Genomic DNA, 55835 nt, shown 5'->3' on the forward strand with positions numbered 1-55835 from the left:
CCCCGGCTCGGGATCACCCGGCACCCGTAGATGTCCTTGTCCGACGCCTTGTCCAGCGCCCGATCGAAGTACACGCCGGGCGAGCGGACCAGCTGGGAGACCACCACCCGCTCGGTCCCGTTGATGATGAAGGTGCCCTTGGGCGACATCAACGGGAAGTCACCCATGAACACCGTCTGGCTCTTGATCTCACCGGTGGTGTTGTTGATGAACTCCGCCGTGACGAACATCGGGGCGGAGTAGGTCATGTCCTTGTCCTTGCACTCCTCCACGGAGTACTTGGGCGGTTCGAACCGGTGGTCACGGAACGACAGCGACATCGTCCCGGAGAAGTCCTCGATCGGACTGATCTCTTCGAAGATCTCCTCCAGCCCCGACTGCGTCGGGACACTCCTACTACCGGCCTTCTGGGCCGCCTCGACCCGGGCCTTCCACCTCTCATTGCCCAGCAGCCAGTCGAACGAGTCGGTCTGCAGAGCGAGAAGGTCGGGAACCTCAAGCGGCTCGTCAAGGCGCGCGAACGACACGCGACGAGGACCAGCGGGTACGGCGGAGGCGTTGCGCGAGGCTGCTGCCAACAGATGTCCTTCCGAGGGCTCGCGGCGGACTGAACACGCGCGCCGGACGCCATCACAGCCAACGCAGGGGAGTGGGGCATCGAGGGCAAGCGCGAGAGGGCAGCATAAAGCACGTGAACAGAAATGTCCACGTGCCGCATTCATTATCAACTTCGATGCCGTGGCCAGGATCGCACGCGCACGTGGACCACGTCAAGTCGCATCGGACGGAGGCGGCCGGCCCGCTCAGGCGGTGGCGGAGGCGGGCTGGAACAGCTCGATCAGGTTGCCGGCCGGATCGGCGAGCAGGATCTGCCGCCCGCCGGGCCCGGCGACCACCTCGCTGCGGAAGGCCAGGCCCGCGCCGCGGAGCCGCTCGATTTCGGCGGCCAGGTCGTCGACGACCAGGTGGATGCGGTTGCGGCCCGGGGCGGCCGCGTCGGCGGGCGTGGCGCGGGCCCCGGAGCTGGCGGGCCCCGACAGCAGCAGCCGCAGCGGGCCGCGCACCACGTCGGCGAAGGCGGGCACGGCGTCGCGCCCCAGGGTGAAGCCGAGGTGGGTCGTGTAGAAGTCGACGCACGCCTGGACGTCGTCCACGAGGTAGCGGACGCCGGCGTACTGGTCAGGTGCCGTCATGATGGGCCTCCGATGTCTGGGCGATGACGGGCAGCAGGTGGCGGACGCGGGCATCGATGACCGCCCCGGCGCGGGCGAACGCGGCGTGCTCCGCCCGCCCCGCGGGACCCGCCGCCGGGTCGCCGATGCTCCAGTGGACGCGCTGCGGGTCGCCGCCGAACTCGGGGCAGACCTCGCGGACCTTGTCGCACAGAGTGATCACGTAGTCGAACCGGTGGTCGCGCAGGGTGTCCAGATGGCGGGGCCGCCGGCCGGCGATGTCGATGCCGTACTCCTCGCGCAGCATCCGCACCGCCTGCGGGTGGACGGACGGTCTGGGCCGGCTCCCGGCGCTGGCCACGGTCACGCCCCCGGCGGTGTGGTGGCGCAGCAGGGCCTCGGCGATCGGCGAGCGGGCGCTGTTGCCGGTGCACGCGAACAGCACCGACACGCGCGGCCACCGCCGCGGGCCGGCCGGGGGCGGCGGGGCGGGGCGCAGCGCCGGATGCAGGACGGCCCCGGTGTCGGCCAGGGCCTGCGCGCAGCGGTCCAGAGCCAGCCGGTAGTAGCTGTCGCGGCCGTCGAAACTGCTGCGGGAGGCGGTGACCAGGCCGCCCTCGCGCAGCAGCCGCAGATGGTAGGAGACCGCGTTCTGCGGCGCGTCGACCAGCGCCGTCAGCTCGCGGACCCGCAGGTCGCCCGCGGCGAGCGCGGTCAGCAGCCGCCAGCGCAGCGGGTGGGCGGCCAAGCGCACGAACGCCGGGGCGGCTTGACTCGATGACCCCATGCCACCGACGATACATCAAACCAGTTTGATGGAATAGCGCCGAGGAATGACGGCGCCGAGGAACGACCCAGCCCGAGGAGACGCGCCATGGCCGAACACCTCACGCGCCGGCTCGGCACCGGCGACGCGGTGGTGATCGGGCTCGGGTCGATGCTCGGGGCGGGGGTGTTCGCCGCCTTCGGCCCCGCCGCCCGCGCCGCCGGCACCGGCCTGCTGATCGGGCTGCTGGCCGCCGCGGTGATCGCGTACTGCAACGCGACCGCCTCCGCGCAGCTCGCGGCCGTCTACCCCACGTCCGGCGGCACCTACGTCTACGGACGCGAGCGCCTCGGCCACTGGTGGGGCTTCACGGCCGGGTGGGGGTTCGTGGTCGGCAAGACCGCCTCGTGCGCCGCCATGGCGCTCACGTTCGCCTCCTACGCGGTCCCGGGCCCCTGGTGGGCGCAGCGCGCCGCCGCCGTCGCGGCCGTGCTCGGGCTGGCCGCCCTCAACTACCGCGGCGTCACCAGGACCGCCATGCTCACCCGGGTGCTCGTCGCCGGCACCCTGACCGCGCTGGCGGTCGTGGTGGCCGGCATCGCTGCGGGCGGCGACGCCGGCGCCGCGAACCTGGGCGGGTGGGCGTCCCTGCGGGCGGGCGGCGCCTACGGCGTCCTGCAGGCCGCGGGGCTGCTGTTCTTCGCCTTCGCCGGCTACGCCCGCATCGCCACCATGGGGGAGGAGGTCCGCGACCCGCGCCGCACCATCGTCCGCGCCATCCCGATCGCCCTGTTCCTCACGGTCGCGATCTACCTGGTGGTGGGGACGGCGGCGCTGGTGGCCGCCGGGCCGGACCGGCTCGCCGGCTCGGCCGCGCCGCTGGCCACCGCCGTCGAGGCGGCCGGTGCCCCCGCCCTGGCCCCGGTGGTGCGGGCCGGCGGGGCGGTGGCGGCGCTCGGCGCGCTGCTGGCCCTGATCGCCGGTGTCGGCCGGACCGGCCTGGCCATGGCCCGCCACGGTGACCTGCCCGTCCGGCTCGCCGCCGTCCACCCCCGCCACCGGGTGCCGCACCATGCCGAGATCGCCCTCGCGGCCGCGGTGAGCGTGCTGGTGGCGACCGCCGACCTGCGCGGCGTGATCGGCTTCTCCTCGTTCGGCGTCCTGGTCTACTACGCCATCGCCAACGCCGCGGCGCTCACCCAGCCCGCCGCCGACCGCCGGTGGCCGCGCGCCCTGCACCTGCTCGGCGCCGCCGGCTGCGTGACCCTGTCGGCCGCGCTGCCCTGGCCGTCCGTCCTCGCCGGCGCGGCGATGTTCGCCGCCGGGCTGGCCGGCCGGTGGCTGGTGCTGCGCCACCGGGCATCCGGCGCGGGGCGCGAGGGGTGAAATCTCGGCAAAGGCCGGGCACGCGCTTGGGCAGGACGTCCGGGAGGACCCCGGCGGTGCCGTTAACGTGCGGGAATGCCGCCCACGTCCGGCAGCGCACCCGGCGAGGCACCCGGTGAGACGTTCGCCCCCGCGTCCGTCTACGGGCCCGCCGACGTCCCGCCCGACGACCACGCCGCGCGGGCCGCCGCCGGCCCCGCCCACCGGATGCCGCCGTGGCTGCCGAAGGCGTTCGTGCTGGCCGGCGCGGTCGTGCTGGCGTTCATGGCGGGGCTGTGGCTGCTGGAGCGGCTCCGGGAGCTGCTGCTGCTCCTGCTCATCTCGCTGTTCCTGGCGTTCGCGATCGAGCCGGCGGTGAACTGGCTGGCGCGGCGCGGGTGGCGGCGCGGTCTGGCGACCGGGGCGATGTTCCTGGTCATCGGCCTGCTGCTCGCCGGGTTCCTCGGCGGCATCGGGTCGCTGCTGGCCACCCAGACCACCAACCTCATCGACGGGTTCCCCGGCTACGTCCGCAGCCTCATCGGCTGGGTGAACGACACGTTCGGGACGAACCTGTCCCAGGAGACGCTGTTCGAGCGGCTGCCCACCGTCAGCGGCGCGCTGACCCGCCACCTGTCGTCGATCGCGGGCAACGTGTGGGGGATCGGCACCACCGCGTTCGGCGTCATCTTCAACACCCTCGGCGTGCTGCTGTTCACCTTCTACCTGTCGGCGGAGGGCCCGCGGTTCCGCCGGACGGTCTGCTCGGTGCTGCCGCCGCAACGCCAGCACCAGGTGCTGCGCGCCTGGGAGATCGCCGTCGACAAGACCGGCGGCTACATCTACTCGCGGGGCCTGCTGGCCCTCATCTCCGGCATCGCCCACTACGCCGCCATGGCCGGGCTCGGCGTCCCCTACGCGGCGACGCTGGCGCTGTGGGTCGGGGTGGTGTCGCAGTTCATCCCGGCCGTCGGCACCTACCTGGCGGGGGCGGTGCCCGTGCTCATCGCGCTGACGAAGGGGCCGTCGACGGCGCTGTGGATGCTGCTGTTCGTCCTGGCCTACCAGCAGCTGGAGAACTACCTGCTGCAGCCGCGCATCACCGCGCGGACCCTCGACATGCACCCGGCGGTCGCGTTCGGGCTCATCCTGGCCGGAGCGGCCGTCGCCGGGCCCATCGGGGTGCTCCTGGCGATCCCGCTCGGCGCCACCATCCAGGCCTTCGCCACCGCCTACGTGCGCCGCTACGACGTGGAGGTGCATCCGCTGACCGAGCCGGACGCGCCCGCCGGACGCTGGTGGCGGTGGCTTCGCCGCGACTGACCCGGTGCCGCGACTGACCCGCACCCCGGCGCGGCGGGCTCAGGCGACCGCGCGGAGGCGGTCGTCCAGCGCGTCCAGGTCGGGCACGAACCACACGTGGCCGGCGGTGCCGGACTCGTGGACGAGGGCGCGCAGCGCCGGGCTCGCCGCCACGTGCGCGGAGACGTCGCCGACGACCGCCAGCCGCAGCCGGTAGTTGGCGAACTTCTGCATGATCTCGCCGGCGAGGCGGGTGCCGAGCGAGAAGAACCGCTCGTCCAGCCGCGCCACGGGCACCGCCACCGCCTCGGCGCCGAGGAACGACGCGCCGATCAGGTCGAGCGCGTCCTGGACCGTGGCCACCGGCGGGCCGTCCGGGTCGCACGTCAGCACCGCGACGCCAGCCCGTTCCCGGATCACGTCAGGCATCGCCGTCCTCCCCGTTCGACAGACCGCCGAGTACCGAATCCAGCAGCCGCAGGACGTCGGCCGTGGCGGCCGCGCCGCCCATGATCACCAGTTTCATCCGGTTCCGTTCCTCGTCGTGGACGACCTGGACGCGCAGCGGGTGCGCCGGGTCGCCGGTGCTGATCCCGGCCAGGACGAGCGTGCCCAGCCGGTCGGCCGCGGCCCGGCCGACCCCGTCGATCTGCACGATGCTCGACACCTCCACCGCGCCGGGCCCCGGAAGCGGGGCGGCGCGGCGGGCACGCCCGGTCAGCGCCTCCAGGTCCGCCGGGGCGATCCGGTACTGCTTGCCGATCCGCACCGCGTTGAGCCGGCCGTCGCGGATGTAGCCGCGCACCGTCCGCACATGCAGCCCGAGGAGATCGGCGACCTCCTCGACCGAGTACATTTTCTGCTCCATCACTCCCTAAACTACTGTATATAGAGAGTGATACGGATGTTTATGGCATGCCCGGCTTGCCGGGGCCGGGCGGGGCCGGTTCCCGGGCGGATCGTCGACCATTGCCATGGACGGGCGCGCCCGGCCGGTCTAACGTGCCAGGAGGAACCTTGATCATCGGGCCGCTCGGGGGCGGGAGGGAGCCGACATGTACCGTCCCAGGACGCGCCGCCGCCGGTGGCTCGCCGGCCTCACGGCGGGAGCCCTCGCCGTGACCGGCCTGGCCGCACCGGACGCCGCCGCGGCGCCCGCCGCGGCGGCGCAGGCCGCGCGGCACGGCGGCAAGGACCCGCGGCACGGCGGCAAGGACCCGCGGCTGCTGCGGCTCCTGCGCTCGATGTCGCTGGAGGACAAGGCCGCCCAGCTGTTCGTCCTGCAGATCTTCGGGACCAGCGCGACCACCACCGACCCCGCCGCCGTCGCCGCCAACCGCAGGCTGTACGGGGTCGACGACGCCGCCCAGGTCATCGCCCGCTACCACCCCGGCGGGATCATCTACTACGGCGAGAACGTCCGGGACCCGCACCAGCTCGCCGCCTTCTCCAACGGCATCCAGCGCGCCGCCGCGGCGACGCCGCTGAAGATCCCCGCCACGATCGCCACCGACCAGGAGGGCGGCATCGTCGCCCGCGTCCAGCCGCCCGCCACGCAGTCGCCCGGCGCCATGGCGCTGGCCGCCGGGCGACGCACCGGCGACGCCCGCGCCCTGGCCCGCATCACCGGACGCGAGCTGCGCGCCATCGGCGTCAACCAGGACTACGCGCCCGACGCCGACGTCAACGTGAACCCGGCCAACCCCGTCATCGGCGTCCGGTCCTTCGGGTCCGACCCCGCCCTGGTCGCCTCCATGGTCACCGCGCAGGTCGGCGGATACCGCTCCGGGGGAGTGACCCCGACCGTCAAGCACTTCCCGGGACACGGCGACACCACCACCGACAGCCACACCGGCGTCCCGCACATCGACCACACCCGCGCCGAATGGGAGCGGCTCGACCTGCCGCCGTTCCGCGCCGCGATCCGGCACGGCGTCGACTCCATCATGACCGCGCACATCGTTGTTCCGTCGCTGGACCCCTCCGGCGACCCCGCCACGCTGTCGCGGCCCATCCTCACCGGCATCCTGCGCGAGCAGCTGCGCTACCGAGGCGTCGTCGTCACCGACGCGCTCGACATGCAGGGCGTCCGCGACAAGTACGGCGACGAGAACATTCCCGTCCTCGCCCTCAAGGCCGGCGCGGACGTTCTGCTCAAACCGCCGGCGGACGCCCAGGGCGACGGCGTGTTCCCCCGCCAGCTCGCCGCCGTCGTCAACGCCGTCAAGACCGGTGAGCTGGCGCGCGAGCGCCTCGACGAGTCCGTCTACCGGATCCTGGAGCTGAAGCGCAAGCGCGGCCTGTTCCGCGACCCCTACGCCGACGAGTCGAAGATCGACCAGATCGTCGGGACGCCCGCGCACCTGGCCGTCGCGCAGCGCGCCACCGACCGCACCACCACCCTGGTCAAGAACGGCGCCGGGATCCTGCCGCTGCGGCCCGGCGCCCGCGACGTGCTGGTCACCGGCTGGGGGGTGTCCACCACCGCCTCCCTCGGCACCGAGATCGCCCGCCGCGGCGCCGTCACCACCATCCGGCAGACCGGCATCAACCCCGGCCAGGCCGAGATCGACCAGGCCGTCGCCGCCGCGAAGGACAAGGACCTCGTCGTCGCCGTCACCAACCGCGCCTGGGACGTCAAGGACGAGCCAGGCCACAACGGGCCCGGCCAGACGAACCTCGTCAAGGCGCTCATCGCCACCGGCCGGCCCGTCGTCGTGATCGCGGTCCGCGACCCCTACGACATCGCCTGGTTCCCCGAGGCGACCACCTACCTCGCCACCTACTCCTACACCGCCGAGGCGCTGCGCTCGGCCGCCCGGACGCTGTTCGGCGAGCTGAACCCGCGCGGCCGCCTGCCCGTCGCCATCCCCGTCAAGGACCAGCCCGGCTCCGTCCTCTACCCCTACGGGCACGGGTTGGGCTACTGACCGCCGCGTACGCGGGCGCCCGGCCGGGTCGGCGGCCGGGCGCCCGCGGACGCGGCGGCCCGGTCCCGGGTCGGCAGCCGCAGCCGCACCGGAACCGGGCCGGGTTCTGGTTCATGTCGGGCCAGGGGGCGCCGTCCGCGGAGGCGGCGCCCCGGCGTCACGCCTTCCGCGCGCCGATCGACTTCATCAGCGTCGGCCAGATCGCCGCCGCCTCACGGATCCACGCGGGCCAGTTGTGGCGGCCGTCGCCGTAGATGTGGGCGGTGTAGGGGATCTTCAGCTCGTCCAGCCGCTTCTTGAAGTCCTTGTTGTTCGCGCCCACCGCGATCTCGCTGAGCAGGCCGATGTCCCACGGCGCCACGTCCGGGTCGCCGGGCCCCGGGCGGCCGGTCGTGCCGGCGGAGAAGAACAGCCCCGTGCCGCGCAGCTTGGGCGCCAGCGAGGACGGGTCGTGCGCCGCCCAGTTGGCGTCGTCGGCCCACGGGACGCCCCAGATCGCGAACGGGTCCTGGCCGTTGCCGGCGTTCAGGAACATCAGCATCGCCGGCATCCCGATCGAGCGCATCGACAGGATCCCGCTCAGCGACGCCGCGTACTTGAACAGCCCCGGATGCCGCGCCGCGTACGACATCGCGCCCGCGCCGCCGGAGGAGTTGCCGATCGCCGCGCGCAGCGCACCCGCGTGGTAGTTGCGCTCCATCAGCTGGCGCACCTCGGCGGTGTGGAAGGTCTCCCACTTGGGCGACCCGCCCTTGCCGTAGTTGTACCAGTCGGTGTAGGAGCCGTTCTCGCCCTCCGGCATGACGACGATGACGTTGTACTTCGCCGCCCACGCCTCGATGTCGCTGTTCTTGGTCCAGGAGGTGTAGTTGTCCTGCCCGCCGTGGAAGGCGTACAGCACGGGCCACGTCGCCGTCGCGTTGCGCGACCAGTTCGCCGGGAGCAGGATGCGGGCCTTCACCGACTTGCCCAGCGCGGGCGAGGCGATCGTGATGTCGACCGCGCGGGAGGCGATCTTCTTCTCCGCGGTGATGCGCGCGCCGTCGTCCGCCTTGACCGGGCCCGCCAGCGCCCGCGCCGGCCCCGTGCCGACCGCGCCGAGGCCCGCGGCCACGACGACGGTGATCGCCCCGGACGCCAGCGAGCGCCGCCGGTGCACGCGGTGTGATCGATGGCGGGCGGTGGGTGTCATCTGCTCACCTCGCGGATCAGGCCCGACCCCCGTGGCCGCGCGACTTCCGCAGAGTGTCCTCGACCCGGCCGGAATGATCTACATGGGCGGGTAACAAGAAACGCCCGTGCGGCTGTGGAGAAGTGAGTGCTTCAGGAGCCGCCGGTGGCGACCCCGGCCAGCAGCGCGGCGAGCTCGCGCGGCGCCGACAGCATCGGCCAGTGCCCGGTCGGCAGCTCCCGGTAGGTCCAGCCGGGCCCGGTCATCAGCGAGAAGACGGGGTGGCCGCTGTCGCCCATCTGCCTGACCGCGTCGAGCGGGATCGTGGTGGCGATGAGCGTGCGCGGCGTCGCCGGCAGCGGGTCGGGGCGGGTGAGCGCCTGCGTCGCGGTGCCGAACGGCTGGGGCGTGCCGCGCCCGCGCATGGCGGCCAGGTGCTCCTCGGTGAGGCCCGCGAGGTTGACCGGGTCGGCGGCGGCGTCGAACGGCGGCACCGGCATGCGCCATCCGCCGCCCTGCTCGGCGACCGCCTTCTCGAGCTCGGCGCGCGCCTCGGCGTCGTGGAAGTCGATGCCGGCCATGCCGGACGGCATCGGCCCGCTGTCGACGTACACGACGTTGGCGATCCGCTCGGGGATCCGGTCGGCGGCGCCGGTGACGGCCATGTTGGCGCCGCTGTGGGCGACGAGGACGACCTCGCGCATGTCCGCGTCCTCGATGAGCCTCACCAGGTCGGCGATCTGGGTCTCGACGTCGGAGCCGGGCGCGGACTGCTCCGCCCGCTCGGCCTGCCCGGCGGGGGTCACCGCGTGGACGGCGTGCCCCGCCGCGCGCAGCTCCGCCGCCACCGCGTCCCAGGCCCAGGCGCCGAGCCAGTAGCCGGGGACCAGCACGAACGTCGCCTCGGCGGAGGTCACGGTGTCAGAAGTCCCGCTGTCAGAAGTCACGGTCGGCCGTCCTTTCTCGTGGATGTGATCCCACGCTACGGTCGATACCGGACAGGAACCGCCCGGATTTATGGAGTGGCCTGTGTCACATCCTCCACCGTCGCATCCGACCACCCGTGTCCTGGCCATGCTGGAGCTGCTGCAGGCCAACCAGCGCATCGGCGGCGCGGAGCTGGCGCGGCGGCTCGGCGTGGACGAGCGCACCGTCCGCCGCTACGCCGCCCGGCTGGAGGACCTCGGCGTCCCCGTCACCGCCGAACGCGGGCGCCACGGCGGCTACCGGCTCATGCCCGGCTACAAGCTGCCGCCGCTCATGCTCACCGACGACGAGGCCACCGCCGTGGTGCTCGGCCTGCTGGCCGGACGGCGGATCGGGCTTCCGGGGCAGGCCACCGAGAGCGCCCTCGCCAAGGTGGAGCGCGTCCTTCCCGCCGCGCTGCGCGACCGCGTCCAGGCGCTGCGCGACACCCTCGGGTTCACCGCCCCCGCGCGGGACGCCGCCGTCCGCGGTGCCGCCCCCGACACCGGCGCCGTCCTCACCCTCGCCGCGGCCGCCCGCGAACGCCGCCGCGTCCGGCTGCGCTACCGCTCCTTCCGCGGCGCCGACACCGAACGCGACCTGGACCCCTACGGCCTGGTGTTCCACTCCGGCCGCTGGTACGTCACCGGCCACGACCACCGCAGCGGCGAGATCCGCACGTTCCGGATCGACCGCGTCGCCTCCGCCGAGCCCGGCACCGCGCGCTTCGAGCCGCCCGCCGGCCTCGACCCCGTCCAGCACGTCACCCGGTCACTGGCCGCCGTCCCCTACGCCCACGAGGTGGAGGTGCTGCTGGAGACCACGATCGCCGAGGCGCGGCGCCGGATCCCCGCCGCGACCGCGACGCTGGCCGAGGACGCCGGGGGAGTGCTGCTGACCACCCGTGCCGAGCGCCTGGACGGGATGGCGCGGATGCTGGCCGGACTCGGCTTCCCGTTCGTCATCCGCCGCCCCGGCGAGCTGCGCGGCCACGTCCGCGACCTGGCCCGCTCACTCCAGGAGCAGGCCGGGCGGTGACCCGCGGCGCGGGTCAGAAGGAGGTGCGGGCGTCCCACTCGTGGCGGAGCATCGCGTAGATGACCTCGTCGCTCCACTCGCCCTTGACGATCTCGTTCTGCATCAGGTGCGCCTCGCGGCGCATGCCGAGCCGCTCCAGGACGCGGGCGGACGCGGCGTTGCGGCCGTCCAGCCGGCCGCACACCCGGTGCAGGTCCAGCCCCTCGAAGCCCAGCCGCAGCACCGCCTCGGCGGCCTCGGTGGCGAACCCCTTGCCGTGGTAGGCCGGGTTGAAGATGTAGCCGATCTCGCCCTGCCGGTGCTCCCGGCTGCGCCACTGCAGGTTGACCTCGCCGATCAGCTCGCCGGTCTCGCGCCACTCGACGGCCAGGACCAGCCAGTCGCCTTCCTTCTCCACGGTCGCCGCGCTCATCTTCTGCTTCAGGAACGAACGCGACTCCTCCAGTGAACGCGGTTTCCAGTACAGGTACCGCGCCACCTCCGGCAGCGACTGGTAGGCGTACAGGCCCTCAAGGTCGTCCTCGCGGAACGGCCGCAGGATCAGACGCTCGGTCTCGATCGGATAGGCGGGACGGAGCATGCGATGATCCTATTCACGGTAATCGCCCTTATGCGACCCGTGATTCCCCGGGACGGCCGCCCTAGGACCGGTGGGCGCCGCTCCCGTGCTCCCGCCGCCCGGCCTCCGCGGCCTTGTCCCCGGTCCCCGCCTCCTCCGGCGTCCCGGTCTCCCCGACACCGGTCTCGCGCCGCTCGTCCTCGTCGAACGCGCGGGTGTCGCGGAACTCCACGTACGGCTCCTCCTTGGCCGACTGCCCGCCGGCGATCGCCCGGCCGCGCTCGATCTCGGCGTTCAGCTCGGCGCCCAGCAGGATCGCCAGGTTGGTGATCCACAGCCACACCAGGAAGATGATGATCCCGGCCAGGCTGCCGTAGGTCTTGTTGTAGGAGGCGAAGTTCGCCACGTACAGCGCGAACAGCCCGGACGCGGCCAGCCACAGGACGATCGCCAGGACGCCGCCCGCCGTGACCCACCGGAACCCGCGCCTCGCGTTGGGGGAGGCCCAGTACAGCAGCGAGAACAGCAGGCTCACCACCAGCACCAGCACCGGCCACTTGGCGATGCCCCAGATCGTGACCGCCTGCGAGCCGAGCCCGAGAATCTCGCCGATCTCCCGGGCCAGCGGCCCTGACACGACCACCGCGATCACCGACGCCGACAGCAGCACCAGCGTCAGCAGCGTGACGCCGACGCGGATCGGCACGGTCTTCCAGAACGGCCGGCCCTCGGGCACGTCGTAGACGACGTTGGAGGCGCGCATGAACGCCCCTACGTACCCCGACGCCGACCACACCGCGGCGCCCAGGCTCAGCACCGCGACGACGCCCGCGCCGCCGCTGCCGCCCTCCAGCTGCCGGATGCTGCTGATCAGCAGGTCCCGGACCGATCCGGGCGCCAGGTCCCCGACGCTGTCGATCAGGTCGTCGGTGGCCGACTGGCCGGCCAGGCCCACCAGCGACACCACCACCAGGATCGCCGGGAAGATCGACAGGATGGAGTAGTAGGTGAGCGCGGCGGCCCAGTCGGACAGGTTGTCCTTCTTGAACTCGCCGGTGGTGCGCTTGAGCGCCTGCCCCCACGACCGCACGGGCAGATCTGTCGGCGCGCCGGGTCCTCTGCGCAGGAACGCGCTGGTTCGGCCGTGCATGAGTCCGTCCTCTTTCCCGGCCCTCTCAGAAGAACTTCCGGCGCCGGCGGCGCACCTCGATGGCGCGCTTCTGGCCGGTGCGGAACCGGACCTGGACCGGTGCCCTGCGGCCGCGGCCGAGCCGCATCCGCGGCGTGCCCCGGAGCCGCATCCGCGGCGTGCCGCCGAGCCGCATCCCCCGGCGGCGCATCCACAGGGCGGCGCCGGCGACGGCGCCCGCGGAGCCGATCACGATCCCGCCCCGCCGCGCCCTGGACACCGTCTTCTCCGAGCCGGCCGCCCGCCACGCCGACGCGGCCGCGTCGCGGGCCCTGCCCCGCGCGTACTCGGCCTTCTGCCGGGCCATCGCCCTCACATCGGCCTTCGCGGCCAGCTGCTCCACCGTGTCACCGAGCTCGTGGCGCGCCCGGTCGACGTCCTGGCGCAGCTCCTCGGTCCCGGCGGCCGCGCCGTGCTTGCCCTGCGTGGTCATCGGTGCGTCGCCCTCTCCTTCAGCTCGGCCACGGCCTGCCGGGCCTCGTCCATCGCCTTCTCCGGCCGGGGCGGTGTGGCGCGCCTGGTCTGCGCGCGGCCCAGCATCGCCAGCACACCCGCCACCAGCATCAGGAACCCGCCGATGATCAGCGCCGCGGCCCACACCGGCAGCGTCACCGCGATCCCCGCGATCGCCGCGGCCAGCAGCGCCCCCAGCCCGTAGAGGGCGACCAGGGCCGCGCCGCCGAACATGCCCGCGCCGGTGCCGGCGTGGCGGGCCTTGTCCTTCAGCTCGGCCGCCGCCAGGCGCATCTCGGCGCGCATCAGCTCCGACACCTGCTGCGCGGCCTGCCGGACCAGCTCGCCCGTGCCCGCCCCGTGACGCCCGTCACCGGACTCCGGTGCGCGCCCGAAATCCTGCCGGTGTGCTCCCAGCGTCCCGGCCTGGCCCTCACCATCGTGTTGCCGACGCGCGATGCTCATCGCTCCAGGCCTCCTCCGCATATCGTTACGAAGCCTGGTGGTGGCGTTCCCTCAGCTCATGGGCTAAACGTGTCCGCGCCCCGACCCGCGGTGAACGCGGGGGTCAGCCGCGGCCCACGAACGAGGGCATCGTGGTGGCCATCACCGTCAACGACTGGACGTTGGCCTCCAGCGGCAGCCCGGCCATGTAGAGGACGGCGTCGACGACGTGGCGCACGTCCATCCTCGGCTCGGCCTTCACCGTCCCGTCCGCCTGCAGGGTGCCCGCGCCGAAACCGCCGGTCAGCTCGGTGGCGGCGTTGCCCACGTCGATCTGCCCGCAGGCGATCCGGTACGGGCGGCCCTCCAGCGACAGCGTCTTGGTCAGCCCCGTCACGGCGTGCTTGCTGGCGGTGTAGGCCACCGACCGGGGACGCGGCGTGTGCGCCGACAGGGACCCGTTGTTGATGATCCGGCCGCCCTGCGGGTCCTGGTCCTTCATCATCCGGAACGCCTGCTGCGCGCACAGGAACGCGCCGGTCAGGTTGGTGTCGACCACCGTGCGCCACTCGTCGTGGGAGAACTCCTCCACGGGCGCGGACGCACCGAACACGCCCGCGTTGTTGACCAGCAGGTCCAGGCGCCCCCACCGGTCGCGGACGGCGCCGAACAGCCCCTCGACCGAGCCGGGGTCGGTGACGTCGGCGGGCACCGCCAGCGCCTCCCCGGCCCCGCCGCGCGCCGCCGCCTCCTCCAGGCGCCCGGCGCGGCGCCCGGCCAGCGCGACGCGCCAGCCGCCGTCCAGCAGCGCCGCCGCGATCGCGGCGCCGATGCCCGATCCGGCGCCCGTCACCAGCGCGACCCGTCCCTCCATCGGCGACCTCCCGTCCGATACCGCTCGCCTGTCAGCTCAGGCGTACCAGCTCAGACGTACCAGCTCAGACGGTGGCGAGCCAGTCGACGCGGTGCGCCTCGGTCGGGTCGGGGGTCTCCCAGCGGCGGACGAGCCGGTTGATCACCGCGTCCGGGACCGGCGCCGCCCGCGCCCGGTTGCGGTCCCGCAGCACCCGCGGCGGCGCCTCCAGCGCGACCACCTCGACGCGCCCCCGGTAGCCGGCGATGAGGCCGGTGCACAGGTCGCGCTGCGTCCGCGACACGTTGGTGGCGTTCCACACGAACGACCGCCCGGCGCGCAGGTGCCCGCGGGCCAGCTCGTGCGCGGCGGCGGCCACGGCGCGCTGGTCGCCGGCCGGGTCGACGCCCATCTCGGCGCGGAGCCGGTCGAGGCTGACGACCGGCACGTCCGGCCGGTTCGCCTCGATCCAGTGGTCCTTGCCCACGCCCGGCAGGCCGGACAGGACGGTCACGGTGCAGCGCGTGTCGTCGTAGGCGGCGTACCCGGGGTCGCGGCCGGGCTTGCGGAAGTACCAGAACCGGGCGTGGTCGGACGGGAACGCGCGCGGCCCGTCCAGGCAGTCCTGCTCGGCGCAGTACTCCCCGTACAGGGCGACGTTCTCCAGCAGCTCCTCGGTGTCGGGGCAGATCCGGCCGAGGATGTCGGCCGACGCCAGCAGCACCAGGTCGTCGTTGCGGGCCAGCAGGCTGACCCGGAACGCGATCTGCTGCAGGTCGGGGCGCTCCAGCGCCCAGAACGGCACCTGGTGGTGGCGGATCAGCGCGGCCACGTGCTCGCGCCACGCGACCGGCGCGCCCAGCTCCCACAGGATGCGGCGCACCATCAGGTCGCCGCGCCGGGAGTGGCCGCGGGCGGTGATGCGGCCGTCGTCGTCGACGGCGGTGCAGTGCGGCTTGGCGATGTCGTGCATCAGCACGGTCGTGAACAGCCGCACCCGCTCGGCCGCGGGTCGCGCCCGCCACTGCGGCAGCGACGCCAGCGCCTCGCACGCCAGCCGGGTGTGGACCTCGACGTCGCCCTCGCCGTGGTAGACCGCGTCCTGCGGGACCCCGGCCAAGTCGCGCACCCAGTCGAAGGCGTCGCGGATTCGGTCCCAGGGGACGGTCCAGTGCGGCGGCGCCGGGCACAGCTCCTCAAACACCCGCATACAACACCTCCGGGTCGGCGAGCCCGTTGGCGACGATCGGCCGGTCCTGCCAGTGGGTGCCGGAGTCCAGGATCGCGGTGAGGAAGCTCGGCCGGACCCACTTGTAGCGGCCGACGGTCTGCCCGTCCTCCTCCACCTTGATGTAGAGGCCCTCCATCTCCTCGGAGGTGTCGGTCTCCTCGGTGACGCGATCGGGGTCGGCGCCGCCCGCCCGCGTCGCGTCCCGCAGCGCGTCCCGCCACGCCGGGGTGCGGCACGTGGACGGCCCCGCGAGCGCGGTCAGCGCGGCCACCTCCGGCAGGGGGCCCTCGTGCAGGACGGGGACCGGCACTACCGGCGTCCCCTCCAGCAGCTCCCGGCGCCGCGCGGTCGACAGGAACGTCCCGTCCGCCAGGTCGAGGACGTCGAACTCGCAGAAGTAGTGGGGGAGCGCGTCGTAGAAGACGGTGTGCTTGGCGTACAGCCACTCCCCGTACAGGACGTAGCGGTCCCGCAGACGCTCGCGCAGGACGTGCTGGACCGACGCCGCCCACGCCTTGAACGGCCCGAACTGGCGCTCGCGCGGCCCGCCGGTCAGGTAGTGGCCGCGGCTCTGGAGCCGCAGGTCACCGTCCGGGGTGAAGCTGATGCCGGCGTTGGCGCCGTCGAGTTTCTCCTCCACCACCAGGTACCGCCCGGCGATGGCCGCGAACGGCACCGCGGCGAGATCGTGGTCGCCTGGCTGGAGCCGGGAGCCCTCGATGTGCCGGGTCCGGGGGTACTTGCGAAGCATGCCGACCGTTGTAGGCGAGCGCGCCCGATCATGTCGACCGGTTTTCGGCGCCTCAGCGGGCCGGGACGACGCGGGTCAGCGCGAGCGCGGCCAGCCACAGCGCGATGCTCGCCCAGGCCAGGGTGTGCAGGCCGGAGGTGAACGCCGGTCGCGGCGCGGGGCCGGCGACGGTTCCGTACACCGCGACGCCGAGCGCCGTCCCGATCTGGCGGGCGGTGTTGCTGAAGCCCCCGGCCAGGCCGGCGTCCGCGGGCGGCGCGGCGCGCATCGCGGCGGCGACCACGGAGGTGACGATCAGCCCGTCCCCGATCCCGATGCCGAGCAGCGCCGGAAGCAGCGCCGCGTACCCGCCGGGCCCGGCGCCGAGCAGCGACACGCATCCGGCGGCGGCGATCGCGGCGCCCGCGGCGATCGGCACCCGCGTCCCGTACCGGGCCGTGAGCCGCCCGCTGACCGGGGCCAGGAACGCCAGCGGGGCGGCCATCGGCAGCAGCATCGCGCCGGCGGTCAGGGCGGAGCGGTGCCCATCCTGCTGGAGCCACAGCGTGGCGACGAACAGCACCCCGTTGGTGACCAGGTTCATGATCAGCGCGATGGCGCCCGCGCCGAGGAACGCCGGGGCGCGCAGCAGCCCGCCCGGCACGATCGGCGCCGCCGCCCGCCGCTCGGCGACCACGAACGCGGCCCCCGCGGCCAGGGTGAGGACGGCGGTGCCGGCGGCCGTCCCCGGATGACCGTGGCCGGCGGCGATGACGGTCCAGACCAGGCCGCCCAGGGTGAGCGGCGCCAGAACCAGCCCGGCGCGATCCAGAGGGACGTCCGGTCGCCGCCCCGCGTCACGGCCCTCGGGCGGGCGGACGAGGAGGCTGACGCCGATGATCGCCATGGCCGTGATCGGGACGTTCAGCAGGAAGATCCAGCGCCAGCCCGCGGTGTCGGCGAGCAGCCCGCCCAGCAGCGGTCCCGCGGGCAGTGCCGTGGAGGAGATGCCAGCCCACGCCCCGAGCGCCCGCGCCTGCTCCGCGCGCCCCGGGTACATGGCGGTGACGAGGGCGAGGCTGCCGGGCAGGAGCAGCGCCGCCCCGGCCCCCTGGGCGACGCGCGCCGCGATGAGCGGCCCGGCTCCGGGCGCGGCCCCGCAGGCCAGCGACGCCAGCCCGAACAGGGCGAAGCCGGCGAAGGTCGTCCTGCGGTGGCCGATCCGGTCGCCGAGGGCGCCGCCGCCGAGCAGCAGCCCCGCGATCGCGACCGCGTACCCGTCCACGACCCCCTGCAGGCCGGGCAGGCCGGTGCCGAGCGCCCGTCCGATCCCTGGAAGCGCGACGTTGACGATCGTCACGTCCAGCAGGACCAGGAACATCCCGGCGCACAGGATGGCCAGTGCCGCCCCGCGCCGGGGGACGGGCACGCGGGTCTCGGGACCGGCGGTGGCATGTGTCGTGGAACCCATGCCCCCACGGTGGCGGCGGGATGCTTCGGTGTGGCCCGAACCGTCCGCGGCGGCAGGGAAGCGGTCAGCCGACGGCGACGCGGGCGATGGCGCCCGTCTCCAGGGCGACCCACAGCGCGCCGTCCGGCCCGACGGCCAGGCCGTGCGGCTCGGATCCGGGCGTCGGCAGCGGATGCTCGTCGATCCGCCCGTCGGGGGTGATCCGCCCGATGTGCGCGGTGCCCCACTCGGTGAACCACAGGTCGTCGCCGGGGCCGGTGACGATCGCGTGCGGGCGGGAGGCGGGGTCGGGCAGCGGGAACTCGGTGACCTTCCCGTCGGTGGTGATCTGCCCGATGTGCCCGGTGCCGATCTCGACGAACCACAGCGCGCCGTCCGGCCCGGCGGTGATGCCGACCGGCGCGGACCCCTCGGTGGGCAGCGCGTGGACGGTGACGTCCCCGCCGGGGGCGATCCGCCCGATGGCGTTGCCCTGGTTGAGGGTGAACCACAGGGCCTCGTCCGGGCCCGCGGTGATCATCGACGGCATCGTGCCCTCGCCCGGGACCGGATGGTCGGTCACCCGCCCGTCCACGGTGATCCGGCCGATGCGCCCGGTGTGCATCTGGGTGAACCAGAGGGCGCCGTCCGGCCCGGCCGCGATCCCGCAGGGGCCGCAGCCCTCGGGGACGGCGAACTCGGTGATCTCGCCCGCGGTGCTGATCCGGCCCACCACGGCGCCCTGGAAGGCGGTGAACCACAGCGCGCCGTCCGGGCCCGCCGTGATGATCATCGGGCCGCCGGTGACGGGACCGTGCAGGGTGAGGTCCCCGCCCGGCGTCAGGCGCGCGATCCGGCCGTCGTGGACGAGCGTGCACCACAGCGCCCCGTCCGGCCCGGCGGCGATGCCGTACGGGCCCGCGTCCGGGCCCGAGACCGTGAACTCCCTGATCGTGGCGTGCGAACCCTGCGGCATGATCGTCCCCCCTCGTCCTCCACTGCTGTTTCCGCCCAGCGCCGAGGTTAACGCAACCGGTGTTGCGTTACGATCGGGGCGTGGGAAGCAGCCGACACCGCCCGGACGCCCGGTGACCGCTGCGGGGCCGGGCAGCGTGCGCCCCGGCGGCCGCACCGCCCGGGTGCGCGACGCCGTCCGGGAGGCCACCCTCGCAGAGTTGGCCGAGCACGGCTACCGCGGCCTCACCGTCGAAGGCGTCGCCGCCCGCTCCGGCGTCCACAAGACCACCGTCTACCGGCGCTGGCGCAACGCCGACGGGCTCGTCGCCGACGCCCTCGAACGCGCCGCCGCCGAACCCTGGCCGATCCCCGACACCGGCACCCTTGCCGGCGACCTGCGGGCCATCGCACGGCTCGTCCAGGCCGGGTTCGCCGACCCCCGCGAGGGCCCGGTCTCCCGCGCGTTCGTGCTGGCCGCCGCGCAGAGCACCGACGCCGCCCGCGCCCTGAACGCCTTCTTCGCGCGCCGCCACGAGCAGGCCGCCGCCGTCGTCGAACGGGCCGCCGCCCGCGGCGAGGTCCCCGCCGGGACCGACGCGGCCGAGGTCGTCCGGGTCGCCGTCGCCCCGCTGTACTACCGGCTGTTCATCACCGGCGAACCCGCCGGCCGGCAGGCCGCCGACCGCGCCGCCGCGGCCGCCTGCGCCGCGGCCCGCGCCGGGGCCCTCCTCAGCTGAGCCGCCTTCTGGACGGCCCCGGCGGGCGTCAGGCGAGGCCGGCGTCGTGGGCGAGCAGTGCGATCTGGGTGCGGTTGTCGAGGTCGAGCTTGGTCAGGACGCTGGAGACGTGCGCCTTGACGGTCGCCACGCTCATGAACAGCTCCGCCGCAATGTCGGCGTTGGACGCCCCCCGGGCGATCGCCAGGACCACCTCGTTCTCGCGCGGGCTGAGCCGGGCGAGCGCCGCACGGGCCCGCTGGTAGGCGCCGGCCTCCACCGCGGCGCGGTCCATGAGCCGGCGCGTGATCCGCGGGGACAGGATCGGGTCGCCCGCGGCGACCTGCCGGACGGCGTGCACGATCTGGTCCGGCGGCGTGTCCTTCAGCAGGAACCCGCTGGCCCCGGCGCGCAGCGCGTGCAGGATGTTCTCGTCGGAGTCGAACGTCGTCAGCACGATCACCTCCGGCGGGTCCGGCCGGGCCCGCAGCCGGCGGGTCGCGGTGATGCCGTCCACGCGCGGCATCCGCAGGTCCATCAGGACGACGTCGGGGGCGTGCGCGTCGGCGGCGGCCGGCACCTCGGCGCCGTCGGCGGCCTCGCCGGCCACCGTGATGCCGCCCGTCCCGTCCAGCATCATCGACAGTCCGGCGCGGACGAGCGCGTCGTCATCGACGATCAGGACGCGCAGGGGCCGGGTCACGCGGGCCATGGTAGCCAGGCGCGCAACCGGAACTCGCCCGCGACCGCCTCGTGGTCCAGCCGCCCGCCGGCCAGCCGGACCCTCTCGGTCAAACCGACCAGGCCCGTCCCGCTGCCCGGCGCGACCGGCCCCGCGCCGCCCCCGGCGAGGGGGTTGCGGATGTCGATGACGAGCCGGTCACCGGGCCGCCCGTCCAGCACCACCTGGACGGGACGGCCCGCGGCGTGCTTGCGCGCGTTGGTCAGTCCTTCTTGCACCACCCGGTACGCGGTGCGGCCCGCGGCGGCAGGGAGCGCCTGCGCGTCCGACGTGTCGTCGCGCAGCTCCACGGGGGTGCCCGCGTCCCGGGACTCCTCCACCAGCCGGGGCACGTCCGCGAGGACGGGCTGCGGACGGTCCTCCTCGGCGGCGTCGTCGGCGCGCAGGAGCAGGATCACCTCGCGCAGCTCGTCTAGCGCCTGATGCACCCCGGCGCGGACCACCCCCGCGGCATGGGACAGCTTCTCCGGCGGCGCGTCCGGACGGTACTCCAGCGCGCCCGCGTAGGTGGCCAGCAGCGACAGCCGGTGCGCGAGCACGTCGTGCATCTCCCGCGCGATCCGCGTCCGCTCCATCATGCGGGCCTCGGCGACCCGGCGGCCCTGCTCGGCCTCGGCGCGGCGGGCCCGCTCGCGCAGCGACTCCAGCAGCTCGCGGCGCGCCCGCGCCCACGCGCCCCAGCCGACCAGCGCGCCGTAGCCGGACGCGATCAGCAGCAGCCACCAGCCGAAGGAGATCCCGCTGTTCGGCTGCCACAGCCCCTGGACGACGTGCGCCGCGACCCCCGCCGCGCCGACCCGGGCGGCCAGCGGGAACGGGCGGCGCTGCGCGACCTGCAGGACCCCCATGCTCGCCGGCGGGGTCGCCGCCGGCGACAGCGCCGCGAGGGCCGTCAGTGCCAGCGCCGCCGCGACCGGCCGCCCCACCAGCAGCGGGGACAGCAGGCAGCTCGCCGCCCCGACGGCGATGTCCAGGGCGAGACGCCAGCCCGCCACGTCGTCGGCGAAACGGCCCAGGACCGTCGCCACGACCAGCGCGGCGGAGCAGGCCGTCACGGTCGCGGCGGTGAGCCTCGGGCGCTCCCGCGCGCCGGAGGCACCTCGTTCGGGCAGGTGGGGGGTCGTTTCGTCCACCGGACCGAGGCTAGCCCCGACGCCCCGCGGCCCGACACCGACCAAAGTCGGTGCCCGCCCGTTCCCCGGTCGGGGCGGCTCCCACCGCCCGCCCGATGCGGCAGGCGCGCCGCGGCGGCGACGCTACGTGCATCGACCGCAACGAAAGGACGAGCACATGTTCGCTGGGAATCGCGCACGCCGGGCGCTGACCGTCGCGGGAGCGGCCGCCGCCGCCCTCGCCTTGTGGGCGCTGACCGGCCCGGTCGCGGGGCTCGACCCGTCCGCCGAGACCGGCGGGCAGCTCCGCACGGTCGGGGCCGCCCCGGTCATCGCCGGGAGCCTGATCGCCGGCCTGGCCGGCTGGGGACTGCTCGCGCTGCTGGAACGCACCACCGCCCGCCCGGGACGGATCTGGACCGCCCTCGCGCTGGCCGTCCTCGTCCTGTCGCTGGGCGGACCGCTCGGCAGCGCCGGCGACGGGACGTCCATGGCGGTCCTCACCGGCATGCACCTGGTCGTCGCGGCCGTCCTGATCCCCGGGCTCGGCCGGACGGCCCGGGCGGCGCGCTCCACCGAGCGTCCCGAAGCCTCATTGTCACAGCGCTGAATTTCCGGCGCAGCGGGGGACCGGTCCCGAGATCGTCATATGGGAGACTGGGCCGTTCTTCGGGCGAGAAGCGGACTGGAGCGGTCGGTGGGGGATGTGCTGCGGATCTCGCGGCCCAACGCGCGGTTCCAGCAGTGGGAGGCGCTGCTGCGGAACCGGAACAAGCGGCAGCGGGCGGGCGAGTTCCTGGTACAGGGCGTCCGGCCGATCAGCCTGGCGGTGGAGCGCGGCTGGCCGGTGCGGGCGCTGATCTACGACGCCGAGCGGCCGTTGTCGCGCTGGGCGGCCGGGATGCTGGACAAGGCCGGGGCCGAGCGGGTGGCGATGGCGCCCGCACTGCTGCGCGAGTTGAGCGGCAAGGAGCAGGAGGTCCCCGAGCTGGTGGCGGTGGTGGCGCTGCCGGACGACGACCTGGCGCGGATCGCGGTGGGGCCCTCGTTCCTGGGCGTGGTGTTCGACCGGCCGGCCGGCCCCGGCAACATCGGCACGCTGGTGCGTTCGCTCGACGCGTTCGGCGGTGCCGGACTGATCGTCACCGGGCACGCCGCCGACCCCTACGACCCCAAGGCGGTGCGCGCCTCCACCGGGTCGCTGCTGGCGTTGCCGGTGGTCCGCGTCCGCTCCCACCGCGAGGTGCTGGACTGGGTCCGGCGGGAGCGGGCCGCCGGACGGCCGCTCACCGTGGTCGGCACCGACGAGAACGGCGCCGCCGACATCGCCGAGGTCGACCTGACCGGCCCCGTGCTGCTGGTCATCGGCAACGAGACCGCCGGGCTGAGCGCCGGCTGGCGGGAGGGCTGCGACACGATGGCGCGGATCCCGATCGGCGGCGCGGCCAGCTCGCTCAACGCCGCCAGCGCCGCCACGGTCGCGCTGTACGAGACCGTCCGCCAACGCGGCGGCCGGCCCTGACCGCCATGGCCTACCGTTACGCGGTCGTCCGGGAGAACTACGAGGACCTGGCCAGCGGCGGCGTCCTGCATTCGGCGCCCGGCTTCCCCGCCTTCCCGGTGCGGCTGGCCAGCGAGATGTTCCAGCGTGCCCTGGCGATGCGCCAGGACCACGCGGCGATGGTGTGGGATCCGTGCTGCGGCAGCGGCTACATGCTGACCGTGCTGGGACTGCTGCATCCCGGCCAGATCACCGCCGTGGTGGGCACCGACATCGATCCCGCCGCGCTACGGCTGGCCGGGCAGAACCTGGCCCTGCTGGACGAAGCCGGGCTATCGGCCCGCGCCGCCGATCTGGACGCGCAGGCCGAACGCTGGGACAAACCCTCCTACGCCGCCGCGGCCCAGGCGGCCCGACGGCTCGCGCGCCGGCTGCCGTCGGGGCAGGGCCCTGCGCCACACCTGCACCAAGCCGATGTGTTCGACCCGCGGCAGCTTCGCCAGGCGCTGGACGGCCGCCGCCCCGGCCTGGTGATCACCGACGTCCCCTACGGGGAGCAGACCGGCTGGCGCGGCCCCGGCGGCGCGTCCGGGACGGCGGGCATGCTGCGGGCCCTGGGAGAGCTCCTGTCCGAGGACGCCGTGATCGCCGTCGCCGTCCGCGGCCGGAAGCTGCGGCTGGACGACGGCCCCCGCGCCGACGCCACGTTCCGGATCGGCACCCGAACCGTCGGCCTTTTCCGCGTCCGCCCCACCACGGCCCCCTGAGCGCCCGACAGACCGGAAAGCGGCAGACGGCGCCGAACACGCAGGTCATCGCCATCGATCGCATCCGATCGGGTGAGGCCGAATTCACTCACCCACAGGTCGGGACAGGGGCAGGCGCACGGTGGCGGTGAAGCCCTCGCCCGGAGCGGTGTCCACGTTCACTGTGCCGCCGTGCGCCTCGACCGCCGCTCGTACGATCGCCATGCCCAGGCCGCTGCCGTTGTGCGCGTCAACGCGCTCCCTGGAAACGGGCCCCTTGTCATCGCGCTGCTCGTTCCTGCGTGCGCGGAAGAAACGGTCGAACACGTGCGCGGCGTCGCCGGTGTCCATGCCCGGCCCGTCGTCGGCGACCTCCAGCACTGCCTGGTCGGCCTCCGGCCGCAAGGTGATCTGCACGGCGGCGTCCGGAGGGGTGTGGGCGCGCACGTTGGCCAGCAGGTTCGCGACGATCTGCGCCAGCAGACCCTCGTCGCCTTCGGTCGTGAGGTCTTGCTCGGGGACGTCCACCCGCAGCGGCCGTGCGGGCTGCACGGCGCGCAGGTCCGCTGCGGCGTCCCGCACGACGCGGTTCAGGTCCACCGGCACCGGGTGCATCTCCGGGTGCTGGTCGAGGCGGGCGAGGGCGAGCAGGTCGTCCACGAGCCGGGCCATCCGGTCGGCTTCGGCGGCCATGCGGGCCACCGCCCGGTCGTGCTCCCGGCCGTCCAGCATGCCCTTGCCCGACAGCTGCAGGTAGCCGCGGATCGCGGCGAGCGGGGTGCGGAGTTCGTGGGAGGCATCGGCGACGAACCGGCGCAGCTGCGCCCCGCTGCGCTCGCGCATCTCGAAGGCCGCCTCGATCTGGTGCAGCATCGTGTTCAGCGCCCCGCGCAGTTCCGCCACCTCGGCGCTGGCCGGGGATCGGACGGTGACGCGGCGCGCCAGGTCGCCCTCGGCGATCGCCGACGCGGTCTGCACCATGTCGCCGAGCGGGCGCAGCCTGCGCCGCGACTCCGCCTGCGACACCGCGGCCAGGACCAGCAGCAGCACACCGCCCGCGCACGCGTTCAGCAGGAGCAGGCGCCGCACGGTGCGTTCCACCGGTTCCAGCGACAGCGCGAGCAGCACGTAGGTGCCGTCGGAGAGCCGCACGGTCGTGACCCGATAGGCGGTTCCCTCGCTCCTGACGGTTCTCGGTGCGCCGTCCGCGTGGCGGGAGGGGCCGCCGAGCGCCCGGGCGAGGGCCCGCTGGCGCTCGTCCGGGGACTGGGAACGGCCGAGCGCGAGTGCCCGGCCACTACGGGAGAGCGGGATCAGGACCAGGTCGCGTTCCGTGGCGGGTGTCGCCGCCGGGGCGGCGCCGCCCGCGACGCCGAGGCCCGCGTAGCGCTGGATGGCGGCCATGTCGGCGTTCATGCCGGCGACCGCGCGCCTGGCGTCGCGCAGGCTGTCGTCGACCGCGTTCACAAGGAACCGGTCCAGCCCTTCCAAGCCCGCTACGCAGAACAGCGCGAGCCCCACCGCGAACAGCAGCACGTTGGCGGTGGTGAGTTGCGCGCGCAGGGACCGCGGACGCGCCCGCCGCCGGATCATTCCGTCGCCCGCAGCTGATAGCCGCGCCCGCGCCGCGTCACGATCAGCGGTGTCCCGAGCGGGTCCAGCTTGCGCCGCAGGTAACCGACGTAGGTCTCGACCACGGTGGTCTCGCCGGAGAAGCCGTACTTCCACACCTCGCGGAGGATCTCCTCTTTGGTGACGACCCGGCCGGCGTTGAGCATCAGGTAGCGCAGCAGCGCGTACTCGGTCGGCGTGAGGTCCACCGGAGCGCCCGCGCGCCGCACGGTGTACGTCGCCTCGTCCATCTCGACGTCGCCGTGCCGCAGCACCGCGGGTGGCGGGCTCTGCAGGCGGACGCGGCGCAGCACTGCCCGCACCCGTGCCACCACCTCGTCGATATTGAACGGCTTGGTGATGTAGTCGTCGCCGCCCAACGCGAGGCCGCCGACGATGTCGGCCGGGGCGTCCCGGGCCGTCAGGAAGACCACGGGAACGTCCTCGCGTTCGCTCCGGACGGTCCGGCACACCTGCCAGCCGTTGCCGTCCGGCAGCATCACGTCCAGCAGCAGCAGATCCGGACGGTGCTTGCGGGCCATCTCCACCGCCCGCGCCCCGGTCGCCGCGCGCAGCACCCGGAAGCCGTGGAACTCCAGGGTGATCCGCAGGATGTCGGCCAGGCTCGGCTCGTCCTCGACCACGAGCACGGTCGGTGCCTCCAACGACGGCCCCTGTTCGTCCGGTTTCTCGCTGCCGCCCTCAGTATCGGGCAGGCCGGGGCGCCGCCGGCTGCGAGCGGCTTCGGAGGACCTTGAGAATCGGTTGTGAAAGGCGCCGAGCCCATGGCCGGGGGCGCGGGCGGCGGCCGAAGCTGAGGCCTCCCAGCCCCGCACCGAACATGACAGGAGCCTCGCCGTGGTCCCTCTGGCGCGCTGGTGCTTCCGGCATCGCCTCATCGTCCTGCTGCTCTGGTCCGCCGCGCTCGGCGGCGCCGTCCTGGCCGGACGGCTGGCGGGCAGCGCCTACTCCAACGACTTCAAGCTGCCCGCCTCGGAATCGGTCCGGGCCGCCCATCTGATGCAGGCGGCCTTTCCCGCGCAATCCGGCGACACCGACGCCGTCGTCTGGCAGGTCGACGGGGCGGGCACCGTCAAGGACGCAGCCGTGCGTGACCGCATGCAGTCCGCTCTCGACAGAATCGCCGCGCTGCCGGACGTCGGCCGGGTGGTGAGCCCCTACCGCGCCGAAGGGGCGGGCCAGATCAGCTCCGACGGACGCACCGCCTACGCGCAGGTCACCTACTCCCGTCCGTCCGACGACCTTGCCGCGGACCAGGTCGAACGCGTCGTGGACACCGCCAGGTCGGCCGCGACGGTCGGACTGCGGGTCGAGGTGGGCGGGCCGGCCGCGGGCACCACCGACCAGCCGCCACCCCACCTGGCGGAGTTCGTCGGCCTCGCCGCCGCCGCGGTCGTGCTCTTCCTGGCCTTCGGGTCGTTCCTGGCCATGCTGCTGCCGCTCGTCACCGCGCTGTTCGGCGTGGGGCTCGGGCTGCTCGGGATCGGGCTGCTCAGCCACACGATGGCCATCCCGGATGCCGCCCTGCTGCTGAGCACCCTCATCGGTCTGGGGGTCGGCATCGACTACGCCCTGTTCATCGTCTCCCGGCACCGGGCCGGTCTCCATGACGGACTGCCTCCAGAGGAGGCCGCGATGGGCGCCGCGCGCACCTCCGGCCGGTCCGTGCTGCTCGCCGGAGCCATCGTCTGCGTCTCGCTGCTCGGGATGTTCGCGATGAACCTGGAGTTCCTGAACGGCGTCGCCGTGGCCACCAGCCTGACCGTCCTGCTGAGCGTCGCCGCCGCGCTGACACTGCTGCCCGCGTTGCTCGGCCTGCTGGGCACACGCGTGCTGAGCCGTCGCCGGCGTCGCCGCCTGCTCGCCGCCCCGAGCAACAGCGAAGACGCCGTGCGCAGCACCGCCGTGCGCTGGGCCGACACCGTGCAGCGCCGTCCGAAGACCTTCGCGGCCGTCGCACTGGTCCTGGTCGCCGTGCTGTCGCTGCCCACGTTCGCGCTGCGGCTCGGCATGAGCGACCAGGGCACGCTGCCGGAGTCCACCACCGCGCGCCGCGCCTACGACCTGCTGGCCGAGGCGTTCGGGCCGGGATTCAGCGGGCCGCTGCAACTGGTGGTGCGCCCCCGCGGCGGCACGGTGCCGCCGGCGGCGCTGCAGCGGCTCGTCGACGACGTCCGCGAAACACCGGGCGTGGCAAGGGCCACCACGATCCCGCTCCCCGGCCAGGCCGGCGAAGGCTCCGCGCGTTCGGCGGTCGTGCAGGTGATACCGGCGACCTCACCACAAGACGCCAGAACCGACACGTTGATCGACCGACTCCGCGCCGGCCCCGCGGCGCGTGACGGCTCCCTGGAAGTGCTGGTGGGCGGCGGCACAGCGCTCAACAAGGACCTGGCTTCGACGCTGACCTCCCGGCTGCCGCTCTTCCTGGCCGCGCTCGTCGCGCTCGGCTCGGTCCTCCTGCTGGTGGCCTTCCGCAGCCTGGCGGTGCCGCTGCTGGCCGCCGTCCTGAACGTGGCCGCGACGGGCACCGCGCTGGGCATCACGGTGGCGCTGTTCCAATGGGGCTGGGGCACCGGCGTCCTCGGCATCGGCAAGCCGGTGCCCATCACCTCGTTCCTGCCGGTGATCATGATCGCGATGCTCTTCGGCCTGGCCATGGACTACCAGGTGTTCCTCACCGGGCGGATGCGCGAGGAGTGGCTGCGGACCCGGCACGCGCGGCAGGCGGTGCACGCCGGCCTGGTCCGCGGCGGCGGCGTGATCGTCTCGGCCGCCGTCATCATGATCTCGGTGTTCGGTGCCTTCGTGCTGAGCGGCGACATGGAGGGAATGCTGGTCGGCGCCGGCCTGGCGGGCGCCGTGGCCGTGGAGGCCTTCGTCCTGCGCACCATGCTCGTCCCCGCCGTGATGACCCTCCTCGGCGACGCCGCCTGGCGCCTCCCCACACGCCCCGTCCGCCCGAAGACAGACGCCGACCCTAATAACGACCAAAGCGAAGCGAGAGGCCTCCGCACAAGCCGCCCCTCCCTAGCCGGTCGAAACCGACGCCCAAACCGGCGGTGAGGTCAGCGAACACAAGGAAACGAGCTTGCCTGAAGCACAGGCATCCCACCACCCGCTCGCACTCACGTCGGTCAGGACAGGACGCGGGATCCGGTGTGGTGGCGGGCAAGGATGCGGGTGAGGTCGGTTTGTTCTCCAGGTTGCGGAAGGAGGCTGCGTTGTACGTGTCGTCGGCTGCCCGTTGTCTGCCGTAGTGGGCGCGGGCCGCAAGGGGATTTGTGATGACGGCGAAGCCGCACTGGTGGCAGGCGTCGGCGAGGCGGTCGTCGCGGAAGCAGGGCGCCGAGACGATCCTGGATTTGACTGGGGCGCGGGGTGATGCCGAGCAGTCCGGCGGCGGCCACGCCGAGTTCCTGCTCGATGGATTCCCGTAAGCCGACCCCACCGAAGCCGGGGCACATCAAAGGACTTCACCAAACCCGGTACGGCTCAGCCGGTGGTCCAGGCGTTGTGTGCTTCTGCTTTGTTGGCGCAGGACAGGTCTTGGGCGGGGAGGATACCGGTGTCGAGGTAGCGGTTGACTTGTCCATCCACGCAGGTGTTTCCGTAGTTGCCATACACGGCGTGGATGGTGGCGTCGTTGAGGGTGAGTAGGCGTGAGCGGGTCATGAATCGGTGGAGTGCTTGACCGTGCTGGTAGATGGTGCGCGGGTCGCCGGTGGCGGCGACGATCAGCGCGGGCGTGTCGTTGTGAATATGGGTGGGCTGTTCGCGGGGCGGTTCGGGCCAGTAGGCGCAGGGGCTGATGTTGTTCACCGCAGGCCCGGAGACCGGGAAGTGCGGGCGGCTGCGCTGGATGTCATGCCAGTAGGTCTCTGGATCGCGGGAGCCGGCCACGTCGCCGCAGATGATGGAGATTTGCTGGCTGCCATAGGCCGATTCGGCCCCCGTCAGCAAGAATCGCAGGCCTTCGTCCAGTTCCGGCGTCGGCTCGGCGTGTCCCCGGGTGGCGGCCCGGTGGAGGACGCGGACGGTTTCGGCCAGAGCGGTCCGTGGAGCGGAGCGGTCGTCGGCGAGGGCATTGACGATGACCATCGGCGTTATGTGCGCGTCGACCTGATAGGCCCCGATGTGCAGCGGCTGCCGCGCGGACGCATGGATGATCTGATCGATCGTGGCCAGCACGGCGCGGCGGGTGGAGCCGAGATGGTAGGTGGCATCGCGTTCGGCGGCCCAGGCCGCCCAGGCGTGCAGGGCCCGCTCGTTGGCCGGGGCCGCGTCGGCCAGTAGCAGGGGCCCGAACTTGCGGGGGTCGATGGCGCCGTCCAACACCATGCGGTCGATGCGTTCGGGGAACATCTGCGAGAAGACCGCGCCGAGGTAGGTGCCGTAGGAGTACCCGAGGTAGGAGATCTTGCGCTCGCCGAGGATCTGCCGGATGAGGTCCATGTCGCGGGCGGTGTTACGGGTCGTGACGTGCGGGAGCACATCGCCCGCCTTCTGTGCACAGCGGTGCGCGAGGTCGCGGGCGAAGGCGGCCGAACGGTCGAAAGCCGCCCGGTCCAGGCCGGGGGAGCGCATCCAGTGGCCGGTGGGCCAGCCGCAGTCCAGCGGCGTGCTGCGGCCCACAAACCGCGGGTCCATTCCGACCAGATCGTACTTGCCTCCGGTGCTTCCCATGATGGTGCGCCAGTCCGGTGGCATGTCGATGGCGGTTCCGGCGGGTCCGCCGCTGTTGAGCAGCATCGTGCCGATCCGCCCGGCGGTATCGGTCGCCTTGAGCCGCGACATCGCCACCTTGATCGTCCGTCCGCCGGGGTCGCCGTAATCCAGCGGCACCGTGACGGTGGCGCATTGGGCTCCGGCCTGGTCGAGTTTGGTACCGGTCTGATCGCCGGGACCCTGGCGGCACCGGGTCCAGGCCAGATGCTGGTGGGAGTAGCGGGCCAGGTCGTTGGGCGCGGAAGCGGCGGCGGTTGGGAGGGCGAAGATCAGTGATAGGGGAGCGGTAGCTATCAGGCCCACCGCGCGGAGTGCGTTGATGACAGACATTGGCTTCTCCGGGAAGATCGGGTCAGCGGCTTTCGCACAGGACGGTTTGGACGGTGTCCAGGAAGTCGTTTTCGGCCTGTTGAGTGGAGGGGACCTGGGTGAGCGCGAACGCGGCGTGACGCCCGTCGATGGTCGTCGCCTCCCAGGCCCGATGACCGCCTGGCACGGTGCCTCCGTGCCCCCACCACCAGCCGCCGCACTCCAGCGGGCTGGCGATCAACCCCAGTCCGTAGCGGGCACCCGGCCACAGCCGCTCGGGGTCCGCCGCAACCGTGGTCATCATCTGCCGCAACTGCGCGGCGGGTAGCAGGCCGCCGCTGAACAGGGCGGTGAAGAAGCGGTTCATATCGAGTGGGGAGGAGATCAGCGCACCGCCCGCGTCGCCGAAGGTCATGTTCCACGCCGTGCCGTCGACGCGGACCGGCACGCCATCGTGCTCTTGGACGAAGTAGCTGTGCGAGTGGGGCCCGAGGATGCGTAGCGAGTCGCCCGGCCAGTAGGTGTCGCGCAGCCCCAGCGGCCGCACGATGCGCCGGGTGATCTCAGATCCGATCGAGTGGCCGGTGACCTTTTTTACGATCAGGCCCGCGATGACGTAGTTGGTGGTCGAGTAGTGCCACCCCCCATCGAGGGGAGGCTGCGCAAGGGCGAGTTCCACCAGCTCGCGTGGCTCGTAGTGGCGGTAGCGAATCTGTGCGACATGGTCCCAGTCCATGGCATCGACGTGGTCTGGCAGACCGCTGGTGTGCCGAAGCAGATCCCGCACGGTGATGGTCTGGGGATCGTACCCGCCGCCATGGATCAGGCCAGGGAGGTAACGCTCCACCGGCGCGTCCAGCACCACCTGCCCCTCGGCGGCCAACTGCAGGACGACCGTTGCGGTGAACGTCTTGGTGATGCTGCCAATCCGCAACCGCTCAGCAGCGCTCATCGGCCGGCCACTGGCCAGGTCGGCCACTCCCCTGGCCCTCGACCAGCGGCCACAACGCGGGTCGTCCACCTCCACCGCCACGCCCGCCAGCCCGTGTTCACCGGTGAGCACATCCAGCGCCCGCTCAGTAGGTCTGTGATCGCAGTTGCCGCGCGGCGCCGCTGCGGCCGGAGCCACCGTGGCCACCGCTCCCGCCACAAGCGCCGACAAGAGCACAAGGACCCACCTGGCCCGGACACTCAGAACCATCGTCATGCGCGACAAAGCTAGCCACAACACACCCCGCGAACACTATGGGCAACACACCACGCCGCCGGGGGCACACCCCACCCCCCGCCCACCGGCCAGCCCCACCGACTCCCAGCATCACCAACCAAAGAACCACCTTTGTCCTCAAGCCTTTTCAATCCTCAACTCGAGGTATCCCGCTGACGACCGACCAGCAACATCCACACGGTTCTCGATTGCGGCTCAGCCACCATGTTCGAGCCAGGTCGCGGGGGCAGTGACTCCAGAATCGTCGCGACCTTTGTCGTGGCGAAGGCACGGCGCCCGGAACCATCCAGGTCAGCTGCCGGTTGGTCGGTCTTGATGACGGCCAGGCGTTTGGAACAGGGCGGTCAGCGGCGGGGTTCAGAGCGTCGTCTCTGGTGGCCGGGTCAGCCAACTCGCGAATCAGCCGTCAGCCCGCGCCCGTGATGGGCGCTCAGGCCACCTAACAGCCATTATGAGAAACGGTGCTGACCCGCTCGTCGCGAATCGATCGTGGACAGTCGCCGACACTCAGTCGGTGTGGAGGATCTAGAGCCGAAGGAGTCCGAAGAATCTCGACTTCGTCTGTACGGCTCCGCCGATGACGGTGTCGGCGACACGTGAAAACTGGCTCTGGCGCACATTCCGTGAAGGCGCTGGCCCGGTGGGTCACGGTTCGGGGGTTCTGGCCGGTAGTCGGCGTCGTGATCGCGAGCATCGTCGGTGTGTCGATCAAGGAACTGGTGACTGTGCTGTTCCCTCATCTGGCCCGCGTGTGCGTGGACCGGGTGACCCGCTGTGGGACCTCGGTGCAGATCAAGGCTGGAACGACGACGCGTGAGGCCGGATGCCCGGAGGGCGGGACGGTGTCGCGGCGCAGGCACAGCCACTACGAACGGCGGCTCACCGGCACCGCGGTCGGCCGGCAGGAAGTGCTGATCCACCTGCGGGTTTACCGGTTCCGGTGTGGCAACGACGCCTGCGCCAGGCAGACCTTCGCCGAGCAGGTCCCGGGCTTGACGGTCCGCTACGGCCGTCGCAGCACCGGGGCCGGGGAAGCGTTGCGGTCGTTCGCGCTGGCGCTGGGTGGCCGGGCGGGTGCCCGCCTGGCCGAACGGCTGTTGGGGGTGGTGAGTCGCACGACGCTGACCCGACTGATCCGCGGCCTGCCCGAAGCCGCGGCGCAAACACCCCGTGTGCTGTGCGTGGACGACTTCGCACTGCGCCGTGGACGCGTCTACGGCTCGATCCTCATCGACATCACCACCGGCCGACCGGTCGAGGTCGCGCTCGACCAATGTGGCACTCCTACTTGCTGGGCGGCGGTCGTGTTTGCTCCACAGCCCACGGTGGCAGGGGTGGTGCGACCTGCTGGAAGTCCGCGAGCGAGGGGGAGCGGCTTACCCGGTTCATCTCGGTGCAGAATGTTGGTCCGGGCAAGCGGCCAACCGGCCGCAACCGCTCGATGCGCATCGTGAAATTCTCATCGAGAAACAAGGGGTGGTAATGGACGTGTTGCCCCTCCCCGATGACCAGCATGCTGGCTCCCAAGTCCACCACCGTATGCAGGGTGCATTCGAAATTGACCGGGGCCTGGAGGATGCGGGGAGCTGCAACGGTGACGCTCGGGGCGGGGGTAAGGCTGGCGACGTCGAACTCATCCACGGTGATCGGGAATTCCAGCGATGTCGTGACCAGCGACTCGAGTAAGTCGACCGTCGCGATGTTGACGACGAACTCCTTGGTTCCTGAGATACAGCGTAGCGTGTCCTTCTCTTCCAGGCCATCCGTCTTGGTCTTGTCGATCGAGATGCCAAGCATCGGAGGAAATGGCGACACAATGTTGAAGAAGCTGAATGGCGCGATGTTGCGGGCGCCGTCTGCCGCCGCGCACGACACCCAGGCGATCGGGCGCGGAATCACACTGCCGACTAGAAGTTTGTATGTGCGCTTTGGATAGATCAGAGATATGAACTGAGGGCATCCAGGTGTCCTTGTCAGTTGTGCGCTCAGTGTGGTATGGGCGTTGCCCTATCCCAAGTTACCGAGCGATGCTGTGGACGGGTTCGCTGACTCGCCGTTGTCCTCACCGAGGTAGGCGGCCACGACGTCAGGTCTGCGTAAAACATCCCTCGGAGGCCCCTCGGCGAGGTTCTCGCCGTCGCTGAACACGGTTATGCGGTCATAGATGTCTGTGACGACTCGGACATTGTGCTCGACGATCAGTACGGACATCCCGCTTTCGCGCAACTGCTTCAACCGGTGGAGCAAGATCTCGATCTCGTGGTCGTTCATGCCGGATGCCGGTTCGTCCAAGGCGAGCAGGCAAGGACGGGCCATCGGCGCCCGGGCAATGTCGATCATCTTAAGGTCGCCGCTCGCGATGGTACCGAGCTCACGATCAAGCATATCGGGCTGAGCCCGAGCGAGATCAGTGCTCAGCGGAGAATTCGTTTCGCTATGCCCATTTGATAAGCGGGGCGAGGAAACCCGATTTCACAGGTTTGATCAGCTCGAACGGCGTGGGCAGAGCCACGATGTTCGCCATCATGAGCCGCAGCTACGACGCCGCGTCCGGGAATTCCGACCGGTTCTGGCTCGGCCAGCACCGGGCTCGCGCCACTGAGGCCGGAACCCAAATCGGGTCGACGATGGGGGTGGTGAGAGCCAAGAAGACCGCTATGTGTTGATATTATCAACAAGATGGTGAGCGGCTCGGCCGGACGGCTCAGCGGGTCGGCACGTTCCAGGGCACGGTCAAGGGGGCGCCAACTTGCGCAACGTGGAGTCGAAAACCTCCTGTTCAATCGGGGGCAGGCAAGCGGGGAAGGCGTCGTTGTGCTCGTTCACCGCGGCGACGAGTCCGCTGTAGAGCGAACGCCAGAGCGTGCGTCAGGGGGGTGAGTTGAGTCGAATACCTCGGTCCCGGTGTCAGTTGCACCAGACCGCATCACGGTCAGCCAGCCCCGACGCCCGGCTCGCTGAGCCTTGTCCAGCCCAGCCAGCCGGAGGAGCCGCTTGAGCGGCGAGCAGCTCATTGGAGCGGAACCGTGCACTCGCGCGGACTGACGCCGAACCACTGCCTCTGACGCAACGCAGCGCTGGGAGACAGGGCATTGGTCATCCGGTGTAGGTGATACGGCAGCGGCGCGTCGCGGTGTCGACCATGGACGGCATCCGCACGGGAGACCGGGTCTGCGCTGGCACGCGAAGGGGTCGGACGGGCGTTCGTGGTCCACTGTAAGGCGATGCCACGTGAAGTTGGCTGTGGGCTAAGTGTTGACAGCACAACATCCGATAGTGAGACTGAGTCATCCGAAACCACCACCGACGTCACACGGCACGCCAAGGGCGCGCCGACCACCCTTGCTAGGAGCGCACGAGATGTCCATGGAGCCGTCCGCGGACCCACGGCCACCCTTGATGATCGACGGTGAGTGGCGAACGGGGACGTCGAGCTTGGACATGGTCGCCCCGAGGAAGATCACATCCCGCACCGATGATCATCAGAAACGGTGGACACCCTCGCGCGGGTCGGTCTGTGAATCCGTATGAAATCAGGGAGGCAGTTGTGGGTTGTCGAGCGGGTAAGGGCACCAGGGTCGTGGCCATCGGTCTGATCGCGGCCGCGGCAGCGGGCTGCAGCATCGGCAATTCCTCGGGCGGCGACGGCACACTGACCCCTTCGTGTCCACCGGAAGTCCGTTCCAGGACTACCAGAAGAAGGCATGGCAAGAGCCGTTTACCAGTGAGACGGGCGTCAAGGTCCGCAACGACGGGCCGGTGAACGAGGCGAAAATGCGGGCGATGGTCGAGGCCGGCAAGGTCACCTGGGATCTTGTCGACACGAGCGCCGCGGCCACCGAGCAGTACTGCGGCAAGTACCTGGAGAAGCTTGACTTCTCCATCATCGACAAGAAAATCTTCCCGCCGGGCACCGTCAGCGAGTGCGGTGTCCCCGCGTACTTCTACAGCCTCATGTTCATGTACGACACCCAGAAGTACGCCAACGACCCGCCCACCACCATCGCCGATTTCTTCGACATCAAGAAGTACCCAGGTAAGCGGATCGTGCCGCCCGAGATCGCGGTCGGCCTGCTGGAGGCCGCGCTGCTGGCCGACGGTGTCCCCCCGGATAAGCTCTATCCGCTGGATCTGGACCGGGCGTTCAAGAAGCTGGGGCCGATCAAGAAGGTGACCATCTTCGCCCAGACCTACGGCCAGATGCAGCAGATGCTCGTCGATCGCCAGGTCGACATGGGTCTGGTGTTGACCGCTCGGGCCTACCAGGCGCTCAAGGCTGGGGCCCCGTTCCGGCCCGTTTGGGACAAGACGATCGTGAACTGGGACGACCTGGTCATCCCGAAGGGCGCCCCGAACAAGGCGAACGCCATGAAACTCATCGCCTTCGCCGCCCGGGACAAGCCGTCGGCCGAATTCGCGCGGATGGCGTCGGTGCAGCCGGTCAACGAGCAGATCAAGCCGAGCTTCGACAGCATCCAGCAACAGATCGACGCGTTTTCTTCCGATCACCGAAACAGCGTGGTCCGCAGCGACGCCGCGTGGTGGGGCAAGAACTTCGACGAAGTTAGCAGGCGTTACACGGCATGGCTCACCGGGTGATCCTGCGATGTCGACTTTCACGAAGTCCACGTCCCCGGTGACCATCACCGCGGTCCCCGCCTCCTCCCGCCCGCACCGGGCGAGGCGGGGCATGCCCGGCTGGTTCATCCTGCCGTCCGCCGCGTTGCCGCTGTTGTTCTTCCTCTGCCCGATCGGCATGGTCGTGTGGCGCGCCGCTGCCGGCCATGCCCGGTGAGTCGGTCACGCTCAGCTGAAACCCCGACCAACAGGCGGTCGTCGCCGACACCGGTGTCGCAACACCAGCTGACGCCGCGGCCTGGTCCCCCAGCGCCCGCCATCGCCTGATCATGTTCATGAGCCGCAACGCGACAGACCCCGAAAGGAGCGTGCGTTGAACGCGCAGACCCAACTGGCGGCCGATGAGCCCGACGAGCGATACGAGCGGATCACCGCCGGCGCACCCGAGATGAGCCATGACCTGGCGCGCGCCGTGCTGCGCGAGCACTTCGGGTTGCGCGCGGACTCGCTGCGTACGCTGCCCGGTGAGACAGACCGCAACCTGCACGTCGTGGACGACTCAGGCGAGCAATACGTCCTCAAACTCACCCGCAGGACCGAAAAGCGGGCTCTTGAGTTCCAAACCGCGTTGCTGCGTCATATAGCGCGCCGAGATCCTGACCTGTCGGTGCCGCGGGTGGTGACCGGCCCCGGCGAGGACGCGTTGGTCTCGCTGCCGGACGACCTGGTGGGCCGCGTTCTGACCTGGGTGCCCGGCACGCCGCTGGCCGACATGGCAGCACGGTCGGCCGAGTTGCTAGCCGATGTCGGCACGATGGCAGGCCGGTTGGCCGCGGTCACCGCCGCGTTCACCGATCCCGCCCCGCCCGCGCCGCACTACTGGGAGTTCGGGCATGTCGCCACGGTGCTGGAGCACGCCCTGCCCAGCGTTGCCGACAGCGCGCTGCACCGGGCGATTACCCGGCTCCGCGACGCCGACCTGGAGGTTCTGGACCGGTTGCGCGACCTTCCCGCAGCAGTGGTGCACCATGATCTCAACACGTTCAACCTTCTCACGCGGGATGACGGGGTGCGCCGCCGGGTTTCGGGGGTGATCGACTTCGGTGACGCGCTGCCGACCGCGCGGATCGCCGACCTGGCGGTGCTGCTGTCCAGCGCGCTGCGTGATGCAGCGCGCCCGCTGGAGGCGGCCGCGCGACTGGCCGCCGCCTATCACGCCGCCTGCCCACTGACCGAGGACGAATTGAACGTCGTGTTCCCGCTAACCGGGCTGCGGGCGGCCGCCGTCGCGGCGACCACCGCAAGGCTCAACGACGAACACCGGCACGGCGACCCGCGGCACCGTTCGTCCGCGACCGCCGAACTGGTGCTGGCTCTGGCCGCCCTACCGCCCGGTCTCGGGACCGCGATGATCAGAAATGCCTGCGACCTCCCCCCGCATCCTGCCAGCACAGCTGTCACAGCCTGGATCGCCGATCAGACCCCCACGTCGGCACCGGTCGCCGGCCGCCTGTGCCCGATCGACCTCAGCGTGACCGGCGACTGTTTCGACGGCGTCGACCCCGGGCGTCCCGACCTTCTTCGCGCCGCTGCCCGCGCGGCCGTCACCACCGCTGCGACGCCTGCCGACGGGGACCCTGCCCGCAGGGTACCGGTAGGGCGATACGGGGAGCCGCGGTTCCTCGGTCCGGTCAAACGCAGCACCGGGTCGGGGCCTCATGCATCGGTGCATCTGGGAGTCGACCTGTTCGCCAGGGTGGGGGACGCGGTGAGAGCACCATTGGCCGGGCGGGTCGAGGCGACCGGCACGGCCGGAGTGGACTTGGTCCTCCTGCATGAGCCTGCCGACGGGCCGACATTCAGGCTCCTCTACGGCGGGCTGCGCACCGCACTGGTGCCGGGTGAGGCGGTGGCCGCAGGCCAATCACTGGGCACAGTGGCCCGGCACGGAACCGATGACCTGTCGCCGCACGTGCGGATACAGGTGTCGTGCGTCCCCGTCACCGGGTGGGCCGAGATTCCCGCAGACGTCCCAGATGCAGAGTTCGAGGCTTGGCGAGGTTTGTTCCCCGATCCCACGCCTCTGCTGGAGGTGGCAGGTGTGGCGGGGCGGGTCGCCGCCTGGGAACCTGCGGTCGGCCGGGTACTGAGCGGGCGGAACGAGCATCTGCCGGTCAGCCACCCCACCTACTTTCGGCAGCCGATCGCAATGGTGCGGGCGCGGGACTGCCGCTTCTACGACGAACGCGGCCGGTCGTATCTCGACGCGCTCAATAACGTGACCCTCGTCGGGCACGGCCATCCCCGACTGGTGGAGGCGGCCGCCCGGCAACTGGGCCGGTTGAACACCAACTCTAGATTCGTCTACGACGTGCTAGGCGAATATGCCGAGCGTCTCACCGCGACGCTGCCCGACGGGCTGGACATCGTGTACTTCGTCAACTCCGGAAGTGAGGCCAACGACCTGGCGCTGCGGATGGCGCGGTATCTGACCGGGCGGCAAGACGTGGTCATCATCGACGACGCCTACCACGGCTACACCTCAGCGGTCGCTGACGTGAGCCCATCGCGCTACAAGCATTACGGCAAGCCGGACACCACGCATCCGACACCGGTTCCCGACCGCTACCGCGGCCCCTACGGCTACGACGATCCCGGGGCGGGCGCGGCGTACGCCGACCACGTGATCGAGACCTTCGACCGGATCACCGCCGGAGGACGCCCGCCGGCCGCGTACCTGTTCGAGGGGCTGCTGGCCGGGGGTGGGCAGATCGTGCTGCCGCCCGGCTACCTAGCGCCGATCTTCGCCGCGGCGGCCGAGAGGGGAGTCCTGACGATCGCGGACGAGGTGCAGGTGGGATTCGGCAGGCTGGGCGAGGCATTCTGGGGTTTCCAGACCCAGAGCGTAATACCCGACTTCGTCACCATGGGCAAGGCGATGGGTAACGGCTTCCCGATGGCCGCGCTGGTCACGACGCGAGAGATCTCCCAGGCGTTCGACACCGCCGGGCGGTTCTTCTCCACCTACGGCGGTAACCCCGTGGCCTGCGCGGTGGGCCTGGAACTGCTGGACATCGTCCAGGACGAGGCCTTGCAGCACAACGCCCTGGTAGTGGGCGAATACCTTCGGGACAATCTCGGCGCTCTGGCTGGCCGGCACCCGCTGATCGGCGACGTTCGCGGGCAGGGCCTCTACAGCGGGGTCGAGTTCGTGCGAGACCGCGACACCAAGGAACCGGCCGCCGACGAGACGTTGATGATCTGCGAGCGCCTCAAGGACGAGGGCGTCCTGGTATACCCGACCGGACCGCACTGGAATGTTCTTAAGCTAAAGCCCCCGCTGACCTTCAGCGTCGAGGATGCCGACGAGCTGGCCCAGACGCTGGATGAGGTCCTGACACGAGGCTGGTGACCTGTGCGCCGCGGTTGGCGGCGACAACTGGTGACGAACGGTTCCAGCGGCCGCGCCGCGGACCGAGGGTGTGGGACGCCGGCGGCTCGCGCGCTCCGGTCTTGCCGCCCGGCCGGCGGCGCCACATCGCGACTGATCGTAAGAGCCTGCCACGGCGGTGTTACAAGGCTGCTCAGTCGTACAGAGACTCGCAAACGCCGTCAAGTACTGCTCGATCAGTGGCGTATCTCCTCACCGAATGTCGCCGCCGCGAGCCGCGGCCCGCAGCGCCGCCGTGCCGATAAGTTACGGCAGCGAAGGCGTCGGCCATTGCGCAGGTCGGCGCCTTCATGTGGTTGCGGGCGGTCAGGCGGTGGTGTGGGCGAGTCGCCTTTCGTTGGCCTGGCAGCAGCAGGTGACGCCCTTGGCACCACATGCGGCTGAAGCCTGGTGGCGGTAGGCGGCGACCTTCGCGGCCCCGCGGCGTACCGCGGGGGCGGTGGTCGTGGATGCGTCATGGACGACCTCGCCGCCGATGATGGTGCCCGCGACGTCCAGGCCTGTGATCTCCTCAGCGGTCTTGGCGTTGAGGATGTCTCCGTTGAGGATGGACACATCTCCCAGGTAGCCCACCCGGAGTTGGCCTTTCCAGTGTTCAGCGTGGTCCTGCCAGGCGGGGGTGCTGGTGTAGGAATGCAGGGCTTCTTCGATGGTGATGGCCTGTTCGATGCCGCCGACCTTGCCGTCGAAGCCGAGGCGGGTGACGGCTCCGGCGACGCCGATGAGCCAGTCGGGTGTGACGACAGCCGCGTCGGAGGCGCTCGACGCCTGGACGCCGGAATCGAGCGCCGTACGGAAGGGCCATTGGTAGTCGACGCGTTCGGGGCCGAGAGTGGTGTCGAAGAAGCGGCCGTAGACCTGTTTGATGGTGGGGTTGAAGCTGACACCGATACCGTTGCGGGCCATCTTTTTCAGTGTGCCACGCGGGGTCAGGTCGCCGTGGATGACGTAGTGACGCAGCTGGTTGGTCCTGGTGGCGAGGTATCCGGCGTCGACGGCATCGATGGTTGCGTCGCCAGTAGCGGGGGTGCCTACCTGGAAGCCGCGCCGGGCAGCGAGATTGATGATCGCGTGCAGCGTGGCGACGCGCTCGGCGTCGGACGGTGTTGAGGTGGCCGTTGCGGCCGTCGATGAAGGGCTCGTGCAGCCAGGAGGTCTCGGCGTCGGTGGGCACACCGTCGCCGAACACCTTGACCTCGCCCACTCTCAGCCATCGCGGGTCGAGGTCTCGTATCGGCTTGTAGCCGTCGAGGATCGCCTTGGCGGTGCTGGTGGAAGTCCCGGCGGCGAGCATGAGATTGACGCGCAGTTTGAGCGACCGGTTCTTGATCTTGCGGCGGTACAGGTCGACCTGGTCAAGGCCGACGCCGGGGTCGGTGAGGCTGGTGATGCCCAGGGAGTGCAGGACGGAGGCGGCGAAGTCCATCGCCTCGGAGATCTCGGCTTCGGTGTAGGGCGGGACCGCTGCCGTCACCAGACCCGAAGCGCCCTCGCGGAAGATGCCGGTGGGCTCGCCGCCCGCGTCCTTCTCGATGACGCCTCCGGAGAGCGGGACGGTGTCGCGGGTGATGCCGGCCAGTTGCATGGCCTTGGAATTGGCGGCGACCGCGTGGTGGACGATGTCGAACATATAGACGGGATGATCGCCCGAGACGGGGTCGAGGACGTCGCGGGTGGGGAGCCTGTCGAGCCGGGTGCCGTCCCAGCCGCCGGCGCGGATCCAGGAGTCCGGTGCCGGTGCCTCCTGGACGGCTCGGGCGATGACGGCGGCGATCTCGGCGGCGGTGGTCTTGCCTACGTCGTAGGCGTAGATCTTCGGTCCCTTGAAGCCGTAGTTGCTGGCCTCGAACCCGAATCCGTTGAAGCGCAGGTGGCCGTCGTTGATGCCGGGCAGCACCGTGCCGCCGTGGGCGTCGACCACCTGGGTACCGCGTCCCGCGAGCCGGTTGACGTCCCGATTGGTCCCGACGGCGACGATGCGGCCGTTCTTGATCGCGACCGCCTGGCCACGGCGGCCCCTGCGGTCCATGGTCAGGACCTCGCCATTCACGATCACGAGGTCCGCTCCGCGGCGTACCTGCACTTCGTGGGCGTGTGCCGGAGCGGCGTTGCCCGCGATGGTGATGCCCGCTGTGGCGGCCACGCCCGCGGCTCCCGTGAGCACGCTGCGGCGGCTCGGCTCCTGCTCGATCGTGAGCACCTCCGGATCCTCATCGGCGCCTCCGGGTCCTGTGCGCCAGGAAGTACCCGACATGGGCTCGTCCAGAGGCGGACAGATGGTTATCGTTTGTACCCGAACGATCTGCTCGCTGGGACGGACGGTGCCGCCCCGGTCCAGAACAATGCCGCCCCGGTCAAGTCGCCGGCTGGTATGGACGCGTTGAGCGGGTGGACGGGCCTTTGGACGCAGAACGCGGTCCCGCACAGGTTTTCGCGGGTTATGTCGACAAGCGCCGGGACGACTCCGTCCCGGCACGTGACGCGGTCATCGTCCGATCCACCCCGGAACTCCCCACGATCGTCGGGCAGTGGCACCTGGGCGACGTCAACGGCTGCCTGTTCGAGGGTAACGACGTCGACGTCGCGCCGTATACACGGGAGCCGGCCCAGGACAACGACGTCACAGCGGATTCCGGACTGGTCGTGGGGCATGTGCTCACGGGCTCGATACAGATCAAGCAGGACCGCCGGGCGGTTACGCTGAGGAGCGGTCAGGTCGCGTTCTATGACGATGCCGCGCCCTGCACCCTGCGTTCCGACACTTCGCACCGGTACTTTGTCGCCCACGTCCGGGGGCAGGCGCTGGCTTTCCGGGATCGGCCCGGTCACCGCCGCCGTCCTGATCTCCGAGATGGGCGATGACCGCGCCCGCTATCCCCACCCGGCGGCACTCCTTGCCGAAACCGGGCTGGCTCCCGTGACGCGCGCCTCCGGCCGGATGCACCAGGTCCACTGCCGCTACGCCGCCAGCAAGCGCATGCGGCACGCCGTCGGCTGGTGGGCCTCCACCTCAACATATAGGGACTTTCGGCCTTCCCGTGCCGCCGTAAGGCCCGGCTCGCCGCCGTGGGAGATCCCGGTGGTGGTCGTTCACGCGGCGCCGCAGAACGTGGACGCGTGGCCGTCCCGCTCAGACAGGAATGAGGACGAAGGTCCCAGCCGCAGGTGACCTTGGGGCGCGCCCAGCGGGACGAGGCGTTGGCAAGCCTGGGAGCCGTCCCGCTGAACCCGGAGGCGGCCAACGCCTCGCGTTTCGTCAGCCGCGACGGGCTGCGCTACTCGCTGCGTTCGCTGGCGCAGTACGCGCCGTGGGTGCGGCACATCTGGCTGGTCACCGCGGGTCAGGTCCCCGGATGGCTGGACGTCCGCGTCCCCGGGCTCACCGTCGTGGACCACCGGGACATCTTCGGTGGGCGGGGGGAGGCTGCCGACCTTCAACTCCCACGCGATCGAGTCGCAGCTCCACCACATCGACGGCCTCGCCGAGCACTTCCTCTATGTCAACGGTGAGATCGGGCGGGACTCAGTTGGACTGAGGTTCTGTCTGGTTCTTGGGTGTCTGTGCTGGTCAGCGGCTGGATTGCGCTGGTCCTTGGAAGCTGCCCCCTACGGGGCGCACACAGTATCTACGCAGCCACGACCAAGCCTAACGCGTGGCCGTCTGGTCGTAGAGGCTCAGATATCTCTGAAGTGAAGGGAGCTAGTAACTCGAAGTGTGTAAAGATGATCTTGTGGTGGGTCTGGTTGTCTTTACTGGATGCGGTCTGGGTAGGGGCCGGTTTCCTCCATGGTGGTGTGCTGGAGGAGGGCCTCGGTGCTGGGGAAGTACCAGTACACGGTTTGCCGGGTGACGCCGAGGTCCCGGGCGATGTCGGCGATGCGAAAGGCGCGGTTGCGCTCATCGATATGTCGTCGGGCGGCAGTCAGAATGCGCTCGATGGCTTTCTCGTCGCTGATGGGGGTGTCGCCGACCTATCCGTGGGTGCGCATTAGGGGCCGCCGAGAGTGCAGTTGAGACTGGTCACGCGGTCACCGTACAGCGGGCGTCGCGATGACTTCCTTCAAGGCGTGCCCGGCCTCGGGGTACGGGCCTCATGGGAGTGGGATGGTTTCGAGCACATGGACCGGTGTGGTGTCGTCCCAAGGTTGGCGAGTCACCATGTCGGCGACGTTGATGTATCCGCGTTCGAATTCGCCGACTGCTGCGTCGACGAGCCGGTAGTCCTGGCGCTGTCGGTGGAGGGGTTGGGCATCGATGAGCACAACGCGTACCTCGCCGGGTTCGAAGTGGCAGCGCGCATGCAGGGCGGCGATGAGTTGCTCGTTGTGCATGTGGCCGTCGCCGAAGTTCCACCCGACCGCGGTACTGCAGATCCGTTCGCCGTCCATCAGCACGTAGCCAGCCTCGTCGTGTCCGGCCATGGCACGGTGGGCGAGGCTGAACATGGCTCTGCCGTGGCTGTTGAAGCTGCGGAACGCATACCCCATGTAAAGGTACACCTCGGCGGTTTCAGGACTTCCGTAGAACTTCTCCATCTGCGCTTGGGGCATGCTCGCTATGGATGCGACGTTGGCGTCCATTTTGGCCATCGCCGACGGCGTGATGCACCACAACGTGGTGTCCCAGTTCCCCGCGTAATAACGCATCCCGGGAAGGAAGGAGATCTTACGGGGGAACAGGTTGCCGATGACGACTACGGCGGCCACAATCGTGAAGAGAACCAGCGGGAACGGAGTGGTCATTTCACTGAAACCGACCTCGGTGTGGCCTATGAATAGCGCCATCACGCTGAACATCATGAAGACGTTCCATTCCAACGGCACACCCATCGGTATGGACGACAGGATGCAGAAATGGAAGCAAAGCATGAGCACAGCCGCCAGCGTGGTGAGCCGGCCGCCGTGGCTGAAGAAGAGGAGTAGCGGTACGAATCCTTCGACGGCGGTGGAGGTGTGAGCCAGGAGCCGGGAGGGGCGTCCTGGGCGTAGGTCGTCGGGGAAGTTCTCGAAGAAGCGGCGCTTGATCCAGCGTGGCCGGAGCACCGGGTTGTTGCTCATCATCGTGGAGATGACGAAGGGGAAGTGCTTGGTGAGCTTTGAGGTGGCGGCACCGAGCCAGATCATCAGGCAGACCAGCTTGGCAGCGAGAATGAAATCGAGGACGGAGTGGCTCGCGAAGAGGAAGGCGACCGTGAACGGTGCGTAGACCTCCCCGCGGGCGGCGAGGAAGATCACCTTGTCGCGCAGGCCGAGGACCGCCAGCAGACCTAGAACGATCCAGATCTGCCAGGCGGGCAGCAGCCCGACGTCAGAGGACAGCCCGGAAACGGTTTCCGTGGCATCGGAGAACAGTGCTATCACCAGGACGATCAGCAGCGCCGCATAGAGCAGGGCGTCGAACGGGGTCCGCGTGTCCCCGCTGGTCAGCGGTATGTGTCGCGGCCACGGGGGGAGGCGGATGGTCCCGGGACGCAGCCAGTACAGGATCGAACCCATCGGCGGGAAGAATCGGTTGTTGAGCGGGCCGAAGCCGCAGCCCAAGCCGACCACTTCGAAGAGCATCGTGAACAGCACGATCTTCTGGAACACGACGGGCTCGTCGTACCATTGCGACACGTTGGTGAAGCCGTCGACGCCGTCGGTTGCCAGGACCAGCAGCCAGGCGGCGAGGACATAGACCGCGATCTTGAAGACGTAGAACAGGTGCAGTATGACCGGGGTTCCGAAGCCGACCTCGGCCCAGTGGCGGGCCATCGGCTTTATCTTCTCCGAGCGCGTGCCCTTGGTCCATTCCGCATATTCGATAACGGGTGCGTCTTGGGTGAGAAAACCCATGGGACCTCCGGCCGCGGGGATCAGCTGAGACCAGACATATCAGAAGAACTTCCAGTCTGGTTGGGCGGATGTCAGCGCAGATCCGCCAGTGCCATCCGAGCGGCGTGGTACCCGCACATGCCATGGGTCCCGGCGCCTGGTGGAGTCGAGGCGGAGCAGAGGTAGACCCCGGGGAGCGAGGTCGCGTAGTTGTTCGTTGACACCACGGGTCGCCGAACAATGCCCCGCGGGGTATTGGAATCTCCGGCGATGTCTCCGCCCACGTAGTTGGGGGTTCACGCGCTCGAAGGCGCCCGGCGTAGTCACCCGCACCTGAAGGATCCGCTCACCGAAGCCGGGCGCGAACCGCTCGATCTTGCCGCGGCCCTCGGGTTGGCCCGGGGCGGAGTGGATGATGCGGATGGCCAGCTTGGCCGCGGCGCGCTTGAGCGCGGCGTCCACGAACGCCGACCCGTTGTCGACATAGATGTGCTCGGGGACACAGCGGGCGGCCAGCGCCGGACGCAGCGCGGCCGCCAGCCGGACGGTGTCCTCGAAGTAGCCCCAGCGGTGCCCGACGATGGCGCGCGAGTGGTCGTCGATGAAGCGAACAAGAACCTCTTGCGGCCGGCGATCTTGGGGCCGTGCAGGGCATCGCCGGTCCAGATCTCGTTGGGCCGGTCGGCCTCGAACCGGCCGAACAAGGCCGGCGGCCCCCGTCGGGACGCTGCCGCAGCTCCAGGCCCTCGAAGTAGCGCAGCAGGGTCCGCGACGATGGTGACCAGCCCGGCAGGATCCGCACGATCTGCGCGCCGGTCCGCTCGGGCTTCTCGCGCTTGAGCGCGGCCGCCAGTTCCAGCACCTCGGTCGGGGTCCGCGAGGTGACCTTGCGGGTCGGCGGGACCAGGCCGTCGAACCCGCGCTCGCGCCAGGTCCGGATCCACCGGTCCAGCGTGGAACGGGCGACCACGATCGGTTCCCCGAACGGCCCCTCATGGGTGGTCTCGGCGATCTGCCGGACCAGCCGCCCCCCGCTGCTTGGTCGACAGCTCCGGATCGGCCGCCTCACGGATCAGCTGATAGCGCCAGAGCGCGACCGTCTGGGCGCGCTCCTTGCGGCGGCGCGCCTCGTCCTCGGCCTTGGTCATGCCGTGCTCACCCGAGCGTTCACCCGGAATCCTCCTCGACGTCTTCGGCAAAGAGCAGTGACGAGGATGGACCGATCACCAGGCCGTCTCCCAGGGGCGACTGGTGTTGATCGTTTCCGCGGCCCAGGATGGCGAGAACAGCCCACCACCCGAAACCGCGCGGGGCCACGACCACGCCGACAACGTGCCCACGAACGGCGCCGCCGCGGGCACCGGCTTGACCCCAGCCCGGGCAACCGTTGAAGCGGCCGTCGGGGCGTTCGGAGCCAGCCGCCGACGCGCGGCAACCGCAAGCGCGACGATCGCCGCGAGCGCATCGCCCAGCGGCGTCCGGGCCGGAGCCGGCAGCACTCTGGAGTCCGCGACGAACGCCACCAGCAACGTGGTGAACACCTCCCGGATCACCTCGGCCCGCGAGGCGAACCTGCGCAGCCAGCCCCGCACCGTCTCGGCCGGACGACGCAACCGCTCGGCGATCCGGCGATGCCCCTGCCCCGCCGCGGCCGCCTCGACCGCCGCCCCGATCACCTGCGCGGTGTCGGCCCGCCGCGGCCGCACCACCACCTCACCGTCCGGGCCGCGCAACCGCCGCGCCCGCCCGAACCCCCACCGGACCAGCACACCCGCGCAGCACGGGCAAGCCAGTTCACCTTGGTTAGCCTGCGCTCGACGCAGGCGGCATCGACCTCTACGGTGACCACCGAGTGCCTCCGGGCACGTCATCCACGGCCTCCCGGTCTCGGCGCCAATCGATAGCGGGAGGGCCGTGGCCTCTTCCACGACGCGGTCACGCTGACGCCGCACCCAAAGCTGCAGCAACTCAAACGAACCGATCGATTCCGCATCGTCACATCCGGGCCGCGAACGCCCAGCACACCCGGCTTCGTCCTCACCACGTTGTCGCACACCAAACCGGACAGCAGCCACGCCACCCCACGGGCCCGTCCTCACCCTCAACGACCAACTACCCCAGCTACATCCTCATCTTGAGTGGCGGGGAACACCTGGTAGCGGGTGATCGCCTCCTCCGTGGTGACTTCGTCGCAGAGTTCGGTGACGAGCTGGGCGAGTTTCCTCGGCCGGGCTGGTCGGGATGACCGCGGCTGGTTCAGCCAATGCGGGCTCCCCTCGTTGCGGGTCACGGGCGCCATGCGTCCCGGTAGCCCGGGTGGGCGGTGTAGGGCAGGGCGAGCAGCTTGGCGACGTCTGCGAGGTACTGCGCGCCGTAGTGCGCGCCCTCGTGTTGGCCTGCCCAGGTCTCGGTCTCCTCGAAGAGATCCAGGATCCGCCGCTTGGCCTCGACCTCGCCCCAGCTGCGGGTCGCGGCTCGGACCGGCGGATGAATGCCGGTCCTGGCCGCCCGTATCCAGCCACCAGCTGGCCGCAACGACGACCGGTGGACACCGGCCGCCCTGGGAGGGCGGGAAGGCCGGGCCGGACTTGCGGCGGCCATAGCCCCGCGCGCCTGGCCGCCCGGCCGGTTCGGTCAACCTGTACACGCCCCGGCCGGCATGACCTCCGCGCCGAGGGATCCCGCGACGGGGCGCCAGGAGGGGAGAGCCGTGGCTAGCTCGTCCAGCGGCTCAGCGTGTCAGGGCTGACCCGCGCCTCGCTGGCGGCGCGGGCGCACGTGAGGGTGCGGGCTCTCAGGTGCTCCACGGTCGAAGCGCGTAGCCGCTCGACCACGCTGGCCTCTTCCGCGCGCAGCAGGGCGCGATACTCGCCCAGCGGGCGGATCTCCTCGGCGGCGTCCTCGGTGCGCACACACCGCAGGACTCGGGGGTCATGCCGCGGGGTACCTGGGGTGCCGGTAAGAAGCGTGTCATGAGCCCCAAACGAGCTGCTGGCCCAAGCTCGCGCTTGGCTGACTCTCTTCAGGAAATGCCCCTTCCGTGAAGTAATGTGGCTGCATGCTGTCCTCCACCCCCAGTTCGGCGTCCCTGCTCGCCGGGCAGGATCACGCCGAAATCACTTCACGAAAGGTGGTCGGGCTTCCCGAACGCCTCGATCCGGCCGACGACAGCCTCCCGGTCTGGACGGAGCGCTACCTCGATCTCGCCGTGCGCGGAGTCCGCTCAGCTGAGGTCACCGCCAAGATCTCCCGGCACCTGGAGCGCTTCGGCGCCTGGATCACCGACGGCCTCGGGCACAACCGGCTCTCGGCCGTCACCCCGCGCGAGATCACAGCCTGGCGCGACCACCTGGCCGCCGCCGGCAACCGCGGCCGCGACAACATGCCCGCGCCGATGGCGCCAGCGACCGTCAACAACCACCTCGCGCACCTGTCAGCGCTGTTCACCTGGATCACCGCGCACGCCCCCGAAGGGCTGCTGCGCCACGGCGACCCGACCAAGAAAGTCCCCCCGCTACCACTGCCCGCCCCGCAGCCGCGAGCGCTGGCCGTCGCCCAGGTGCGCACCGTCAAGAACGTCGTGGACCGGATCGAGACCTTCCACGAGCTCAAGGGCCGCCGTCACCGCGGCGCCGCCACGGCCCGGGTGCACGCCCACGCTCGCCCGCTGCGCGACCGGGCCATCATCTACCTGCTGTTCGGCACCGGGCTGCGCCGCGCGGAGCTGGTCGGCCTGGACCTGGACCAGGTGGAGCCGGCCGCCCCCGAGCGGCTGCGCCAGGCCAAGAAGGCGCGCCTTGTCGGCGTGCGCGGCAAGGGCCGCACCAGCCGCACCGTGTTCCTGGGCCGCGACGCCCGCCAGGCGCTGGCCGACTACCTCGACCAGGAGCGGCCCGGCGACGCCGCCGCCAGCGCCGGCCCGGCCGCGCTGCTGCTATCGGCCGCCTCCATCGCCGCCCGCCGCCCCGACGGCCGCCTCTCGGCCCGCTCCATCAACACCATCGTCGGCGAGATCGGCCGCCTGCACGACGCCCAGATGCCCGACCCCGACCGCAAGCTCGGCACCCTGCGCCCGCACGACGCCCGGCACACCTTCGCCTACGGCCTGTCGCAGGCCTCCGGCCACAACCGCGCCGAACTCGAGCGCCGCCTCGGCCACGCCAACGACCGCTACCTGCGCCTGTACACCAACCCACCCGACGACATCGCCGCCGACTACGTCGAAGACCTATGACCGCGAGACCTGGTCACACCTCAACACGACGGGCAGCGTAGCCATCCGCCCAGTCGACGATCCGGTCGGCGAGTGCTATGACGGCAGGCGCGACGCCGGGAGCGCCTGGACCGCCGGCTGCGTCGATGACGCTGAGTGTGACGCGGCCACCATCGCCAGCGCCGTTGCGTTGCTTTCTGGACTTCCCGGTGGCGCCTACGACCTCCGTAGCCGATACTCGGGCGCGACGCTCAGGAGTCGCGGCGGGTATTCCTTCGCGGCGCGATGAAGACGGCCCAGACAGCCACACCCAGGGCCGGACCTAGCGCGATGCCGAGAGCGACGTTGTCGAAAAGACCTCCGACGAGGAGGCCGAAGGCAGCGCCAAATGCGATCCAGATCCCGAGATTTGCCCAGATCCCGAGACCTGCGGGCGGGGGCGTGTTGCTCGTCATTGCATCTCTCCTAAGGACGCGGGCGGACAGGGCTGACAATCTGGCGGCCCATCACGGCGGATGTTGGTGTTCGCGTTGTCCGGTGGTGCGGAGCGGCCGAGTGCCCGCCGCGGCTACGCCGTGGCACGGCGGATGACCCTGTACCCGCCGACGGCGAACGCGGCGGCGACCAGGACCGGCCAGCCGGCGAGCAGCGCCGTGGGGGACTGGTCGAGCAACCAGCGGCCGATCGCGTGCCATTGCCGGGTCCACGTGATCGGCGCGGCGGCCAGCCCGAGCGCTGTGAAGGCCAGGGTGAGGCTGGCGAGGACGCCGGTGGTGCCCCAGCGCAGGTACAACGTGCCGAGCAGGATCCCGAGGTGGGTCACGACCAGTATGGGAACCGCGTACCCGAGCGGGAGCAGCACCGGGTTGGCGTCATCCATGAACGGCAGGCCGAAGAAGCGCATCCCCATCCCCCAGTAGCCGGTGGCCTGTTCCACGGCGCGCAGCAGGCAGAGCACCAGCGCGTAGACCACCGACTGGACGACCGCGAGCAGCGACCAGGCCAGGTAGAACTCCCGGCGGGTCACGCTCATGCCCAGCGCGTACGGGAAGATCTGGGTGACCGAGACGGTGGCCATCCCGATCGCAACGCCGCACAGGCTGACCAGGCCGCCGGTGTTCCTCACGCCGTCGCCCGGGTCGTAGTTCGCCATGAAGGTCAACAGGTTGATGCCGAACGTGACGGCCGTCATGCCCCACGTCCAGCCCAGGATCTGCGGCCAGGCCGGCATCTGGAGACGGGCTACCTGACGGATGCGGTTCATCGGGCGGCCTCCCGGTCCGCCGGCGCCGTTGTCGTCGGCCCTGCGGTCAGGCGGACCACGAGTTGCTGCAACGACAGCGGCTCCAGTTCGACGTTCAGCGTCTGCGCGAGCGCCTTCGCGTGCGGTCCGAGCCCACCGAGGATGGTCGACCGGACCAGGCCGCTCAACCGCTCGCGGTGCAACTCGGTGCGTCCGGCCGCGAACCCGTCCACGGCCTCCGCCCGACCGGTGGCCGCCACCGCCCGCCCGCGCAGGTCGTCGGCGTCCTCATCGAGCAGCAGCCGGCCACGGTCGATGAGCAGCACCCGCTCGACCAGATCGCTCACCTCGTCGATGAGGTGGGTGGAAAGCACCACGGTGCGGGGATACCCGGCGTAGTCGGCGAGCAGGCGGTCGTAGAAAAGCTGCCGGGCGGCCGGGTCGAGCCCGAGGTACGGCTCGTCGAAGAACGTCAGGGGCGCCCGCGCGGCCAGCCCGACGGTCACGCCGAGGGCCGACAGCATGCCCCGCGAGAGCCTGCGGACCAGCCGCCCGGCCGGTAGCTGGAAGTCCGCGGCGAGGCCGTGCGCGAACGTGTCGTCCCAGTTCGCAAACAGCCGGCGTGCGGTGCGAAAGACGTGGCGCACGGTGTAGACGTGGGGGTAGCGCTGGCTCTCCCGGACGAAACAGACCTTCGACAGGACGGCCGGGTTCTCCACCGGTGGCGCGTCGAAGACCGACACGTTCCCCGACGACGCGAACGCCTGCCCGGTGAGGATCTGCATCAGGGTGGTCTTGCCCGCCCCGTTGCGCCCGAGCAGGCCGTAGATCGTGTGCTCGGCCAGCGCGAAGCTCACGTCGTCGAGCGCCGTGACGTCACCAAAGCGCTTGGTCACCCCGTGTGCGGTTACCACCGCCGTCATCTCAGGTCCCTCCCGGCAACCGCACCGAATGAATCGATCATCTTCATAAGCTCGTCGTGGCCGATGCCGAGCTTGCGCGCCTCGGCGAGCAGGGGTTCCACGTACTGTTCGGTGAACCGTTCCCGTCGCCGCTCGCGCAGCCTGGCCCGGGCGCCACCGGCGACGAACATGCCGATGCCGCGTCGCTTGTAGAGCGTTCCCTCCGACACGAGCTGGTTGACGCCCTTGGCCGCGGTGGCCGGGTTGATCCGGTGAAAGGCGGCAAGCTCGTTGGTGGATGGGACCTGGGCCTCCTCCACCAGCGACCCGTCGATGATCGAGTTCTCGATCAGCTCGGCGATCTGAAGGAAGATCGGTCGGTCGTCGTCCATCTTTGGCTTAGCCGCCCAACTGGTTAGCTACTTGTGTAGCTAACCATGCAATCTTGCGCCGCGGCCGTCAAGCAGTCGGGCGTCCCGCGACCTCAGTCGGCGGCGGCGCCGGGACCCGTTTCCCAGGGGCGCGCACGCCTTACCACGATCATGAAGCTAATCCGGGTTGCCCGCCTCCGGAGCTTGCGCAGCGCCGCCGAGCGAAAGGCGCTTGGCCACATCCAGCCGTACCTCGCCGTAGGGCTGGACATGCTGCCAGAACAGCGGGGTCAGCCCGCGCCGGTCGGCGGGTTTGAGCATGGTGGCCCATTCGGGGTCGGCCAGGACATCTTGGAGCATCAGGGTGTTGATGTACACGAGCGCGGCCTGCAGAATGCGCAGGCACAACACGCTCATCTCTAGCTCCTCGCGCCGGTTGGTGGCGATGTCGCCGCCCTTGCCGTAGAAGATGACCGAGTTCGCTCCGTTGGAGGACTCCACCACGTTGAGCCCTTCCTGGATCTCTCGCTGGAGCTCGCGCAGGCGCAGATAGCGGGCGACGAAGATGGTCTTCTGCGCCCGGCCGACCTCCAGCATGGCCTGGTAGGTGGGATGGGAGGCGGACTCGGTGAAGCGGCGCAGGATCGCCTCGGTGGAGGCGGTGCCCTGCTTGATCGCGGTGGCGTATTTGATCATCTGGTCGTAGTTCTGTTCGATCAGGTCCCAGCGGATCGGCCGGGTCATCGCCGGCGTCAGCCGCGGGTACAGGTCGCTTTCGCCGCTCTCGATCCGGTAGAGCTTGACCTTGTTGATCTGCTTGATGCGCGGTAGCAGGTCAAGGCCCAAGAGCCTGGTCACGCCGAACCCGATTTCGGTCTGGCCATGGGAGTCGACATAGTTTCCCTCGACCTTCATGGTGGTGCCGTGCCGGACCGCGCCCTCGATCATCGCGTGCACCTCCGAGGCCGAGGCGCGCAGAGTCTGCGAGTGCACCACCATGGACCCGCGCTCGATGTGCCAGTAGATGAGGATGCCGCGGCCGCCGTACCGCGAATGCCACTCAGTGAAAATATTCTGATCATAGGCGCGCACATGCGTGGAGTCGGAGGCGACCGTGGTCGTCCCCTCGCCCCACAGCGCCACGTCCCGGGCGGTGAAGGTGGCGTTCGCGATCGCGATCGCGATGTCGGTGGCGACCTGCGGGGTCAGATAGCGGCGCCGGACGTAGCGGATATCGTCTTCGCTGTGGGCGTGGCCACCGGAGGCCACGGCCCGGATCCCGGTGTTGGTGCCGTACCCGAAGATCGCGAGCATCAGCCGCTCGGCCAGCACCTCGGGCTTGAGGCTGGAGCCGCCCACCACCGAGGTGACCGCCTTCAGGCAGCCGGTGCGCAGCACCGCCTCCTTGAGCATGTCGATCAGCGGGACCGATCCCCAGCGCTGGCCCACCTTGTTCTTGATCTTGCGCAGGTTCCGCGGCTCATCCGCCGGGCCGAGCTTCGTCAGCTTGATCGCGCCAGACTTACGTTCGGAGATCGCCAGCCAGTCCAGCTTCGGCAGCGCGGTGTCGAGCGACTCCAGCTCGGCGCGCATCTCGGCCTTCAACTCGGCGATGAAGTCCTTCGGGTCCAGCGGCTTGCGCAGCTCGGCGTAGTTCTCCACGCGGCGGGCGACGAAGTCCTTGGGCAGGTCCTCCTCCGGGTCGCGGAAGGAGTGGGCGCCGACCACCCAGATCTCCTTGCACCGCAGGGCCTCGCGCAGCGCCTGGAAGGTGACGATCCCATACACCATCCGCACCACCCGCCGACGCCCGCGCTTGTCGTCCTTGAACACCAGGTCCTCCCACTCACCAGCGGTGCCGCGGTGTTCGGGCACCACCTCGCCGCGCGGGTAATAGGTGGTGTTGCCCGCCTTGGCGTGGCGGCGGATCAACTTCAGCGCCTCGATCACCGGCTGGAAGGCGGTGTTGTTGCTCTTGAACTCCAGGCTGTCCAGCAGCGCGATCAGGCCGCGCCGGTAGTGGTTGGTGTAGGAGGCGCGCAGCGTGGTCTGCACCGTGGTTCGGTAGGCCGGGCCCTTGGTCTTGAACTCGTGCACCAGATCCCGCAGCGTATGCTCGCCGCCGCTGACAGCCGGGAAGATGACCTGGCGGACCGAATCGTCGGGCTGGCCGAGCGCGGCGTCGGCGACCTTGAACAGGATGTTCTCCTTGCCGGTCACCCGCTTGAACGCGTTGATCAGCTCCTTGGTCACCTTGCTGTCGGCCCGCGCCTTGATTCGGTGCACGGTGGCGATCAGCAGTTCCACCAGCGCGTCGGTGATCTCCCGCTCCCGCTCCTGGACCAGCGCCGCCAGCAGCAGCACCGTCAGCTCGCGCGGATGCGTGCGCATGTGGGAGGGCGCTTCCACCGCCGCCCGGGCCCGCCAAGCGGCCAGCACTTTGGGCGCCACGTCGACGAACAACCCGGGCGGCAGCTCGATCGAGCGCGCCGCCGCCAGCTTGCGGATCTCGGTCATCATCGACTCCAGGCTCACGTTGCCCGGCGCGGACTTGATCAACGCCAGGAGGCCGGAGTCGACGTCGTCATCGTCCTCGGCAGGTGCCTCACCTATAGGTTCCTGACGGTCACCGGCCCCCTCGTTCACCGCGCGGCTCGCATCTTCGATGCCGACCAGCGCGTAGATCCGCTGCGTGGTCTCGGGACTCAACCGGGAGGCGATCCGCACCGACCAGGCGACCTCCGCGTTGTGCAGGGCCGAGGCCACGATCCGGGAGATCCGTCCAGGCGCCGGCGGTTCGATCCGCTCCTCGCGCAGATGCTTGAGCAACTCCTCCCGAACCCGTTCAGGCCGCCGCTCGGCGTGCGCGACCTCCTCGGCCAGCCACACCGCCAGCTTCGTTGCGTCCTCGGTCGTACAGGTGCGAAAGCCCAGGTGCGTACGGATCTGACTGCGGTGGTACTCGATCGTGGAGCCGGACCACTCATAAAAGCCGAGCTCCGAGGCAGGAACCCGGACCTGCTTGGCCACGTGCTCAACCACGTCTTCCGGCAGCTCTGAACGGCCGCGCGGGAACCTGCCGTGCTGCGTGTAGAACTTCAGCAAGATCGCGAAGCCGAGTCGCGTGGCGTCGCGCTTTCCGGCGATCAGGTCGCGCTCTTCATCCAGGATCGTCCAGTGCTCGACCAACTCGTCGATGTGCATCGGGGGGTGTTTCATGACCACCCAGCATTGACCAGGCAAGTTACAGCAAGATCAACGCCGTTTGGGGCTCATGACACGTTTCTTACCGGCACCCCCACCTCGGCGTCTGCGGGAAACTCCGCGATCATCGCGGGAGGTGGGTTCAGCTGCGCGCTGGCGTGGCGCACGGCCGTCTCAGCGAGTGCGACGAACTAAGCCACCGCCTGTCGGTCGTCGGACGAGATCTCGACCGACGTTGTCATCCTCGGCGGGCCGGTGCTGCGGGGCTGGCAGGCAGCGGCGGAAGGCTGGCGCGCTCCGCGGCCCTCCACTTCATTTCGAGGTGGTCATAGAAGGCGTTCTCACCATCGTCCTCGGTGAATCGAGGCCGAGGTCCGCGTTGCTCGACGGGGAGGTGGGACGTCCGGCGCGGAGCTCAGCTCGTTCCTTGTCGGGCCGTCGCAGATCTAGCTGGGCATCTGTGGCGTCATCAGTCGCCCTTCCCCTCAAGTGGGGTGGGTGCCTATGGAAGCCCTTCTGTGGGGGGCTCTGCACGTTGTTCGGCGGCGGCAGCGCGCTCGCGTTGCGCGGCGACTTCGGCGTGTGCGGCGGCGAGTTCCTTGCGCAGGGCGGCTAGCGTGACGGTGGTCTGCTGGTTTTCGGTTTCGGCTCGTGTGGCGCGGTCGCGGGCCGCGTCGGCCTCCGCGCGGGCGGTGCGCTCGGCCTCCTGGGCGACGGCTGCGGCGGAGCGCTCGTGCTCGGCCTGGGTCAGGGCGGCCTGCCGTTCACG

General features: G+C 70.8%; 54 protein-coding genes and 2 pseudogenes (1 of these 56 running past the window's edge). 18 read left to right on the plus strand and 38 right to left on the minus strand.

All coding sequences use genetic code 11. From position 1 onward, the window contains the following. The 3 genes and pseudogenes from BM339_RS23975 to BM339_RS23985 all read right to left on the minus strand — a co-directional run. Nucleotides 1-578, minus strand: a pseudogene (locus BM339_RS23975) (DNA-directed RNA polymerase subunit beta); the annotation flags it as partial. Nucleotides 579-803: 225 nt separating this feature from the next. Then, nucleotides 804-1193 (minus strand): VOC family protein, encoded by a 390-nt coding sequence (locus BM339_RS23980; protein ID WP_021599855.1) that lies wholly within the window; start codon nucleotides 1191-1193, stop codon nucleotides 804-806. Beyond that, nucleotides 1180-1959: a metalloregulator ArsR/SmtB family transcription factor gene (locus BM339_RS23985; RefSeq protein ID WP_075022280.1), complete on the minus strand. Its 780-nt coding sequence runs from the start codon at nucleotides 1957-1959 to the stop codon at nucleotides 1180-1182. Before BM339_RS23985 ends, BM339_RS23980 begins: the two co-directional genes overlap by 14 nt. An 87-nt stretch (nucleotides 1960-2046) precedes the next feature. Between BM339_RS23985 and BM339_RS23990 the strand changes: the two genes are divergently transcribed. Next, complete coding sequence (locus BM339_RS23990) at nucleotides 2047-3324, plus strand: APC family permease (RefSeq protein WP_075022281.1); 1278 nt, start codon at nucleotides 2047-2049, stop codon at nucleotides 3322-3324. A gap of 75 nt (nucleotides 3325-3399) precedes the next feature. Further along, nucleotides 3400-4626, plus strand: a complete 1227-nt coding sequence (locus BM339_RS23995; RefSeq protein WP_021600271.1) for an AI-2E family transporter — start codon at nucleotides 3400-3402, stop codon at nucleotides 4624-4626. A 39-nt stretch (nucleotides 4627-4665) separates the two neighbouring features. On the opposite strand, the gene BM339_RS24000 is transcribed toward BM339_RS23995, so the two are convergent. After that, the gene (locus tag BM339_RS24000; RefSeq protein WP_075022282.1) at nucleotides 4666-5034 is read right to left on the minus strand and encodes a DUF4180 domain-containing protein; all 369 of its coding nucleotides are present in this window, start codon (nucleotides 5032-5034) and stop codon (nucleotides 4666-4668) included. After that, on the minus strand, nucleotides 5027-5473 hold the full coding sequence (locus BM339_RS24005; protein ID WP_200871881.1) for a helix-turn-helix domain-containing protein: 447 nt from the start codon (nucleotides 5471-5473) through the stop codon (nucleotides 5027-5029). Before BM339_RS24005 ends, BM339_RS24000 begins: the two co-directional genes overlap by 8 nt. 187 nt (nucleotides 5474-5660) lie before the next feature. On the opposite strand from BM339_RS24005, the gene BM339_RS24010 reads away from it, so the two are divergent. Further along, complete coding sequence (locus BM339_RS24010) at nucleotides 5661-7535, plus strand: glycoside hydrolase family 3 protein (protein ID WP_075022283.1); 1875 nt, start codon at nucleotides 5661-5663, stop codon at nucleotides 7533-7535. A gap of 157 nt (nucleotides 7536-7692) precedes the next feature. On the opposite strand, the gene BM339_RS24015 is transcribed toward BM339_RS24010, so the two are convergent. Next, complete coding sequence (locus BM339_RS24015; protein WP_075022284.1) at nucleotides 7693-8727, minus strand: alpha/beta hydrolase; 1035 nt, start codon at nucleotides 8725-8727, stop codon at nucleotides 7693-7695. Nucleotides 8728-8858: 131 nt separating this feature from the next. Next, complete coding sequence (locus tag BM339_RS24020; protein WP_256255431.1) at nucleotides 8859-9653, minus strand: alpha/beta fold hydrolase; 795 nt, start codon at nucleotides 9651-9653, stop codon at nucleotides 8859-8861. An 82-nt stretch (nucleotides 9654-9735) separates the two neighbouring features. Here BM339_RS24020 and BM339_RS24025 point away from each other — a divergent pair, with 82 nt between their 5' ends. Next, on the plus strand, nucleotides 9736-10710 hold the full coding sequence (locus BM339_RS24025) for a helix-turn-helix transcriptional regulator (protein WP_021599363.1): 975 nt from the start codon (nucleotides 9736-9738) through the stop codon (nucleotides 10708-10710). 13 nt (nucleotides 10711-10723) lie between these two features. Here the strand turns inward: BM339_RS24025 and BM339_RS24030 are convergent, their stop codons facing one another. From BM339_RS24030 to BM339_RS24070, 9 genes are all read right to left on the minus strand, one after another. Continuing rightward, on the minus strand, nucleotides 10724-11290 hold the full coding sequence (locus BM339_RS24030; RefSeq protein WP_075022287.1) for a GNAT family N-acetyltransferase: 567 nt from the start codon (nucleotides 11288-11290) through the stop codon (nucleotides 10724-10726). A 61-nt stretch (nucleotides 11291-11351) separates the two neighbouring features. Beyond that, nucleotides 11352-12419, minus strand: a complete 1068-nt coding sequence (locus BM339_RS24035) for a YihY/virulence factor BrkB family protein (protein WP_083597858.1) — start codon at nucleotides 12417-12419, stop codon at nucleotides 11352-11354. Nucleotides 12420-12444: 25 nt separating this feature from the next. Then, on the minus strand, nucleotides 12445-12891 hold the full coding sequence (locus BM339_RS50775; protein WP_075022288.1) for a DUF3618 domain-containing protein: 447 nt from the start codon (nucleotides 12889-12891) through the stop codon (nucleotides 12445-12447). Continuing rightward, on the minus strand, nucleotides 12888-13376 hold the full coding sequence (locus BM339_RS24045) for a phage holin family protein (protein ID WP_021599358.1): 489 nt from the start codon (nucleotides 13374-13376) through the stop codon (nucleotides 12888-12890). The genes BM339_RS50775 and BM339_RS24045 overlap by 4 nt, the downstream gene beginning before the upstream one ends. Before the next feature lie 103 nt (nucleotides 13377-13479). Continuing rightward, the gene (locus BM339_RS24050) at nucleotides 13480-14229 is read right to left on the minus strand and encodes an SDR family oxidoreductase (protein ID WP_024935712.1); all 750 of its coding nucleotides are present in this window, start codon (nucleotides 14227-14229) and stop codon (nucleotides 13480-13482) included. Between the two features lie 64 nt (nucleotides 14230-14293). Then, the gene (locus BM339_RS24055; protein WP_075022289.1) at nucleotides 14294-15418 is read right to left on the minus strand and encodes an AAA family ATPase; all 1125 of its coding nucleotides are present in this window, start codon (nucleotides 15416-15418) and stop codon (nucleotides 14294-14296) included. Further along, entirely contained in the window at nucleotides 15405-16190 is a 786-nt protein-coding gene (locus tag BM339_RS24060; RefSeq protein WP_075022290.1) for an RNA ligase family protein, read from the minus strand. Before BM339_RS24060 ends, BM339_RS24055 begins: the two co-directional genes overlap by 14 nt. A gap of 52 nt (nucleotides 16191-16242) precedes the next feature. Then, a complete protein-coding gene (locus BM339_RS24065) occupies nucleotides 16243-17640 on the minus strand; it encodes an MFS transporter (RefSeq protein ID WP_256255432.1) in 1398 nt (465 codons plus the stop codon). Between the two features lie 64 nt (nucleotides 17641-17704). Next, nucleotides 17705-18595, minus strand: coding sequence for a Vgb family protein (locus tag BM339_RS24070; RefSeq protein ID WP_075022291.1), 891 nt, complete (start codon nucleotides 18593-18595; stop codon nucleotides 17705-17707). 112 nt (nucleotides 18596-18707) lie between these two features. Between BM339_RS24070 and BM339_RS24075 the strand changes: the two genes are divergently transcribed. Next, nucleotides 18708-19313: a TetR/AcrR family transcriptional regulator gene (locus BM339_RS24075; protein ID WP_075022292.1), complete on the plus strand. Its 606-nt coding sequence runs from the start codon at nucleotides 18708-18710 to the stop codon at nucleotides 19311-19313. A 28-nt stretch (nucleotides 19314-19341) separates the two neighbouring features. On the opposite strand, the gene BM339_RS24080 is transcribed toward BM339_RS24075, so the two are convergent. Together BM339_RS24080 and BM339_RS24085 are read right to left on the minus strand one after the other, a co-directional pair. After that, nucleotides 19342-20004, minus strand: a complete 663-nt coding sequence (locus BM339_RS24080; RefSeq protein ID WP_021600627.1) for a response regulator — start codon at nucleotides 20002-20004, stop codon at nucleotides 19342-19344. Then, nucleotides 19992-21167 (minus strand): sensor histidine kinase, encoded by a 1176-nt coding sequence (locus tag BM339_RS24085; RefSeq protein ID WP_244938645.1) that lies wholly within the window; start codon nucleotides 21165-21167, stop codon nucleotides 19992-19994. Before BM339_RS24085 ends, BM339_RS24080 begins: the two co-directional genes overlap by 13 nt. Nucleotides 21168-21324: 157 nt before the next feature. On the opposite strand from BM339_RS24085, the gene BM339_RS24090 reads away from it, so the two are divergent. From BM339_RS24090 to BM339_RS24100, 3 genes are all read left to right on the plus strand, one after another. Next, a complete protein-coding gene (locus BM339_RS24090; protein WP_075022294.1) occupies nucleotides 21325-21756 on the plus strand; it encodes a DUF6069 family protein in 432 nt (143 codons plus the stop codon). Between the two features lie 87 nt (nucleotides 21757-21843). Beyond that, on the plus strand, nucleotides 21844-22668 hold the full coding sequence (locus BM339_RS24095) for a TrmH family RNA methyltransferase (RefSeq protein WP_244938646.1): 825 nt from the start codon (nucleotides 21844-21846) through the stop codon (nucleotides 22666-22668). 5 nt (nucleotides 22669-22673) lie between these two features. Then, the gene (locus BM339_RS24100) at nucleotides 22674-23414 is read left to right on the plus strand and encodes an rRNA methyltransferase (RefSeq protein ID WP_075022296.1); all 741 of its coding nucleotides are present in this window, start codon (nucleotides 22674-22676) and stop codon (nucleotides 23412-23414) included. Between the two features lie 84 nt (nucleotides 23415-23498). Here BM339_RS24100 and BM339_RS24105 read toward each other — a convergent pair whose 3' ends face one another. Both BM339_RS24105 and BM339_RS24110 read right to left on the minus strand, forming a co-directional pair. Beyond that, the gene (locus BM339_RS24105; RefSeq protein ID WP_075022297.1) at nucleotides 23499-24986 is read right to left on the minus strand and encodes a sensor histidine kinase; all 1488 of its coding nucleotides are present in this window, start codon (nucleotides 24984-24986) and stop codon (nucleotides 23499-23501) included. Beyond that, nucleotides 24983-25669, minus strand: a complete 687-nt coding sequence (locus BM339_RS24110) for a response regulator transcription factor (RefSeq protein ID WP_256255433.1) — start codon at nucleotides 25667-25669, stop codon at nucleotides 24983-24985. The genes BM339_RS24105 and BM339_RS24110 overlap by 4 nt, the downstream gene beginning before the upstream one ends. A 193-nt stretch (nucleotides 25670-25862) precedes the next feature. On the opposite strand from BM339_RS24110, the gene BM339_RS24115 reads away from it, so the two are divergent. Continuing rightward, nucleotides 25863-28091, plus strand: coding sequence for an MMPL family transporter (locus BM339_RS24115; protein ID WP_075022298.1), 2229 nt, complete (start codon nucleotides 25863-25865; stop codon nucleotides 28089-28091). 221 nt (nucleotides 28092-28312) lie between these two features. Further along, the gene (locus BM339_RS50025; RefSeq protein ID WP_177287771.1) at nucleotides 28313-28465 is read left to right on the plus strand and encodes a hypothetical protein; all 153 of its coding nucleotides are present in this window, start codon (nucleotides 28313-28315) and stop codon (nucleotides 28463-28465) included. Nucleotides 28466-28520: 55 nt separating this feature from the next. On the opposite strand, the gene BM339_RS24120 is transcribed toward BM339_RS50025, so the two are convergent. The 4 genes from BM339_RS24120 to BM339_RS24135 form a co-directional block, all read right to left on the minus strand. Further along, entirely contained in the window at nucleotides 28521-30083 is a 1563-nt protein-coding gene (locus BM339_RS24120) for an alpha/beta fold hydrolase (protein ID WP_075022299.1), read from the minus strand. Between the two features lie 22 nt (nucleotides 30084-30105). After that, nucleotides 30106-31269: a serine hydrolase domain-containing protein gene (locus BM339_RS24125; RefSeq protein WP_075022476.1), complete on the minus strand. Its 1164-nt coding sequence runs from the start codon at nucleotides 31267-31269 to the stop codon at nucleotides 30106-30108. A gap of 1305 nt (nucleotides 31270-32574) precedes the next feature. Next, a complete protein-coding gene (locus tag BM339_RS24130; RefSeq protein WP_075022300.1) occupies nucleotides 32575-33189 on the minus strand; it encodes a flavin reductase family protein in 615 nt (204 codons plus the stop codon). 108 nt (nucleotides 33190-33297) lie between these two features. Continuing rightward, nucleotides 33298-33675, minus strand: a complete 378-nt coding sequence (locus BM339_RS24135) for an ABC transporter ATP-binding protein C-terminal domain-containing protein (RefSeq protein WP_075022301.1) — start codon at nucleotides 33673-33675, stop codon at nucleotides 33298-33300. Between the two features lie 1278 nt (nucleotides 33676-34953). Here BM339_RS24135 and BM339_RS24145 point away from each other — a divergent pair. The 3 genes from BM339_RS24145 to BM339_RS24155 all read left to right on the plus strand — a co-directional run bounded on the left by BM339_RS24145 (nucleotide 34954) and on the right by BM339_RS24155 (nucleotide 39280). Beyond that, nucleotides 34954-35889, plus strand: a complete 936-nt coding sequence (locus tag BM339_RS24145) for an ABC transporter substrate-binding protein (protein WP_177287772.1) — start codon at nucleotides 34954-34956, stop codon at nucleotides 35887-35889. A 7-nt stretch (nucleotides 35890-35896) separates the two neighbouring features. Further along, nucleotides 35897-36085 carry a hypothetical protein gene (locus BM339_RS24150; RefSeq protein WP_021592303.1) on the plus strand — a complete coding sequence of 63 codons (189 nt, stop codon included), beginning with the start codon at nucleotides 35897-35899 and terminating at the stop codon, nucleotides 36083-36085. Nucleotides 36086-36241: 156 nt separating this feature from the next. Next, nucleotides 36242-39280, plus strand: coding sequence for an aminotransferase class III-fold pyridoxal phosphate-dependent enzyme (locus BM339_RS24155; protein ID WP_075022303.1), 3039 nt, complete (start codon nucleotides 36242-36244; stop codon nucleotides 39278-39280). A 345-nt stretch (nucleotides 39281-39625) separates the two neighbouring features. On the opposite strand, the gene BM339_RS51615 is transcribed toward BM339_RS24155, so the two are convergent. After that, nucleotides 39626-40495, minus strand: a complete 870-nt coding sequence (locus BM339_RS51615) for an amidohydrolase family protein (RefSeq protein ID WP_075022304.1) — start codon at nucleotides 40493-40495, stop codon at nucleotides 39626-39628. After that, nucleotides 40440-41573, minus strand: a pseudogene (locus BM339_RS51620) (amidohydrolase); the annotation flags it as partial. The gene BM339_RS51615 and the pseudogene BM339_RS51620, both read right to left, overlap by 56 nt. Before the next feature lie 146 nt (nucleotides 41574-41719). Here BM339_RS51620 and BM339_RS51625 point away from each other — a divergent pair. The 4 genes from BM339_RS51625 to BM339_RS52955 all read left to right on the plus strand — a co-directional run bounded on the left by BM339_RS51625 (nucleotide 41720) and on the right by BM339_RS52955 (nucleotide 43312). Beyond that, a complete protein-coding gene (locus tag BM339_RS51625) occupies nucleotides 41720-42181 on the plus strand; it encodes a hypothetical protein (RefSeq protein ID WP_177287768.1) in 462 nt (153 codons plus the stop codon). Beyond that, nucleotides 42171-42488, plus strand: a complete 318-nt coding sequence (locus tag BM339_RS52680; RefSeq protein ID WP_369076956.1) for a transposase — start codon at nucleotides 42171-42173, stop codon at nucleotides 42486-42488. The genes BM339_RS51625 and BM339_RS52680 overlap by 11 nt, the downstream gene beginning before the upstream one ends. Continuing rightward, nucleotides 42485-42829: a hypothetical protein gene (locus tag BM339_RS51630; protein WP_075022307.1), complete on the plus strand. Its 345-nt coding sequence runs from the start codon at nucleotides 42485-42487 to the stop codon at nucleotides 42827-42829. Before BM339_RS52680 ends, BM339_RS51630 begins: the two co-directional genes overlap by 4 nt. Before the next feature lie 213 nt (nucleotides 42830-43042). After that, nucleotides 43043-43312 (plus strand): hypothetical protein, encoded by a 270-nt coding sequence (locus BM339_RS52955; protein ID WP_256255434.1) that lies wholly within the window; start codon nucleotides 43043-43045, stop codon nucleotides 43310-43312. A gap of 99 nt (nucleotides 43313-43411) precedes the next feature. On the opposite strand, the gene BM339_RS24195 is transcribed toward BM339_RS52955, so the two are convergent. The 6 genes from BM339_RS24195 to BM339_RS24215 form a co-directional block, all read right to left on the minus strand. Then, nucleotides 43412-45154: a DUF3556 domain-containing protein gene (locus tag BM339_RS24195; protein ID WP_075022309.1), complete on the minus strand. Its 1743-nt coding sequence runs from the start codon at nucleotides 45152-45154 to the stop codon at nucleotides 43412-43414. A 39-nt stretch (nucleotides 45155-45193) separates the two neighbouring features. Then, nucleotides 45194-46129, minus strand: coding sequence for a DDE-type integrase/transposase/recombinase (locus tag BM339_RS52690; protein WP_075022310.1), 936 nt, complete (start codon nucleotides 46127-46129; stop codon nucleotides 45194-45196). Continuing rightward, entirely contained in the window at nucleotides 46126-46281 is a 156-nt protein-coding gene (locus BM339_RS50040; RefSeq protein WP_021592285.1) for a hypothetical protein, read from the minus strand. Before BM339_RS50040 ends, BM339_RS52690 begins: the two co-directional genes overlap by 4 nt. A gap of 75 nt (nucleotides 46282-46356) precedes the next feature. Then, on the minus strand, nucleotides 46357-46902 hold the full coding sequence (locus BM339_RS24205; RefSeq protein ID WP_177287774.1) for a hypothetical protein: 546 nt from the start codon (nucleotides 46900-46902) through the stop codon (nucleotides 46357-46359). A 517-nt stretch (nucleotides 46903-47419) separates the two neighbouring features. Beyond that, on the minus strand, nucleotides 47420-47734 hold the full coding sequence (locus tag BM339_RS24210) for a DUF6221 family protein (protein WP_337959927.1): 315 nt from the start codon (nucleotides 47732-47734) through the stop codon (nucleotides 47420-47422). 113 nt (nucleotides 47735-47847) lie between these two features. Continuing rightward, nucleotides 47848-48045, minus strand: coding sequence for a hypothetical protein (locus BM339_RS24215; protein ID WP_075022312.1), 198 nt, complete (start codon nucleotides 48043-48045; stop codon nucleotides 47848-47850). Between the two features lie 146 nt (nucleotides 48046-48191). Here BM339_RS24215 and BM339_RS24220 point away from each other — a divergent pair, with 146 nt between their 5' ends. Continuing rightward, nucleotides 48192-49367, plus strand: coding sequence for a tyrosine-type recombinase/integrase (locus BM339_RS24220; RefSeq protein ID WP_083597863.1), 1176 nt, complete (start codon nucleotides 48192-48194; stop codon nucleotides 49365-49367). A gap of 230 nt (nucleotides 49368-49597) precedes the next feature. Here BM339_RS24220 and BM339_RS48855 read toward each other — a convergent pair whose 3' ends face one another. The 6 genes from BM339_RS48855 to BM339_RS24245 all read right to left on the minus strand — a co-directional run. Continuing rightward, nucleotides 49598-49801, minus strand: coding sequence for a glycine zipper family protein (locus tag BM339_RS48855; RefSeq protein WP_143118576.1), 204 nt, complete (start codon nucleotides 49799-49801; stop codon nucleotides 49598-49600). Between the two features lie 113 nt (nucleotides 49802-49914). Then, entirely contained in the window at nucleotides 49915-50610 is a 696-nt protein-coding gene (locus tag BM339_RS24225; RefSeq protein WP_075022314.1) for a hypothetical protein, read from the minus strand. After that, nucleotides 50607-51512, minus strand: coding sequence for an ABC transporter ATP-binding protein (locus tag BM339_RS24230; protein ID WP_075022315.1), 906 nt, complete (start codon nucleotides 51510-51512; stop codon nucleotides 50607-50609). Before BM339_RS24230 ends, BM339_RS24225 begins: the two co-directional genes overlap by 4 nt. Continuing rightward, a complete protein-coding gene (locus BM339_RS24235) occupies nucleotides 51509-51883 on the minus strand; it encodes a GntR family transcriptional regulator (RefSeq protein WP_075022316.1) in 375 nt (124 codons plus the stop codon). Before BM339_RS24235 ends, BM339_RS24230 begins: the two co-directional genes overlap by 4 nt. Nucleotides 51884-52039: 156 nt before the next feature. Beyond that, the gene (locus tag BM339_RS24240; RefSeq protein WP_143118577.1) at nucleotides 52040-55066 is read right to left on the minus strand and encodes a Tn3 family transposase; all 3027 of its coding nucleotides are present in this window, start codon (nucleotides 55064-55066) and stop codon (nucleotides 52040-52042) included. A gap of 502 nt (nucleotides 55067-55568) precedes the next feature. After that, nucleotides 55569-55835 carry the final stretch of a coiled-coil domain-containing protein gene (locus BM339_RS24245; RefSeq protein WP_075022317.1) on the minus strand. 918 nt of this gene lie beyond the right edge of the window, so 267 of the gene's 1185 nt are visible here — the last part of the coding sequence; its start codon lies off the right edge, out of view — the gene reads right to left on this strand; the stop codon is at nucleotides 55569-55571.

Source organism: Actinomadura madurae (genome assembly GCF_900115095.1).
In the GTDB taxonomy this organism is placed as follows: Bacteria; Actinomycetota; Actinomycetes; order Streptosporangiales; family Streptosporangiaceae; genus Spirillospora; species Spirillospora madurae.

What these genes read in the sequence shown, in the direction of transcription:
- BM339_RS24060 (WP_075022290.1), bottom strand. Translation starts at nt 16,190, where the DNA reads ATGCTTCGCAAGTACCCCCGGACCCGGCACATCGAGGGCTCCCGGCTC.
- BM339_RS24225 (WP_075022314.1), bottom strand. Translation starts at nt 50,610, where the DNA reads ATGAACCGCATCCGTCAGGTAGCCCGTCTCCAGATGCCGGCCTGGCCG.
- BM339_RS23980 (WP_021599855.1), bottom strand. Translation starts at nt 1,193, where the DNA reads ATGACGGCACCTGACCAGTACGCCGGCGTCCGCTACCTCGTGGACGAC.
- BM339_RS52690 (WP_075022310.1), bottom strand. Translation starts at nt 46,129, where the DNA reads ATGAGGGGCCGTTCGGGGAACCGATCGTGGTCGCCCGTTCCACGCTGG.
- BM339_RS23985 (WP_075022280.1), bottom strand. Translation starts at nt 1,959, where the DNA reads ATGGGGTCATCGAGTCAAGCCGCCCCGGCGTTCGTGCGCTTGGCCGCC.
- BM339_RS24080 (WP_021600627.1), bottom strand. Translation starts at nt 20,004, where the DNA reads ATGGCCCGCGTGACCCGGCCCCTGCGCGTCCTGATCGTCGATGACGAC.
- BM339_RS50040 (WP_021592285.1), bottom strand. Translation starts at nt 46,281, where the DNA reads ATGACCAAGGCCGAGGACGAGGCGCGCCGCCGCAAGGAGCGCGCCCAG.
- BM339_RS24000 (WP_075022282.1), bottom strand. Translation starts at nt 5,034, where the DNA reads ATGCCTGACGTGATCCGGGAACGGGCTGGCGTCGCGGTGCTGACGTGC.
- BM339_RS23990 (WP_075022281.1), top strand. Translation starts at nt 2,047, where the DNA reads ATGGCCGAACACCTCACGCGCCGGCTCGGCACCGGCGACGCGGTGGTG.
- BM339_RS24010 (WP_075022283.1), top strand. Translation starts at nt 5,661, where the DNA reads ATGTACCGTCCCAGGACGCGCCGCCGCCGGTGGCTCGCCGGCCTCACG.
- BM339_RS24100 (WP_075022296.1), top strand. Translation starts at nt 22,674, where the DNA reads ATGGCCTACCGTTACGCGGTCGTCCGGGAGAACTACGAGGACCTGGCC.
- BM339_RS48855 (WP_143118576.1), bottom strand. Translation starts at nt 49,801, where the DNA reads ATGACGAGCAACACGCCCCCGCCCGCAGGTCTCGGGATCTGGGCAAAT.
- BM339_RS24030 (WP_075022287.1), bottom strand. Translation starts at nt 11,290, where the DNA reads ATGCTCCGTCCCGCCTATCCGATCGAGACCGAGCGTCTGATCCTGCGG.
- BM339_RS52955 (WP_256255434.1), top strand. Translation starts at nt 43,043, where the DNA reads ATGATCTTGTGGTGGGTCTGGTTGTCTTTACTGGATGCGGTCTGGGTA.
- BM339_RS24125 (WP_075022476.1), bottom strand. Translation starts at nt 31,269, where the DNA reads ATGACGATGGTTCTGAGTGTCCGGGCCAGGTGGGTCCTTGTGCTCTTG.
- BM339_RS23995 (WP_021600271.1), top strand. Translation starts at nt 3,400, where the DNA reads ATGCCGCCCACGTCCGGCAGCGCACCCGGCGAGGCACCCGGTGAGACG.
- BM339_RS24035 (WP_083597858.1), bottom strand. Translation starts at nt 12,419, where the DNA reads ATGCACGGCCGAACCAGCGCGTTCCTGCGCAGAGGACCCGGCGCGCCG.
- BM339_RS24005 (WP_200871881.1), bottom strand. Translation starts at nt 5,473, where the DNA reads ATGGAGCAGAAAATGTACTCGGTCGAGGAGGTCGCCGATCTCCTCGGG.
- BM339_RS24230 (WP_075022315.1), bottom strand. Translation starts at nt 51,512, where the DNA reads ATGACGGCGGTGGTAACCGCACACGGGGTGACCAAGCGCTTTGGTGAC.
- BM339_RS24105 (WP_075022297.1), bottom strand. Translation starts at nt 24,986, where the DNA reads ATGATCCGGCGGCGGGCGCGTCCGCGGTCCCTGCGCGCGCAACTCACC.
- BM339_RS24050 (WP_024935712.1), bottom strand. Translation starts at nt 14,229, where the DNA reads ATGGAGGGACGGGTCGCGCTGGTGACGGGCGCCGGATCGGGCATCGGC.
- BM339_RS52680 (WP_369076956.1), top strand. Translation starts at nt 42,171, where the DNA reads ATGGGCGATGACCGCGCCCGCTATCCCCACCCGGCGGCACTCCTTGCC.
- BM339_RS24015 (WP_075022284.1), bottom strand. Translation starts at nt 8,727, where the DNA reads ATGACACCCACCGCCCGCCATCGATCACACCGCGTGCACCGGCGGCGC.
- BM339_RS24070 (WP_075022291.1), bottom strand. Translation starts at nt 18,595, where the DNA reads ATGCCGCAGGGTTCGCACGCCACGATCAGGGAGTTCACGGTCTCGGGC.
- BM339_RS24235 (WP_075022316.1), bottom strand. Translation starts at nt 51,883, where the DNA reads ATGGACGACGACCGACCGATCTTCCTTCAGATCGCCGAGCTGATCGAG.
- BM339_RS50775 (WP_075022288.1), bottom strand. Translation starts at nt 12,891, where the DNA reads ATGACCACGCAGGGCAAGCACGGCGCGGCCGCCGGGACCGAGGAGCTG.
- BM339_RS24135 (WP_075022301.1), bottom strand. Translation starts at nt 33,675, where the DNA reads ATGCTTGATCGTGAGCTCGGTACCATCGCGAGCGGCGACCTTAAGATG.
- BM339_RS24195 (WP_075022309.1), bottom strand. Translation starts at nt 45,154, where the DNA reads ATGGGTTTTCTCACCCAAGACGCACCCGTTATCGAATATGCGGAATGG.
- BM339_RS24045 (WP_021599358.1), bottom strand. Translation starts at nt 13,376, where the DNA reads ATGAGCATCGCGCGTCGGCAACACGATGGTGAGGGCCAGGCCGGGACG.
- BM339_RS24090 (WP_075022294.1), top strand. Translation starts at nt 21,325, where the DNA reads ATGTTCGCTGGGAATCGCGCACGCCGGGCGCTGACCGTCGCGGGAGCG.
- BM339_RS24220 (WP_083597863.1), top strand. Translation starts at nt 48,192, where the DNA reads ATGCTGTCCTCCACCCCCAGTTCGGCGTCCCTGCTCGCCGGGCAGGAT.
- BM339_RS24240 (WP_143118577.1), bottom strand. Translation starts at nt 55,066, where the DNA reads ATGCACATCGACGAGTTGGTCGAGCACTGGACGATCCTGGATGAAGAG.
- BM339_RS24210 (WP_337959927.1), bottom strand. Translation starts at nt 47,734, where the DNA reads ATGGCCGCCGCAAGTCCGGCCCGGCCTTCCCGCCCTCCCAGGGCGGCC.
- BM339_RS24055 (WP_075022289.1), bottom strand. Translation starts at nt 15,418, where the DNA reads ATGCGGGTGTTTGAGGAGCTGTGCCCGGCGCCGCCGCACTGGACCGTC.
- BM339_RS24150 (WP_021592303.1), top strand. Translation starts at nt 35,897, where the DNA reads ATGTCGACTTTCACGAAGTCCACGTCCCCGGTGACCATCACCGCGGTC.
- BM339_RS24120 (WP_075022299.1), bottom strand. Translation starts at nt 30,083, where the DNA reads ATGTCTGTCATCAACGCACTCCGCGCGGTGGGCCTGATAGCTACCGCT.
- BM339_RS50025 (WP_177287771.1), top strand. Translation starts at nt 28,313, where the DNA reads ATGACGGCGAAGCCGCACTGGTGGCAGGCGTCGGCGAGGCGGTCGTCG.
- BM339_RS24065 (WP_256255432.1), bottom strand. Translation starts at nt 17,640, where the DNA reads ATGGGTTCCACGACACATGCCACCGCCGGTCCCGAGACCCGCGTGCCC.